The following is a 57,671-nucleotide window of genomic DNA, read 5'->3' as shown; positions in this document are numbered from 1 at the left end:
CATTCTATACAGATCCTAATGTCCTTTTCCTTTCTTTGCACCAGCAGGACTGGTTTCCTGAAGGCAGTGGAAAGCTTGAACAGGTAGGAGAAGGCGCTGGAGAAGGCTACACCGTGAATATTCCTCTGCCACCAGGAACAGGTGATCGTGGTTATCAGGCTGCCTTTGAGCAGCTTGTATTGCCTATCGGACGCCAGTATCGTCCACAACTATTGCTCGTCTCAGCAGGACAGGATGCCAGCTGGCTAGACCCACTGGCTCAAATGATGATGACCATGGATGGTTATCGTAGCCTGGCTGCAATGATGGTTGATTTAGCGGCCGAAGTCTGTGAAGGACGACTTGTCTTTTTTCATGAAGGTGGTTATAGTGCTCCCTATGTGCCTTATTGTTCAGTTGCTGTGGTTGAGGCATTGATGGGTGTTGATGCTGGGATTATTGATTTATACGACAAAGCACCTGAGCTGCATAGTTGTCAGACGGCTTTTAGTAATGATTCCCGGCAAGCCTTGCAAGCCGCACGTAAATGGCATCAGCGGTGGTGGAATTTACATTGCGAGTAAAGTATCGAGTACGGCCAGGGAAAAGCAAGGCGCAAGATAATCTCGTCTCTTGCCTTTTCCGCTTTGGCTGTGCATAATGTGCATTAAGAGAGAGAGAATACTTAGAGAGGAAGGATTGCGGTGTATGCTATCAATGGCTCGTAGCTGTGCAGTGGTTGGTTTGGAGGGAGCTATCATTGAAGTAGAGGTTGATCTGGCAAATGGTTTAAGCGCTTTCACTATTGTGGGATTGCCCGACGCAGCCGTCAATGAAGCCAAAGATCGGGTCCGAGCCGCCATTAAAAATAGCAATTGTACGTTTCCTTTTAAGCGGATTACTGTCAACCTTGCGCCCGCAGACTTGCGAAAAGAAGGGCCAGTCTATGATTTACCAATCGCAATTGGTATTCTACTGGCATCCGAGCAGATTAACAATAATGAATTGATACATGCCTCTCTGTTTTTGGGAGAGCTCTCTCTTGATGGTAGCGTACGACACACAAATGGTGTACTGCCAATGGTCGCTCTGGCGCGTGAGCGACACGTGAAAACCGTCTTTGTTCCCGCTATTGATGCCATGGAAGCGACCCTGGTTGAGGGCATTGAGGTTTATCCGGTTGAGACATTGCGCCAGTTAATTGATCATCTGAATGGCGTTGCTTTGATTCAACAATATGTTTGTGATCCTACCCTATTAGATCATGACAGTGAGCTCTATGCGGGACAAGAAATGGCCGCTGTTCGAGGGCAAGAGCATGTTAAGAGAGCGCTAGAGGTAGCCGCCAGTGGAGGCCATAACATCTTAATGAGTGGCCCTCCCGGATCTGGCAAGACATTGCTGGCCCGCGCGCTGCCGTCGATTCTCCCGCGTATGTTAATTGAAGAAGCTTTAGATGTCACGAAGATTTATAGTGTGAGTGGTATGCTCTCAACAGACGTTCCCCTGGTGCGGCAACGACCTTTTCGCGCACCGCATCATACCATCAGCCATGCGGGACTAGTTGGTGGTGGCCGTATACCGCGACCAGGAGAAATTAGCCTCTCCCATCGTGGTGTCCTGTTCCTGGACGAACTTCCCGAATTTGGGCAAAACGTCCTTGAAGTGATGCGTCAGCCCCTTGAAGACAAAATCGTCACCATTTCACGAGCGCAAGGGAGCATCACCTATCCTGCCAACTTTATGCTGGTCGCCGCCATGAATCCCTGTCCCTGTGGTTACTATGGTGATCCTGTGCGTGAATGTAGCTGTTCCGCTACCGCTATTGCGCGTTATCAAAAGCGCATTAGTGGTCCATTATTGGATCGTATCGACATCCATGTAGAAGTACCGCGTGTCGATTACGAAAAGCTGGCAGACAAACGGCAGGTAGAGCCTTCCGCTGTAATCCGCCAACGTGTACAAAAGGCACGAGAGCGTCAACAGCAGCGCTTAAAAGCTACTGCCCTCAATTGTAATTCTGAAATGGGTCCAGCCGAAGTACGAAATTTTTGTAGCGTAGATGCAGGGGGAGAGAAATTACTCAAAGCAGCCATGCAGCAATTGCATCTCTCTGCTCGCGCTTTTCACCGGGTGCTTAAACTGGCGCGCACAATTGCTGATCTGGCTGACTGTGATATTATTGCTGCTAATCACGTAGCTGAAGCTATTCAATATCGTCCCAAAGTACGGAACTAATGAAGTATATAGAAAGATTAAGGAAGGAAATTGCCATAGATGCCAAATTTTCCAATTATTGATACCCATGTCCATCTCTGGGACCCCCAGCATTTTCGCATGAGCTGGTTGGATAATGCCGCGATCCTTAACCAGAGTTATCTATTGCCAGAGTATCAGCAACATACGCAAGGAATTGACATTGAAGGAATGGTCTACATAGAAGTTGATGTCGATGCCCCATATAAGTTGCTCGAAGCCAGGTGGGTGGTTGAACAAGCCAAAAAAGATAGCCGCCTGCGTGGTATTGTTGCGTATGCGCCTGTCGAAGATGGTGAGCGCATCCATGCGTATCTTACTGAACTGGTACAGATGAGTCCATTGATTAAAGGTGTACGACGTATGCTCCAGGGAGAGGCGGATAGCGCCTATTGCCTCAGACCAGACTTTATTCGTGGGGTGCAGATATTACCTGACTATGGACTCTCTTTTGACATCTGTGTGCTTCAGCAACAACTTGAGAGCGCAGTTGAGTTGGTGCGTCACTGTCCCAATACCGCCTTTGTCCTGGATCATATAGCCAAGCCAGACATTAAAGGCCAGCGCTTAGATCCATGGCGTCAACACATTGATGCCATGGCGGCTAACCCCAATGTTGTCTGTAAGATCAGTGGCTTAGCTACCGAAGCCGATCTAGCACATTGGAAGGCTGAAGATCTGGCCCCATATGTGGAACATATTATTTCAGCCTTTGGGGAAGATCGCATTATGTATGGAGGCGACTGGCCGGTAGCCATTCAAGCAACCAGCTATCCACGCTGGGTTGAGACTCTAGATATGTTGACAACCCATCTTTCTCCAGAAGCCAGCCGTAAACTTTGGGTTGAAAATGCTCGAACCTTTTATCGTCTATAGCATTGTTCTTGAAAAGCAATCGTGAATGCCGCTCACGCATGGCTAACACAGCCCATCCAATTGATGGGTATAGCACTAAAAATAAAGAATAGTCTTTTCCGGATGAAGATGTTACAATTGACCCACTACAAGCTCAATTTAGGAGGAGTTGCGGGTATGGAAACATCGTCTTCCACAGGGAATCCCCTCGTGATTTTAAATCCAGTAGCTAATCGTGGCAGCATGGAGATCTATCAAAACCTGCTGCCACAATATGTGCAGAGTTATCATGCTGAATATATCGAAACAAGGCGTGCTGGACACGCTAGAGATTTAGCTCAGCAAGCTGCGATGGCTAATCGAGAGATAATCGTTGTTGGTGGAGATGGCACTATCCATGAAGTTGTGAATGGTCTGCTCACCGCGGGAAGACGAGTTCCACTCGGAATCGTTGCGGCAGGTTCAGGTAACGACTTTGCTCGCAACACACTCAAATTACCAGGTCAGCCTGAACAAGCCATTGAGCGCGCTTTTAATGGCCATTTGACGAGTGTTGATGCAGGCCGCGTGAACAACACTTACTTTGCTAATGGTTTTAGTATTGGTATGGATGCAGAAATTGGCGCCCTCACTAACCACATGAAAAATATACCCTGGATAAGTGGAGCCAATTTATACTATGTGGCAGCCTTACGCAAACTGCTCTTTGGTTTTCATCATTGTCCCTGGTTAACCTTTCGTATTGATGATGGGGAGATTGAGCAAGTAGTGGAAAAACGCTATGTCTTACTCGCCGTCACTAACGGACCTGCTTATGGAGCAGGTTTTCATATTAATCCCAGGGCTGATTATACGGATGGTTTACTTGATGTTTGTATAGTGGATTATATGCCTCTCTGGCGTGTACTCAAACTTTTTCCCGGTGTCAGGCAAGGTAAACATATCAATGAGCCAGAAGTTACTTTCTATCAGGCCAGAAGTATTCACATTGAGAGTAAACAGCCGGCTACTATGCAAGCTGATGGGGAGGAGGATCATATAACCACTGTTGACGCAGAGATCCTGCCTGGTGCGCTTTGGATCCGTATTTAGTGTAAGCTATATATAGCCATATGTTATTACTATACAAGTAGTAAATGAGGAATTCGCAGATAGATTTATATAATTTTGCTTGTGATAGTTTTAACTAGTAGAACGTGAGGGCCGATAGGAGGAAGATCGAATATTGGCCCATGCTGTGTAAAGCCGAAACGCGTATAAAAACCCTGCGCTGTTGAGCGTCCATTGCACCAGATAGCGCAAGGCAACTCCTGCTTTGATGCATAATTGATCAGAGTCTGTAAGATATGTCCTCCCACGCCCTGTCCTTGTGCACTATCTAGCACGGCCATTCCACGAATACGCCAGCTAGTGGAGTTCGTCGACCCATCTTGAGCTTCGCGAAAAAGTGAGCCAACTCCAATTAAATCTTGCTGTAGAAAAGCCCCCACATGATAACTGCTTGTTTCCTCATCTAATGGATAAGTACAACTTGCCAATGATTGATGCGGCCTTAGAGTTTGGTGGCGTAATGTATACGTCATTTTTGCGCTAATAGATCGATAATCAATTGGAGTTATCATCGTTGTAACTTTCTATAATTATTGGAATATGGCGTTATATATCTAATGGATTTTTGTGCTTGTATTACGGACCGGGGTCGCCGCGAATGCTGATGGACAAAGATGGGCAATGGTGCATTGCTCACAAAGCGGCTTGCGCGCATCACAGATAGCACGGCCATGGAAAATGAGCAGGTGGGATAAGTCGAGCCAATCTTGTTTTGGTACAATTAGCATTAATTCCTGCTCAATTTTAACTGGATCTGTATTGGTCGTCCAGCCAAAGCGACGTGAGAGTCGGCCTACATGTGTATCAACCACGAAGCCAACAACAATCCCAAAGGCATTGCCAAGTACTACATTGGCTGTTTTGCGAGCAACCCCTGGAAGAGTAAGAAGATCTTCCATAGTACGAGGAACCTTACCCCCATAGACAGAGATTAGCCGCTGACTGGTAGCACGAATATTCTTAGCTTTATTGCGATAAAAGCCTGTTGAACGAATATCTTGCTCTAACTCCTCCTGTGAAGCTTCTGCAAAGTCATTGACAGATGGATATTTCTTAAAGAGCTTAGCCGTCACAATATTGACTCGTTCATCAGTACACTGGGCCGAGAGTTGAGTGGCAATTAGAAGCTCAACTGGATTTGAGAAGTCGAGTGAACATTTCGCCTGGGGATAGAGACGTCGTAATTCAGCAATAATCGCATTGACCTGTTCAGGTGAACCGGGAGTTGGTCCCGTATAAATAGGTGCGGCAAGGTTCATGTGAAATCTTTTCTTTATGGTTGTGATGACATCTTTTGTTACTGCATAAAGGATCTGGAGGGTGGTAGGAACTCCAACCGATCAATTCATCTGGTGGTACCACCCTTATGATGCAAAGCCTTCAGCCTCTGTGTCATAATAACTTCCATTTAAGGATAGACATTCAGACTATCCTTGAAAGAGAAAGTATGTGAGACTACAACCTTTTTGATAAAAGCGTTGTACATGACAAATTGGCAGAAGATGCTAATCATAACTTTCGCGCTGGGAGCGCAAGAGGGTACGCAGAGCGTCAGCTTGACCTCTATTCCAGGCTGCAGAACGAACCTCAGATCCAACAATTGGAAGAGAGCTTTTTTCGCTAATATGAGCAGCGCGCTCTCGCTGCACAATTTCATTGATAAGTTGGCGCTCATTCAAGTGCCAACCATGAAGTCTGGCCTGTTCAGATAGCCACATAATACGCGTAAAACCAGCTTTATAGTCCCGCTCTGCTGAGTTATTGCGCATTGGTATGTTTTGCATAATAATGCCTCGGTTGCAGAAAAATAGTGAGATAGAACGTTCCTATTTTGAATTACAATGGTACAGTCACGATTATGGCAGAAATTACGCTTCTATGTCAAGAATAGCAGGTGCCTGCTTTTGCGAGACCCAGGACTTTTTCATGTTCCTTTTTGGCGCCTGCGGCGCCGGGTTGGGGGTGTGGAGTGTGTGTGGCTGCTGCAGCCGCGCACCCCACACACTCCACACCTGAAATAATGTCCATCTGATCGCTTACTACTGATCTCCCTGCGATTTCTGGGCGAACATGAAAAAGCCCTGTGCCAGACATCTTTAACGTGTTCAGTTCTCGTTTGCAGATTATAATGATATAAGTAGAGGTTAAAAGCTGTATCGTATGCTAAAATTGGGATACTACATGGTTCGTTTGAAAGGTGAAGTGAGGACTTTGTGGTAGGCTTCGGTGTGCTTTATGAAACGTGTCCGTATATACACGCGTACTATTGTTGTAAAGATTGTTGTTAAGTATCCAAAAGCACAACAGAAACAAAAGTTTTGTGCATGCGGCATATTCTACTATAGAAGAGAGCCTTATTGAACAACGTCAGGGAAGGAAGTTGAGTGTGGCTAATAAAAAATTTACAAATGCAAACAGTGACAGGGACAAAATCAGAAATGAGATGGCTGCCAGCATTTTGCGCAAACGTAATCAGCCTAAGGGTATGAAAGAGCTAGGCATTCATACGTTACGGAATCTCCCTGCAAACATTTCGATGGTTCAAGGTTTGATGAAGGCCGTGAACTGGAAAATGGCCCAACAAGAGGTATTAGAAGGCTTAAATAATACCGTTGTTATTGTCGGCCAACCGAATACTGGTAAAAGTACATTGTTTAATACACTCAAAGGCCAGAATCTATCGCCAGCCTCTTCACAATCTGGTACAACGCGTACCCTGGTACGTACAGATTTTGGTCCTTTTACCCTTGTGGACACCCCCGGCCATCTTCCCGATGTGATGGAAAGCGGGATGGATCAGGCAAGCGTTATAGTTTTTCTTGTTGATGCATCTAAAGGGTTGCAAGCAGCAGATCGTGAACTGTATCAGATTATCAAACGCTTTGATAAGCCAACTGTCGTAGCTGTCAACAAAATTGATGAGTTGAGAGGTGGCGAAACTGGGGATCAGTTAGCGACCGAAGTAGCTGTACAACTTGAAGCGCCAGGAGTTATTCCTGTTTCCGCTAAAACTGGCGAAAATGTTGCAGAAGAGCTTATCCCTGTGATTATTGAGGCCAGTCCAGAAGCTGCCCTTGCTATTGGTCGTGAATTGCCTGCCTATCGTCATGCAGCTGCACAACGTATTATTCGTAACTCGACTCTTATAAGCCTGGCTGCTGGCCTGGAACCAATACCATTTGTGGATATTCCTATTCTTCTTGGTACGCAGATTCGTCTCGTATTGCGCCTGGCTGCTCTTTACGGAGAACAGATGGATAGTCCTGATGCCAAACAGCATGCACGAGAACTGATTGCAACAATTGCAGGAGGTCTGGGTTTACGCTATCTGGCTCAACAGGCGGCTAAAGCTGTTCCATTCGGTGGTGATTTTGTGGCGGGAGCCATTGCAGGTGCTGCCACCTGGTCTATCGGTCAAGTAGCCCTCGAGTATTATGAAGGAAATAAACAATTGAGTCCTAAACGCTTGCAGCAACTCTATAAGAGCTTCTATCATCGTTTCCGAAAGGACACAAAAGTTCAGGATTTGCGTGAACAGGCGTTCAGTGAGTTGGAAACCGGCAAATCAGATCCGATACTAGAAGAGCCTGATCGCAAACTTCTAGAAGAAGGGAAGGCTTAAACCGTGCCCATGCTTTTTCCTTATGACCGTTATGAGACCTTAACCGAACCATTTACAGTCTACTATCCTGCGAGCGAGGAAACCCTTGCTCGCATGGTAGCCGAGAAAATGCAGAAGGCCGGTAAGTTACTTTCACAACTTTTACAGATAGAGTTACCAGATTTTGAAGTATTAATAGTTGATATGGAAGACTGGCCCTTAGTTCCCCATAGTGAAACCGAAGAGGTTGATTCTCCTCATCCATATATGACTGATCTGACTACTCCCCCAACATTAGTTGTGCCAACTGAACTTGATGTTATCTTTGGAGAGGTAACTCCTGAGAAATTTGCTTTTATGCTCTATCATGAGCTGACTGTTGCTTATCTGGAGGAAGATTCCCGCCCCTGGCCTGAAGTAACACCTTTGTGGGCAGATGAATGGCAATTTAAATATATCGCTCTCTGGTTGACTCAGCAATTAGATGGAGTCAAAGGCGTCGTCAATAAAGATGTTCGCGAGCAGTATGAGGAGGCCTTTGAGCCCGAAGCCGATGGAAAAACTCCCGTTACCGTACGTGGATTTGATTGGTATGAAGATACAACTCCAGAAGAATATTTAACATATGAGCTACTTCTAGAACAATTTGCGGCCGATCTGTTAGAGCATCAGGATATTTCCTTAATTACGCGTTTTCTCTCTCGTTATCGTATCGAACGAGAGGAGCTGCTAAGCGATCAAGTTACAAAAATGTTGGTCGAGTCCCTGGATCCCCAATCTGAAGAATGGCTTGAAGGACTTGTCTACTTTTAATACAGCTATTTTTGATTAAATGCTTTCAAGTAAACTGTTAAGAGGAGCGTTGAGTACTCAACGCTCCTCTTAATTTCATTTTCATTCCGATGGGCTAAGTTAGTAGCTAAAAATCCAATGTTTTTAACAGGTTTGACTTTTCACCATCGGGTCATCTACTCTTTTTCATGCCGTAGCAATAGGCAACCGTATCATCTTTGATAAGCTCCATTACTTTATGATCTGGCTACTTCTATCGCAATGATCTTATTAAACCTTGACTACGGTGGAATTTTCTACTGGTAATGGCTTAGCCATTATTGTTGTTATTGTTGTTGTTGTTGGCACCGCCATTATTGTTGTTGTTGTTATTGTTATTGGCGCCACCATTATTGTTGTTGTTGTTGTTGTTGGCACCACGGCCACCGTTGTTGTTGTTGTTGTTGTTGGCACCACGGCCACCGTTGTTGTTGTTGGCACCACGGCCACCGTTGTTGTTGTTGTTGTTATTGTTGTTGTTGGCACCACGGCCACCGTTGTTGTTGTTGTTATTGTTGTTGTTGGCGCCACGTCCACCATTATTGTTGTTATTGTTGTTGTTATTCGCGCCACGACCACCGTTGTTGTTGTTGTTGTTGTTATTGTTGTTGTTGGCACCACCATTATTGTTGTTATTGTTGTTGTTATTCGCGCCACGACCACCGTTGTTGTTGTTGTTGTTATTGTTGTTGTTGTTACGACGATGATTGTTGCCGCAATTAGGAGGACAGTGACGCTCTACAGAATTCGAACCATGGTAGCTAAAATTACTAGCATGGGCGGTGGATATTCCTGTTACCATGGGTGATAATGCTCCCAACAGGAAAATACTCGCAATTACCAAAATTCCGATCCATCTTGACTGCAACTTTGACTGAGCTACATGTATCGATTGCCGTTGTCTCATAACTTTTCTCCTTCGAATTAACTTTAGCAACATGGCAATTTACGTTGGACCGTTAATAAAGCGCTACTTCTTACTAACTTCTAGTGTGAGTATGCTTTTCCGAATGATATTAACATATAATCTCACGATTTTCTATATATATATTTTTTAATAATGTAGCATCTTTGAATGCATGTGTTTTTTAAGTATGTATATACTTGTGTCTTATTTTTGATATGCCTGTGTTATCATCGAAATTATATATAATCTGCTTAATTTAAAGCAGTTTCTTGTCTCATGCTGTCCATAAATAAAATTCCCCTATGCTTTTAAAAATGGTTTTAGTATAATGACTTTCAATTCATATGGTGAGAGGGTATTTAATAGAGAGAAGGAGTGTTGTGTTATGTTCACTCGTGTAACAATCATTGGATTAGGGCTTATTGGGGGATCGATTGGCCTGGCTTTAAAGGAAGCCAGGGCTGCCAAACAAGTTGTGGGCTATGATTTAGGGAGAGGCGTAAGTGAGCGCGCTTATAAGATTAGTGCGATTGATCAAGCATATGTAAGTCTTGTTGATGCTGTAAAAGAAGCTGAATTAGTTATCCTTGCAACTCCCGTAGGAGCAATACATGAACTTTTGCAGGCTATTGCTCCGGTTCTTGCGCCTGGTACTGTGGTTACCGATGTCTCTAGCACAAAAATGCAAGTCATCAGTTGGGCAGAAGAGTTTTTGCCAACGGCGGTCTCTTTTGTTGGTGGCCATCCAATGGCAGGAAAAGAGGTAAGTGGTGTGGAAGTTGCTGATGCGAACCTTTTTAAGAACTGTATATACTGTTTGACTCCGACGGCACGTACTCATTCAGCAGCCATTAGTAAGGTGGCATCCCTCATTGAGGTTTTAGGTGCACAGTTACGTTTTTTAGAGCCAGCAGAACATGATGGGTTAGTAGCAGGTGTCAGTCATTTACCATTTTTGATCGCTACCACCTTAATGAATACTGTAGGTGAAGACTCTACATGGAGCGATGCTTCTGTGCTTGCCTCATCTGGATTTCGTGATGCTACACGTTTAGCTGCAGGTAATCCGGAGATGTATAGGGATATTTGTCTTACTAATAGTAGTGCTATTGTACGCTGGTTAGATACGTATGTATCAAATCTTTCTACTTTGCGTGATCAAATAGCCATGCATAAGAAAGATCTTAATGAAGTTTTTGCGGAATCCCAGCGGTTGCGTCAGCAGTGGCAGAGATCATATGATCAGAAAGATTGAGCCTGTAAATCAAAAGCTTCATTTTAAAGACATGGAGCTTTTGTTATTCCCTCGTAAACGCTGGCTTGATATACTCGTTACGCCTAATTAGTATTTTGTTGAAGTCCGTAATGAACATTTGACAAAACGTAGACTGTATGGCATAATCATCGAGCTGCAGAAAACGACAATCACCGAGCTCTTCGAGTGACGGTGCTCCTGTCCCTTCGCGCCAGTTGTGCCACGCTAAGGTGGCTCCCTCGAGATCATTGATCTCCTGTGTATTTCCCAACGAATGTGGTGAGAACGGGAAGGTTATGCCTTTTTGTACAGGATGTCACGTTTCCTCTGGCTCCAACGAGCGGGGTAACGAGATTTCGCAGGCCCAAAAAATTGGTTGGGGAAACGCTTGACAAAGCGCAACAGATCTGCGATACTACAGCTACACGAGACAGAGACACGAAAACAGACGATCTGCTCGTAAACACAGGCGAACTCCGGTTCGTCGGCACCTTGACAACTGAAGAGTGGAAAGCAGAACAGCAACTGGAACACATGAATAGGTTTCACGTTCCTGTCAATTCGATCCCGGACGTTCGCGTTCGGCGATCACAACAATAATCTGCGAACAAATTACAGCCAATGTTGGAAGACTTGGCCTTGATCGCAATTCTCATGCAATTTCTTCCTGCTCGTTGAGTTGGAATGAATCATAAAAATTGGATGGCGAGTTTGATCCTGGCTCAGGATAAACGCTGGCGGCGTGCCTAACACATGCAAGTCGAACGCTCTGCGCAAGCAGGGAGTGGCGGACGGGTGAGTAACACGTGGGCAATCTACCATCAGGTGAGGAATACCGGCGAGAAATCGCCGACAATACCGCATACGCTCTTTCGCGAGGAAGAGCAAAGCTCGTAAGGGCGCCTGAGGATGAGCCTGCGCTCGATTAGTTTGTTGGTGAGGTAATGGCTTACCAAGACGACGATCGATAGCTGGTCTGAGAGGACGATCAGCCACACTGGGATTGAGAACGGCCCAGACTCCTACGGGGGGCAGCAGTGAGGAATTTTCGTCAATGGGGGCAACCCTGAACGAGCAACGCCGCGTGCAGGATGAAGGTTTTCGGATCGTAAACTGCTTTTCTCTGGGACGAGAACGGACGGTACCAGAGGAATCAGCCCCGGCTAACTACGTGCCAGCAGCCGCGGTAATACGTAGGGGGCAAGCGTTGTCCGGATTTATTGGGCGTAAAGCGCACGCAGGCGGTCAGATCAGTCTGGGGTGACAGTCGTCGGCTCAACCGACGAAGTACTTCGGATACTGTCTGACTTGAGGGCTTCAGAGGGACACGGAATTCCGGGTGGAGTGGTGAAATGCGTAGATATCCGGAGGAACACCGATGGCGAAGGCAGTGTCCTGGGAAGTACCTGACGCTCAGGTGCGAAAGCTAGGGGAGCGAACAGGATTAGATACCCTGGTAGTCCTAGCCGTAAACGATGACCACTAGACGTTGGGGGTATCGACCCCTTCAGTGTCGCAGTTAACACAGTAAGTGGTCCGCCTGGGGAGTACGGTCGCAAGATTAAAACTCAAAGGAATTGACGGGGACCCGCACAAGCAGCGGAGCGTGTGGTTTAATTCGATGCAACGCGAAGAACCTTACCAAGGCTTGACATGGATTTGCACCAGCCGTAATTGGTTGTCCCTTCGGGGCGGATCCACAGGTGCTGCATGGCTGTCGTCAGCTCGTGTCGTGAGATGTTGGGTTAAGTCCCGCAACGAGCGCAACCCCTGTCGTTAGTTGAATTTCTCTAGCGAAACTGCCATTTTAAAATGGAGGAAGGCGGGGATGACGTCAAGTCAGCACGGCCCTTACGCTTTGGGCGACACACACGCTACAATGGTCAGGACAAAGAGTTGCGAACTCGCGAGAGGGAGCCAATCTCGTCAAACCTGGCCTCAGTTCAGATTGGAGGCTGCAACCCGCCTCCATGAAGTTGGAGTTGCTAGTAACCGTAGGTCAGCACACTACGGTGAATACGTTCCCGGGTCTTGTACACACCGCCCGTCACACCACGAAAGTTGGCAACACTTGAAGCCGCTGGGCTAACTCGCAAGAGGGGCAAGCGTCGAGGGTGGGGTCAGTGATTGGGGTGAAGTCGTAACAAGGTAGCCGTACCGGAAGGTGCGGCTGGATCACCTCCTTTCTAGGGAGCTTTGACATCGGTCATGCGTGAGTATGGCCAGTAAGATGTCACACTTCCAGGTCGAACAGGACGACGAAAGTATTCATCCAGCAGTTGGGCTGGTTTCCACTCTCCAGATGTTGGGGTCAACAGGGCCACGCTACGGCGTTGTACCTGCCAGCATCGCACCTTGACAACCAAATACCGTATATCTTCAATTTTGCTGAGCCATGATAGGTCAGCCAGAGTTGAAGCAGAGGATCGCTGTTCTTTCTCGCAAGAGGGAGAACGGTAAACAAGCATTCACAGATCAAACATGATGAAGAGAAGAGAACAAGCTACACAGAGTACGAGGTGGATGCCTTGGCGCTAAAGACCGAAGAAGGACGCGGAGACCGGCGAAACGTTTGGGGGGAGCTGCATACAAGCCATGAACCCCAAGATTCCGAATGAGGCAACTCCTCCAGAGTGATGTCTGGAGACCGCCTGCTGAACACATAGGCAGTGACGGGGGGCAGCGGGTGAACTGAAACATCTCAGTAACTCGACGAAAAGAAATCAACCGAGATTCCCGTAGTAGTGGCGAGCGAACCGGGAGGAGCCCAAACCAATCATCTTTCGAGATGGTCGGGGTTGTAGGACCGATAACAAGCAATGACGAACTACTTGAACGCGTTGGAAAGCGCGACCAGAGCGGGTGAGAGTCCCGTAAAGGACGGTTTGTTAACGTGGATCGGTATCCTGAGTACCACGAGGCACGTGAAACCTTGTGGGAAGCTGGGGGGACCACCCTCCAAGGCTACACATCTTTAGCGACCGATAGCGAACAAGTACCGTGAGGGAAAGGTGAAAAGCACCCCGAGAGGGGGATGAAACAGACCCTGAAACCACGTACTCACCAGCAGTCAGAGGCCACTGTTCCGTTGCGGAACTAAGGGCTGATGGCGTGCCTTTTGTAGAATGATCCGGCGAGTGCATCGTCGTAGCCTGGTTAACCAGCGTTAAAGCTGGGGAGCCCCAGGGCAACCGAGTCTGAACAAGGCAGATGTTGCGGCGATGCGACCCGAAACCGTGTGAGCTATCCATGAGCAGAGTGAAGCGGATGTGACAGTCCGTCGAGGCTCGAACCCACCAGTGTTGCAAAACTGGGGGATGACTTGTGGATAGGGGAGAAATTCCAATCGAACACGGAGATAGCTGGTTCTCCCCGAAATGTATTGAGGTACAGCTGTATGAAACACTATCCTGGAGGTAGAGCACTGAATGAGCTAGGGGCCAAGTGCTGGTTACCAAACTCAACCAAACTCCGAATGCCAGGACAGCATGCATGCAAGTGAGACGGCGGGGGCTAAGCTTCGTCGTCAAAAGGGAAACAGCCCAGACCATCGGCTAAGGTCTCAAAATCCTTTCTCAGTGTCAAAGGGGGTCACAACGCCCAAACAGCCAGGATGTTGGCTTAGAAGCAGCCACCATTTAAAGAGTGCGTAATAGCTCACTGGTCGAGTGTCGTGGCACCGACAACGTATCGAGGCTTAAGAGAGGTACCGAAGCCATGGAATCCTGCTTTGCAGGATTGGTAGGGGAGCGTTCTGGAGCAGAGAAGCCAGACCGTGAGGACTGGTGGAGCGATCAGAAGTGAGAATGCCGGAATGAGTAGCGTCATGTCTGTGATAACCAGACACACCGAATGCCTGAGGGTTCCTGGGCACCGTCAATCGTCCCAGGGTGAGTCGGGTCCTAAGCCGAGGACGTCATAGTCGTAGGCGATGGCAAGCAGGTTGGACATTCCTGCACCGGAGAAATTTGTGATGAGCAATGGGGGGACGCGGTAAGGAAGGTGAGCCCATCGATTGGACAGGATGGGTCTGTACGGCGAAGTGCGAAACCGAGGAAAATCCCGGTTTCCTGTGCATGACACGTGCAGCGAGCGGACGCAAGTCTGCGGAAGTCATTGGCCCCTACGCCGCCGAGAAAAGCCTCTCGCCAGAATCTTCTCCGCCCGTACCGCAAACCGACACTGGTAGGCAGGGGGAAATCTCCCCAGGTGATCGAGCGACCCTCTGTTAAGGAACTCGGCAAATTGACCCCGTACCTTCGGAAGAAGGGGTGCCCTAGTAGCGAGCCTGCTTGCAGGAGCGTGAGGGGGTTGCAAGAAATTGGCTCAACCGACTGTTTACCAAAAACACAGGTCTCTGCGAACGCGAAAGCGGAAGTATAGGGGCTGACTCCTGCCCAGTGCCGGAAGGTTACGAGGAGCGGTGCACGTAGCTGCGAATCTAAGCCCCGGTGAACGGCGGCCGTAACTATAACGGTCCTAAGGTAGCGAAATTCCTTGTCGGGTAAGTTCCGACCCGCACGAAAGGAGTAACGAGTTGAGCGCTGTCTCGACAGAGGACTCGGCGAAATTGAAGTACCCGTGAAGATACGGGTTACCCACGACAGGACAAAAAGACCCCGTGGAGCTTTACTACACCTTGACCTGGAAACGAGTTGAAGCGTGCGTAGCATAGGTGGGAGTCGGAGAACCTTTCCCTTTGGGGGAGGGGGAGACAACAGTGAAATACCACTCTCGTTGCGGTTTGTTTCTCATACGTCACCGTGAGCCGGGACGTAGACAAGATCAGGCGGGTAGTTTGACTGGGGCGGTCGCCTCCCAAAGAGTAACGGAGGCGCCCAAAGGTTCCCTCAGGGTGGATGGACATCACCCGTAAGAGTGCAAAGGCAGAAGGGAGCTTGACTGCAAGACGGACAGGTCGAGCAGGGACGAAAGTCGGGCTTAGTGATCCCACATTCCCGAGTGGAAGGAGTGTGGCTCAACGGATAAAAGCTACCCCGGGGATAACAGGCTTATCTTGCCCAAGAGTTCACATCGACGGCAAGGTTTGGCACCTCGATGTCGGCTCGTCGCATCCTGGGGCTGGAGTAGGTCCCAAGGGTTGGGCTGTTCGCCCATGAAAGCGGCACGCGAGCTGGGTTCAGAACGTCGCGAGACAGTTCGGTCTCTATCCGTCGTGGGCGTAGGAAAATTGAGGGGCGTCATCTCCAGTACGAGAGGACCGAGATGGCTCGACCGCTGGTGCGCCAGTTGGCCCGCCCGGGCCAGAGCTGGATAGCTATGTCGAGAAGGGATAAGCGCTGAAAGCATCTAAGCGCGAAGCCGCACCCAAGACGAGTTTTCCCACTTTCTTCGGAAAGTCAAGATCCCAGGAAGACGACCTGGTAGATAGACGACACGTGGACACCTGGTAACAGGCGCAGCGAAGTCGCCCTAATGATCGTACGGCTTGTTTCAGTGAGTATCTTCATCGTGGACCTCGCGTGAGTGCTTCTCAGCTTCAATCATGGCTGACCAGTGACTCGGCAAAATTGAGGATATACCGTATTTCGGTTGATCAAGAACACAGGAGACGTTACTCAGCACGAGTAAGGTCTTTTTTGTTTGTCGTATAGTTTGCACTAAAAAAGCCAACATCGGATGTTGGCTTTTTTAGTGCAAACTATACTTGCTGCAAACTGAACTATTTGTCTTTGGTTCGATTATACCGTGGTCTGAGTAATAAAAAGGCCCCTGCGATGATCAGGCCTGTTGCAATAGCAATGACCGGCTTTGGTGTTTGTTTAGTAACAGTATCTTTGTTGTCCTGTTCATAAACCCCACCTTGATTGTATGCTGTATCCAATAGTTGGATTGGATGCATAACCTCTAGTTGGAGACCGCGTTGACGTGCCCCCATCGCAATTTGCATCATGCAGCCAGGATTCCCTGTAGCAATAATATTAGCACCAGTCGCTTCAACATTATTCATTTTGCGTTCTAGCAATTCCTGGGCCATTTTTTGATTGGTGATGTTATAGACGCCCGCGCTTCCACAGCACCAGTCCGATTCTGCTAAATCGACGATTTTGATCCCAGGAATAGACTTGAGTAACTGCCGTGGTTGTTGTTTGATCTTTTGTCCATGCAGCAAATGGCATGCATCATGATACGCCACCGTTTGTTGAACTTCTCCCATCTGTTGAATGGGCTCAATGCTCATTAAGAATTCACTGATATCCTTAACCCTGGCACTAAAATCTTGTGCTTTTTTAGCATATTGGGGATCATCTCTTAAAAGATGGTCATATTCTTTCAGTGTCGATCCACAGCCAGCCGAATTAATAATAATCGCGTCGCAGTTGTAGTGCTCAAATACATCAATGTTGTGCCTGGCTAGCGAGCGGCCTTTATCCGCTTCGCCTCCATGTACATGTAACGCACCACAACAGCCTTGCTGGCGTGGAGTGATAACTTCGCAACCATTAGCAGCCAGTACACGGATCGTGGCTTCATTGATATCGTGAAAGACTTGATCCATAATACAGCCGCTGATGACACCTACCCGGTAGCGCTGTATGCCGATGGCCGGTGTGACTTCAGCTAATGGACGAGTTATGATATCTCCTCCCGCCGCGTCCATAAGTTCTTCAGGAAGTTTCAGTTTGCCTTGAAATGGCGTGGGTAGATTATTTACAGCGTCCAAAACACCCGCTCTTCGGACTATCTTTTGTAAGCCACTTCTTTGATAGACCTTAAGGCCTCCAAAAACGATTGAGAGGACTGTACGCGACGGAAGCATGATCCCAAAGAAGAACTGACGTAGTAAGTTAGCAAGCAGGTTATTTTGCTTTCTCATTGCTGTAGGGACGATTGTTTCCTCATACTCGGTTTGCTCATTGGCTTGTGGGCCTTCCTCGGCCGCAACCCCATTGCTTGTGATTTGAATCTGTTCCCGCGCGGCTTCAATAAGCTTTCCGAATTGTACTCCTGATGGACAAGCTGTTTCACAAGCCCGGCAGCCCACACAACAATACATGTGTTCTATGAAATCATCCGAGATATCAAGTTTTCCATCCGCTACTGCCTGCATTTGATAAATGCGTCCACGTGGTGAATCCATTTCAACACCTAGCACAGCATAAGTTGGGCAGGTAGGAAGGCAAAAACCACAATGGATACATTGACGCATCAAATCATAGGTGTGTGTATGGCGTTGTAGTGGCCCTTCTTTGGGGGGAATGAATTGCACTGCACTTGTCTGGGTGTACTCCCGGTTCATGTTTTTACCAACCTTCATTGTATTAGTGATGTTCTGGTCGTGTGGTTCTCGGCTGGGCCGGTCTCGGTGATTGTGACCTTCTTTGGTACGAAGACCGCTGTGACTGCTGGCCCTGAGATCTCGTCGATCCAGATTGTCGGATACCTTGACCTTGCTCTCGAGGTTGTCCTGGTTTTTGAACCCATCGTGTAGAAGTTGATCTCTGAGTTTGGGATCTTCTCTCCTGATATGGTCGCTGTGGCGGCTGAATTCTTCCTTGAGATGGCCTGTTTGGTTGAGGTCTTCTCTTTTGAGGAATGGGCTGAGCTGCAACCACAGTTATTTCTTGTCGATTATGAAAGAGTTGATGCGCTTGTACGATATTATAACTTCCTCTAAGGATCTGTAGCGCTTCTTTCAGGTTGACAAATGGGTCAATACCTAATGCTGCGTGGGGCAATTTGAAGACACTAATCATAAATCCATCTTCGGTGCGCAGACAACTGGCAGCCTTACTGATGAGACGGGCGGCTTCACGAGCATCCATGCGCATATCATTAACGATCAGATCGTATTGTTTGCCCTGTTGAACAGCATCCTCCAGGTAATCTTCAGCATAACCGCGATAGTGCTCAAGTCCCTTACGCTGCTCTAGACGGGGATCAAGTCTGGCCGGATCAACTGCTATTACTTGTAGTCCTGCATCCAGTAAAAGTCTGGTCCATCCTCCGGGGGCGGCACCAAGGTCGAGAGCCTGTCCATGTGATGGTAGTATAACACCAAAAACCTCTAGAGCTTCAAGTAACTTGAATTCAGCGCGACTGATTTGCTCTTTTGTCTGGGCATAATGACGAGCTCCTCCTGGCCAGGCGCTCAGGTTGTCTTCCGCAGTTGAAATGCCAAGATAGCCCTTTTGCATTGTGCAGAGAAGTGAGATAATGACCTGGGGTTTTTTGATATCTTCTATTGCACCTGTTTCTTCAGCCAGAGCTTCGGCGAGCGTTTTATTGATCTGTCCGCCACTATAGGCGCGAGGGCCCTGGCTTTTGTCAGTTTGCAGTAATCGACTCTGGACCGCAAAATGGGTACCACGCTCAATCTGAGCAAAACCTGGCAATTGCACCGTCGCTAGAGCTATTGCTCCTAGATCGTCCTCGCTGTTATCAATATCAACAATAGCTTGTACAGGTGCTAGATGGCGTGTAAATGTAGGATGTGTTTTGCTTACGATGTTCATAAATCGTGCCACATCCTGGACACGACAGAGTGAAATACCCGGTGCGATTTCGCCTTCATCGGTTAAACTCTGATCAAGAGCATGTAATTCTGCCAATGCTGCGTCAATAAATTCTGGCTGTGCAGTTACCAGACATAAGTTTTCAGTTGTACTCACAATCCTCCTAAATATCTCCCTCTCACAAATACTCCATCTGGATCAAATTGTTGCTTGAGCCGCTGCATCAGATAGAAATCTGCTCGCGGCTCTCCCCACACGCTCATATGCTGCTTGATACGGATCGGGCAGCGTTCTAATACCAGGCTTCCTTTTTTTGCCTGGGCGAAAGCGCGTAATTCAGTGATGGCAGTGATAATTCTGCTTTCTGCGTCATATGGACCAAGCTCGACATAGATAATACCATTGCCAGCATGAGCCACAATGTTTGCAACCAAATTTTGACTCTGGCAGGTTATTTCTATTTGATGTATTAGTTCAGCTACGTGCGTAACTGGTATACTGATTTTGCAACTGAGCGCACTTTGTATCTGCAACCCAACCATTTGCCAGAAGCGCTCTTGTTCTTGTCCTTCCAGATCTTCTCGCAAAAGCGCATGATGGTTTTGCGCAATTTTGCGTGCCTCATTTATTTGTCGTGTCATGGCTATTGTACTATTTTCAAAGTTAACTGCCAATGTGTAGCCTCTACCTGGAAGAGGAAAAGCGAAGAACGGAGATGCGTCCTTTGGGCCATGAAGTGAGATCAATTCTAGTGCGCTCGGCATTATTGGTGAAGTGGTAAGAGCAATAGTCATTTGCATGGCAGTTTCAATACTCTCAAAGGTGAAGAGAAGGGTCCGTTCAGCCTGTGCTAATGGATAGAGTTTGAAATTTGCTTCAACAATAATCCCGAGCGTCCCAAATGAGCCAATATAAAGTTTGTTTAAGTCATAGCCCGCAACATTTTTAACAACCTTCCCGCCACTACGACTGATTTCTCCGTTTGCTTGAATGACACGTAGGCCGAGAACTTGATCGCGTGCGCTACCATAACGTAAGCGTTTTGGACCACTATCATTTGTTGCCAATATGCCACCAATGGTTGTTGATTCTGCATTGGGAGGATCCAGTGCCAGCCGTTGACCTTTGTTCTTGAGGAGCGACTGAAATCGGCTCAACGTTATGCCTGCTTGTATCTGACATGTTAAATCTGCTGCTTCGTGTTCGAGAATACGATTAAGTGCAGTTGTTTCAAGCAGTACATCAATATGTTCTGGGCGATCCCCTATGGCCATATGCGTGCCATTGCCGCGAGGTAGCACGCTTAGTTTTTGTTCATGGAGCATGGTAACAATCCGGGCAGCCTCCTCAACTGTTTGTGGCTGGATAAGCATGCCAGGCAGACGATCATCGACAGTATAGTCGAGTAATTGGACTGGATCATCAATGATATGCAGTTGTGGAAATTGTTGACGGAACAGTGATGTAAATGGAGCTACCTCTGCCATAAAATACCCCCGGATTCAGCATGAGTTGGAAAATAGCAAGGCTATAGTTGTTTAACATCGGCACAACGTCCTGGCAGAGGAAATAGTTTGCCAGGATTGAAAAGTTGGTCTGGATTCCAGGCAATACGGACATACTGCATGGCACGAAGATCTATCTCGTTGAAGATCAAAGCCATTTCCGCCTGTTTTTCCAGTCCCACACCATGCTCGCCTGTGATTGTACCACCAACTGCAGCACAAAGCTCAAGGATTTCATGGCCAGCCAGACGGACTCGTTCAATTTCTCCAGGGATCTGAGCATCAAAGAGGATCAGAGGATGTAGATTACCGTCTCCTGCGTGGAAGACATTACCCACTTTTAAGTTATAACGTTGACAGATCTCACTGATACCACGCAGTACATAAGGAAGCTGTGAGCGCGGAACTACGCCATCCTGAACATAAAATTCAGGACTAATACGTCCTACAGCGCCAAAGGCATTTTTGCGCCCGGCCCAAAGCAGTTGACGTTCGGTCTCATTTGCAGCAATACGGACGACTCGTGCCCGATTTTTTTTACATGTGGTGACAATCTCTTCTAACTGAGCCTTAACGCTCTCTCTCATGCCCTCTGTTTCCATTAATAGCACGGCTGCAGCATCCATCGGATAACCCGCATGTGTATCGGCCTCAACAGCCTGGAGGATCATCTGGTCCATCATTTCAATAGCTGTTGGAATAACACCAGAGGCGATGATATCTGAAACGGTATTGGATGCATCCTCCATGGTATCAAACACCGCGACCATTGTTTTAACATACTCGGCCATAGGAACTATACGGACAATGATCTTTGTGATGATGCAGAGTGTCCCTTCTGAACCAATAAGCAGGCCTGTAAGGTCAAAGCCGGGAGTATCATATGTTTCTCCGCCTACTTCCAGGATCTCACCTTCGGATGTGACGATTTCTAGTCCGAGGACGTGGTTGGTGGTAACTCCATAAACCAACGTATGAGGACCGCCAGCGTTTTCTCCCACATTGCCTCCGATTGTGCATGAGCGTTGGCTGCTAGGATCAGGTACATAGGCATAACCATAGGGATTAAGGGCCTGGCTAAGATGGATATTTACCAGACCAGGCTCGACGGTAGCCCGAAGATTCTCAAAGTCTATTGAGAGGATCTGGTTCATACGCGTGAAGGTAATAACTATGCCGCCATAAATTGGGACTGCGCCCCCGCTCAGGCCGGTTCCAGCCCCACGAGGTACTACCGGAACGTGATAGCGATTGGCTATCTTAACGATGCTCGCAACTTCTTTATTGTTCGCAGGCAATACAACTATATCTGGACGTGCACGTTCAATAGAGGCGTCATACTCATACAAAGTGAGGTCATAATGTGTATAAAGGACATGAGCTTTGCCTGATACCTCTTGAAGTTCATGAACAATCTGTGCTTTTGTCTTCTCTGACAACTTTGTGTAGAGTGATTCTGTGGTAGTGATCGCTGGCTGCTCTACGATGCTCATCTTGTTTACCCTCCTCTGGCTATTAGGGCCAACGTTTAGCAGTGATGAACATTTTTACTCTATTGATAATACCATGCATATCCAGGAATGTGAAGGATAAAAGCGTAATTCATGAATTGCAGAGATTTGTGCGCATTGTTCCGCTTTTTGTTTTATCCTGTTGGAGGCTACTGACAGAAAATCACTAGCGCTACATTTTGAGCTTGACCAAAGGACCTTTCCAAGCATTTTCATATTACTTGAATAAGCGTTGAGGAAGAAACTTCTTATGGGCATGTGCCAACTCATCATATATCTTTTCAGCTTTGCTGTAGGACCAGACCAGAGGATTAGCTGCCAGGGCTTTGATTGCCTCCTGGCGATTACCCCATAGTGCTACACGTGCTGCGGCACCTTCATACTCTGCCAGAGCCGCTATCAGGCCTTTCTGATCGATACTTAATCCTCCATCTTCCTGGGTAAGTGGTGTTGCGCCACGAGCATCCACGCGGCAAGGTAATTCAACCACACGGTCGTCAGCCAGAAAGTTCAATGATCCTTTATTGGGAACGTTTAATACCCATTCTTCTCCTGTATCATTCAGGATTGAACGAATGATAGAAAGAGCAAAGTCGTCAGGTCCAAGTTCACCTGGGACCTCTGGCAATTGTATAGAAGCGGGATGTTTTTTTTGAGCCTCCTGTTTATAGGATTGAATCATTCTGGGTAGTTGTGCCAGGAGTGATTCGGTGGGCGTTTGTGATTGTTTTTGTTGATATTCAAGGACGATTTCAGGAAAGTAATAGTAGTGCATGTAATAGGATGGGATAGCATTATAGCGGGTTGCCAGAGTGGCTAATAAAATATAGGGATAATTTTCTACCGTCATTTCAGGCTTGTGTTGTATGAATTTTTCACACCACTGAATAACTTGCGCTAAAACATCTTCGCCCTCACTCCAGATAGCCGTAGTCCAATTGGCATTACTTAAGCCAACTTTACGTGCATGGAGATGTTCAGGCGGTTCAAATTGAGCACCAGTGTATTGCGCAATCGTTGCTATTTTAGCAAATGTATTATCTTGAAGCCCGATAACGCGAATGCCACTGTAATGAGAAATTGCTTCAGTCGTGATATTGCTTGGGCTTGTATAGTTGAGCAAAAAAGCTTTGGGTGCCAGTTTCTCTATTTCTGCGGCGATACCTGCAATAACAGGGGCGTTGCGTAGCGCATGGAAGAAGCCACCAGCACCAATGGTATCATTTCCAAGAAGATTGTGGCGTAGCGGTAATTTTTCGTCGATGACACGTGATTGAAGACCCCCGGTTCTAAAAGTCGTCAATACAAAATTAGCATTCTCTATTGCTTCTTCCTGACTGGTTGTTTTTTTGAGCTCTACCTCTACTCCATTTTGCTGAAATAGTTTAGTACCAAGTGTATAGATAAGATCCAGACTCTCTTCATCGATATCCATTAAAGTGATCTGGCACCCACGCAATACTTCTGGTTGCTGAATAACGCTTTGCATGAAGGTTGCACAATGGAGGCTTCCCCCACCAATAATAGCGATCTTTACTCGATGGCTGTGATGGGCCGGATTTTTTAATGCGTTGGCTTGAGATGTCATGTTTTTTTCTCGTTCCGTGTGTGTTGGTTTATCCCCGCTGTACTCTATACGTTGCTATATTGATCCACATAAAAGTTAGCCTCTCTATATATTAAGTACGCATTAAGATTTGAAGAAGAGTCTACGACACCACCAGATAGTGAATGTAAGTGCTATAGCAAGTAAAGAGAGTATAATTTTATGTGGTATATCTACAGAACTTTGAGTGATTGCAGTTACTGCTGCTGGAGGTGTACTTTTATTTTCATGTTTATTTTTTGATACTGGAACATGCACATCTTGCCATTTTGCTTGTGGATAGTTCTTTTTCGTATGTACATTTTGCTGTTTGTTTGTTAGTTGATCAGTATTTTGATCTGACGACTCACTGTTACTTTTGTTTTTCACGCTTTTGGTAGTTGATTTGTTCTTTGCAGGCTTTTGTGATTTGGGAGTGGCCGTTGGTTTACTATGGTGGATGAAGGGTGTGGGCGTTGCTTTTGTTGGTGTGGAAATTGGATTTTGTATAGTATTACTCTCTCCAAGCGTTGGATGTTCAGTAACATGCCAGGTGCCGTTGCCATCTGGAGTACGTGCATAAGCATTATCAGGAAGGAGCTGGGGAATTGTTACTTGATCGATTACTATCCCGTTGATAGTTAGTCGAAGCACCGATGTGGTACTAATTGGTGTAGATTGAGTCGTGAATGGAAATATAACGATGAAGTTATGCGCAGAAACAGAAGTGATAGAAAAATTGTAAACACTTGTATTCGGACCGCTATCAATGCTCGCATGTGTGAGTTGAAGAGATTGGTTTGATGAATTGTAGAGCTCAATCCAGGGAGTATTGGTTGTAATAGTATTTGCCGGGGGCGAACAGTGTAGTGTGGAGATAGTTGGCATAATCAGTATCTCATTTAGATGGATGGATCCTTGATCTGCCTGTACCGGTGTTGCTTCTGGCGTTGAATTTAGTATATCTGGTTGACAAGCCTGGGCTTTTACTGATTGCTGGAAAGGTACCAGGGCAGCAAAAAAGGCCACGCTCAAAATCAAACAGGCACAACAAGTAATTACGAAAGTCCTCACACCCCACCTCTTCCTCACGCTATCACTTGACTACTAACTGTAAAAAGCAATTATCTGTTACCAGACAGAAGATGGTGATTACGTTCAAAGCAAGAAGATATTTGATCTTCTATCACCATCTCAAGGCAGCAGACTCATTGCAATACAGCATTTCTAATTACCTGTATTATTGTTCAGAACGTGACCATTGCGATTACCAAACGATCTTCTTAAAAGCACATTTTACATATGTCTGCAAAAAAATTATTGCGAGAGATATTTAAAAGGCACTTCACGTTTGCTTGGGAATCTGTCCTGGATAGTGCGGCGTACGGCTTCTACGCTGCTCTCACCGAGTGTAAAAGCGATAACGGAGCCAATTACAATGCCACAGATACCGCCCAGAGCAATTCCCTCCAGGAACAAACGATTACGAAAAAATGTCATCGTCGCCACCTTTTCTACATATAGTATTTATTGTAGGTAAACAACTGTTTTTGCTTCACTCCAAAGGCGTTCTAAGCGATAATATTCGCGTTCCTTAGGCCCGAAGATATGAACGATAACACCACCAAAGTCGAGAAGTACCCATCCTGAATCGGCGTTACCTTCTCGGTGAAGCAGTACAGCTCCCTGCTTCCCTAAATCTTCGTCTATGCTATCGGCGATGGCTTGAATCTGACGATTACTGTTACCGCTACAGATAACAAAGTAGTCGGCGATGACGCTCACATCTCTAATATCAAGTAAGAGAACGTCGGATGCTTTTTTGTCAGACGCTATATCTGCGGCTGCCTTTGCTTGTTGGTCTATATCTAACAGAACTCCCTCCACGAGTGCTCCCTATGTCTTTCACATCTAAGAAGATGTGAGGTAAATGTGTTCATAACAACCTGTATCAAATGTCGTATCCGCATTATAGCATGGTCGGCTACGTCTTGTTAAGAGGCAAATGACCCAGGTACTTTGTCCCTTAGTGATCTATTGCTGACTGTTGCTCCTCTCTATCTACGCAATGGGGGCAGTTTACAACTGGACGTTTGTCCTGGTAATGCCATCCAATGAGACTGACTGTAAAAGTTCCTGTGCTGTACTACTACTTCGTGGATCGACCACATCAGGTGCAATTTCCGTGAGTGGGACAAGGACAAATGCTCGTTCATGCATCCGAGGATGGGGTATGATCAGGGTATTGTCTGTGAGTATGCGCGTATCATACAAGAGAATATCAATGTCCACTGGACGTGGACCATTGCGAACAGAGGGTTGACGCCCTAACTGTTGTTCAATGGCTTTCGCCCGCTTCAAAAGTTCTTGAGGGGTGCAGGTAGTCTTGCCATAACAGACAAGATTGAAGAAGCGTGGCTGATTCAGATATCCTACTGGCTCCGTTTCATAGATAGAAGATATGCGTTGAATATCTACAATTTGTTGTAGCTCCTGGATAGCTGCTCGAAGCAATGTTTGACGATCGCCAAGATTGGAGCCTAAAGCCAGATAAACGGTATGCTGTGTTACCATAAATGCTTCTTTCTGCGTTGCCGAAATGTCCTGGTCATAGAAATTCTCTTTTTTGAGAATATTTTTTCTATCTGTACTAAAGACGAACAAAGCCGCTGCTGCGTTGTAGTTTAGCACGTAGGTCCTACTTTTTATGTTTAAAGTAGTGGCTCTATTGCTCAATCAGTCTGTTTTTTGAATACAGCTACGTTCTTAAAAACGGCTTCAGTTCCACTGTGGCTATCACCCCCTACTAAAAAACCTATCAAGCCGCCACTATAGGCAGTGTCGGTGAATGATGAGATAGTTAGTTGTTTATTTATATAAACCTGGAATTGTGAGTCTTTAGTAACCATTAGTATAGTATTATTTTGTCGGTAGTTTTGTTGCAGTGCGTTGTTGTACGTCCAATCGATGAGTGTAAGCCAGCGTGATGGATCGTTGCCCCGTGCACGTTGCAAACGATATGCGCCATAGCTATTGATTTCCAGTGCATAGAAGGACTTACTAGAGGGATTCAGGCGAAAGATCAAGCCACAAAAATCCCCATAAAGCATTTGCACCTGGACAGAAATTACTACATTGGTAAAACGTTGTTGATTAGAATAACACCAGGCCACGGCATGAGCCAGTCCGGTATAGACATGGTAGCCCTGTGGGGTGAAGTAACATTGGCTACCATCACTAATCCAGCCAGGACTTCTTCTATTCATATCATCATAGTAAAGGATTTTGCCTGCCCCTACTGCTGATGTAATCGCTGTAGTGGTCTGAATGCGTGCTTGAGCAGCCAGGGTCGACTGGGCGTGAATGTGAGCTATTTCTGTCGCAGTTGCATAGAGATGAACCATATTGTTTGGAGTTGGCCGTGGCCGAGGTTTTTGTATTGGTCGTGTTTCCCAAACGTAAAAGAGTGGCAATGTAATACAAAGCAGCAATACCAAGGCCAGTAAAATGCTTAAAAATGGATTAAAGCGCTTTTTCTGCTTGAACATCTCTGATGTGTAAGGTAGGAGCGATGAATCATCTCTTTCCAGTGGAAAGAGTTGCGGTTTAGTGGATGGGATATTGAGTTGGGTCGTAATCTGTTCAATGGCCGCCATAGTATTATCTGTTTGTTGCTGAGTGTTCTGATTATAGCTAATGCCACTATCGCTGTTAAAAACGCAGGCCAATGCTTCCTCTCCGAGATCACGGGTCCGTTTTTGAATGAGCGCCATTTTATAGGCGAAAGCAAAGGATTGTGCTTCTTGAAAACGTTCTTCAGGTGCCTTGGCAAGGGCTTTCAACATAACTTCTTCTATTGCTGGCGGGATATCACTGTTTAACTGAGTAGGTGGTAGGGGAGGGGTCTGGATATGTTTTAAGGTAACCCCGACAGGAGAATCAGCCATGAAAGGGACGTTTCCTGTTAACATTTGATAAAGAATGATGCCAAGCGAGTAAATGTCGCTACGAAAATCGTTGCGGCCATCGGACTGTTCAGGTGCCATATATTCAGGTGTGCCAACCATTGCACCCGAATGGGTTTGAAATTCAGCTTCAATCTTTGCTTTTGCCAGACCGAAATCTACCAGATAGGCATGTCCATCGAGTCTGAGCAAGATATTGGAAGGTTTAACGTCGCGATGAACCACCCCATGTTCATGGGCATGTTGCAGCGCAGACGCGATTTGTTCTAAGAAACTGCCAGCCTCTTCAAGTGTTAAACGTTCACGTTTATGGAGGTAGTCGCGTAACGTGCCGCCTTCAACAAAAGGCATTACAAGATAATACCAGGGACGCTGTTCTCCAAAGTCGTACAGTGGCAAAATATGATCATGAGAGAGTGCCCCCACTGCACGCGCCTCTCGTTCAAAGCGTCGTACAAACGGTTCATCACTGCCATAGAGAACTTTTACCGCGACATACCGTTTAACGCGGCGATCATAGCCGAGGTAGACCTCCGACATTCCTCCCTGGGCCACACGAAACCGTAGTTCATACCGTCCTAATTTTGAGCCTTCTAACCCCTTCATCGATCCTCACTCCTACTTTCCCTTCATCCGCCCAGGTCAGTTTTAATGTCCTCTGTCTTTGTGCCGGGGATATATATGTGCTATAAGGAAGAGAGAAAGGAGGGCATCCCATTCTCTTCCTTTTGCTGACTTTTTGCTGAGGAACACTTTATCTTAACGTGCCACCCAATAACGTTCCAGGCGAACTGTCTCAACTGGTCTGATATTTTTTGCGTAGTTATCCATATCTTTTTGCATCGCTTCCTGGCTAACAAAGTTTGACGTGATCTGTGAGCGATACATACTGGCCGCCTCTATTTTCAGGGGGATCATTTCAGAAACCTCTACCAGGTTATATTCAAATTCTCCACCAAGTTCCTGTAAACGTGCCTCTAAAGCACCCGCTTCGCGCTGTACATATGGAAAGTCTTCATAGAAGAAGACCTTAGCGCCACGCTGGACCAGGCGATCGACGGCAGAACAAATGATCTGATGATCTACATGGCGGCCAATACCTAATGGTGCATACCAGGCTGTATCAGGTAGGCGATCATGGAGTTCTACTAATAATTTACCCAGTTCATCATCAATACTACGATCGGAAGGATGTACTTCGCCACCCATGAGCTGCTCTTTGCTTGTATAGTAACCAGGATCGCCACGATAGATTGCTTCCGGATAATCCAGCCATAAATAATCTGCCTGTAAGTAATCCAGTGCCTGAGCATCCTCTTTGCGCCGTTCCTCCATAAGACGAATCGCGCCCTCGGCATCGCCGACACCCCAGTCACGAGCGACTTGAAGTGCCAATGGGCTCAATTTTTGAGTAGCAGAAGGGGCACCTGCAAAAGGAGTAATGACTAATGGGTGGAGTCCAGAACTAACCTGTACTCCGATTGTACCTCCACATGAATAAACAACATCATCCAGATGTGGAGCGATAAAAATATGTCTATGATGTTTCGTTATATCGTTAGTGCTTGTGAGTCGCAACGCTTTATTTCCTCCGTACCTATAATTTTGCCACCAAAAATATAGCCTCAGTATACACGATTTAGAGAAGTCGAACTTTTTAAGGTAAACGTACACCTTCCTCCGTAACATCGAGTAAGCCATCTTTTAATAAACCATCAATGATTTTCTGTAACCAGGCATGGTCCTCTTCACTAAACTCTGGCTTAATCGTGGATCCCAACGTTGCTAGAGGGATACGTTGATGATCCGGCAATGAGCGTAACAGATCAACGATGCGTCCTCGAAAATAGCGGTTAGTGCTGGTGAAAGGTTGTGCTTGATAGCGTGGTTTTTTCTCAGCTACTTTGCGCAATTGGCGTAAGACGGTTCCCGATGGAAAAAGGCTATACTGACTCATCTCGGCATAAGCTCCGCAACTTTCTTGTAACGGGCACTTTCCACAGAGAGGATTGCTGCTGTTACAGATGGTTGCTCCCATATCCATCAGTGCCTGATGCCAATTATATGCTTGTCCATCAGGGAGTACCTGTTCAGCGAGCAAAAGCATCTGTGCATCATTGATTTTGGGTTCAGGATGCTCAAGGCCCAGAAAGACACGATGCAAAACGCGGCGGATATTTGTATCCACCGTCGCCACCTGTTGATGGTAGGCGAAACAGGCGATAGCACCTGCGGTATAGCGACCGATGCCTTTGAGCTTCAGTAGTTCCTCAATCGTATCAGGGATACGGCCGTCATATTCAGCGAGTACTTGTCGTGCAATTGATTGTAAACTAATTGCACGTCGGTTGTATCCCAGGGGAACCCAGGCGTCAATAACAGCGGCCGTGGGCGCTTTCGCTAGAACCTCCAGGGTTGGAAATGCAGCCAGGAACTGCTGATATTTTGGCAATACGCGATCAACTTGCGTCTGTTGCAGCATAACTTCTGAGACAAGGATTGCATAAGGATCACTTGTCATACGCCAGGGCAGCGCACGCTGTTCCTGAGCATACCATGCGAGAAGTGAATTTTGCACCTGGGTTACCTGATCTGGTGCCAACTGAACAGCTAACGTCGAGGACGATATATGTTTACCCATGAAACCTCAGGACTTGCTTGAATGTGTCTTAGGCCCTTCCTGGCTTTGAACGCTTGAGGAAGCTTCCTTGTCCTCATTACGTCGACGTGCAGTCAAGGTAAAAAGCGTATCTCCGCCTTCTTGCCAACATTTTGCGTCAGGTGAAGGCAAATTTTCACACTGAATCCAGTCATTTGCATCGCGTAGTACATGGCCTTTCACGCACTTTGCATATGCAATGTATTCATTTAAATCGGGGTCACCTGGCTTCACTCCAGGTGAAGCAATCTTCGGAATAAAAAATCTACACCAGGGCACGGTCATGTACCTTCCTTATGCATTTATTGTGATAAAATAGGCCTTGTATGATAAGAGCTACCCTTGCTGGTGAGCCTCGCCAGAGCCACTGTCGACATTTAGAAGGGCAGAAAAATTTTTCTTTTGGTGCCTGAGAAGCCTTCGCGGTCCTGGCAATGGTGTATCTGGCATTTATCCTTTTACACCCTCTACATGATCTCACCAAGGAATAAAAAATCTGGTAGCTTTGCCCATTATAGCGCATTCAGCGACCATGAGTCTATAGAATTAAATCATTTCCACCAGGTGCGCTGCTTTATTGGCGATAGTTCGTATCTGAATTGCCTCAACATAGATCCAGTGGAGGTACTAATAAGGCTCTGCTGAGAAATTTTATGCTGCTATTTGAGAAAAGCTCTACTGTTTTTGACTAATGAGAACCAGGCGACTTTCCAGTGTTAAAGGGCTTGTATCAAGGCCGCCATAATAAGCCTGTAGCTTAAGTCCGGTAGCTGAAAGCATAGAGACAAGCTCAGTAAGAGTATACATACGAATAGATTGGAAATGTTCGCGACGTTTCCCTTCTGGATCAATCAGTGTAATGCGTACCTCGTTATGGCTGGTCAACAGATCTACCTGGCGTTCTTCCAATACGATTAGCCCATCTGGATAACGAATAATGCTATGGGGGGCTAGTGTGCGGATTACACGTGGTTGATAGATTGTTTCTAGAAGAAATACGCCTCCAGGTTTGAGGGCTTTTGCAATCTGCTGAAGGACTTTTTGGTTTTCTTCATCACTGGCAAAATAGCCAAATGAGGTAAACATATTAATGATAGCAGAAAATTCACCTGAAAAAGGGATGTTACGCATGTCACTTTCCAGCCAACGAATCTGTTGCTGTTGTTCTAGTGTGCTGGCTCGGGCCTTTGCTAACAACACCGGGCTTAAGTCCAGCCCAGTAACCTGGCAGCCATATTGTGCCAGAGCTAATGCATGACGTCCATAGCCGCAACAGAGATCGAGAACACTGTCTTTTGGCTCAAGATGTAAAAGTTTAATAAGCGCTTCAACATCTTGTTGTGTTTTTGTTGGTGGAAGAAAAGGGGTATAAAGGCGGAAATAATCTTCACCAAAAAAAGATTCATACCATGGAGTATCATGCATACAATTGATCCTTCCCAAACGGGCCGTTTGACTATCTTTCTTTGAGATAAAACGATGTAGCAATTTCTTTTTGTTTATAGAGAGAAATGCTTAAATGGAGAAGCATTCAAATGAAATAGTGCATGCGAGAAGGATCTCAAATGCATTTTTATCAGGAGCGTTGATCGATGGTCAGCCGTAACCACCAGGTGCCAATTTTGAAGCTAATAATAATATAGAGAATCGCCCATGCTTGCCATAAAAGGCTATAGCTTGCCGCCATGGCCAGGCAAAAAAGGCAGGCGACTGCAGCAATCTGTTTGAGGTAATGGTTTCGAATATGCCAGCGGAATGAGCCTGGTCGACAGTCGCGATAGTACCAGAAAATGCGGATTGAGGCAATAGACAAAAAAATCAATCCGAGAATCCCAAACAGCATCAGACAATTTGCTAACCACCAGGTACTCATTCGTTCGCCTCCTCGCATTTGAGACAAATTTTCGATGCTAGCAAAAAATTCCAAGAAAACGTTTGTTGAAATTATAGCATGTTATCGAAAAGCAATCGTGAATGCTGCTTACTGCGGTCAGCTTTATTCGCATCCAGGAGCACAGCATAGCTAGAATAGTCACAAAGTAGCTGGGTATTGTATACTTATGGATAGCAGATGAGAAAGAGGACCTTCTTTCTTCGTACGAACTGTGTTTGATCGAAGTCTGATGGGTGAATCGAAAAGATGCTGATACCCCCTTCTTGATCAAAACAAGGTCTTTTTGACGCAAACTGCGCTATAGAGGAGCATAATGCGTGTTAGCTGAAGAGTTAATAGTGGTTGATGCAGCATCACCTTTGTGGAATAATGCACGTCCACTACTGGATATTGCATTAAAAATAGAACAACAAAATGGATCTTATACATGGCATGGATGGCAAAAAGAGTCCATCAATGCTTTTATGCAGGGCTTACCAGCCCATTGTGCATTGATAGCTGGTGTCTGGCAAGAGGATGTTGCTCAGCAGCAGGAATCTTTATGGCTGGGATGCGTCTTAGAAGTACGTGAAGGTGTCGTGTGTTCTATACGTACCTTTGCGGCCTTTGAGGATGCAGGTTTACCTCCTACGACACAGCTAGAGCCAGGGTTCGCTCATGCTCAAGAGTTACTTAGCCTCACAAAAAGCTTAATAGCTCCAGTTGCATGGGCCCTTTTTACAGACAAGACGACCTGGGATGAATGGCTCCTGACCGACAATGATGTCGAACAACATATTGATAAGGGCCAGTTGCTTGCATCTTTTTCTCAACAAGGTCGCTGTGTTTTGTTGGGAAGCCAGGTTTCTCAGCATCGTCATCATTTATAAGTAGGAATACACTGTATGCAAGAATATACAACGCCGCTCGTCTGGAATCCTATTCTAAGGCAATACCTCGTAAATGCTGCCCATCGCATGAATCGCCGTGAAGGCACCAATGAGTGTCCTTTTTGCGCAGACATTACTAATGGTCTGGTTGGGCCTGATACGCAGGTCTGGTTACATCCGAACGATTTTCCTCCATTGAAGCCGCCTGTTGGTGAGGCTCAGGTTGTTATTTATAACCGAGATCATAATCGTACTTTCCCACAGTTAACTGTGGATGAAGTATTCGAGGTAACAAAGCTCTGGCGTGATCTTTACAAGGACATGTCCTCACGTTATCCCACAGTAATGATTTTTGAGAATAGTGGGGCCTCAATTGGACAAACACAGAAACATCCTCATGGACAGGCATATGGTGTTTCTGTCATTCCATCAATTTTAGAGCGCGAGTTAGAGACCGTGATCCTTGACTATGAGGCTGGTAGTGGATGTCCTTTTTGTCGTGTACGCGAAGAGTTGAGTGATGGTGAGCAGCAGGTAACCGAGAATACAACCTGGCAAGCTTTCTTACCACCATATGTACGCTATCCTTATGAGACGCATTTGTATCCCCGTCGTCACGTTGCGAATATCGGCATTATGCAAGACGATGAATTACGCGACCTGGCAGAATTAATGTTGCAGGTTATTCGGGGCTATAATGCTTTGAATGATGGAGAAATGGCACCAATGCCCTATCTGTTAGGACTGCACCAGTTGGCGGATGAGCGTTTTCACTTTCATGTAGAAATCTTGGCCATTGGTCGAGCTCCAGGTAAACTGAAGTATGCCGCCTCTTCTGAATCCGTCTGGGGATTATGGGCGAATGACTCTTCACCTGTTCAGAAGGCTCAAGAGTTACGCGCAGCCATAGAAACGATAAAAAGAAAGTAAAATTGATGGACTCAACGAAGTTGTTGCCTCCTGTAAAAGAGGCTATTGAGAAATTTCCTCAGTATTTCCATGAGGATGTTACTTATTCCAATCCTTTAGGCGCTGCCTGGGCACCTGGACGTGTGAATTTAATCGGAGAACATACAGACTATAATGGTGGTTACGTCTTACCTCTGGCCGTAGATCGCGTGTCAGCGTTTGCTGGTCGTACACGTAATGACCAGATAGTGCGTCTCTGGTCTACCCATTTCAATGCTTATGCGCAGTTTTCACTGGCTGGTTTGCCCGAGACATTTGATGAGCAACGTGAGCCATTACCTGGTTGGGCTCGTTATGTACTCGGAGTCGCTGCAGAACTAGCCAGAGCTAAGGTCCCATTAAAAGGCTTTGATGCGGTTGTGACGGGAGATGTCCCGCTTGGCGGTGGTATGAGCTCTTCAGCTGCCCTGGAAGTGGCATCGGCTCAGGCTTATGCTCTCTTTTCTAATCATGCCTTTACAATTGGTGAAGACAACGCCACTTTAACTCCCCTTGAGACAGCTGCTCTATGCCAGGAAGCAGAACACAAAGCTTCAGGATTGATGAGTGGAATTCTGGATCAGGCAGCTTCATGTTTGGGACAACCACGCAAAGCTATTTTGCTGGATTGCCGTTCGTTAGAATATCGCTACCTGCCCTTTGAAGATCCTACTATATCTGTCGTAGTGATTGATACGAGTGTACGCCGTGAGCTAGCTTCCTCTGCCTATAATGAGCGTCGGAAGCAGTGCGAAGAGGCAACACAGAAGATTCGCGAGTTGTTTTTGCAAGATGAGCCTGACAATAGCGAAGCCAAAGCAATTAAAGAGCTACGCGATATAACTCCCGAAACTTTTGAGCGCTATAAAGATCGTCTCCCAGAGCTTTTACAGAAGCGTGCAGGATATGTCATTGCAGAAAATGAACGTGTGTTACAGGTCGTCAAATTATTAGAAGCCGGTGAAATCGAAGAGGCTGGTAAAATTCTTTGGATTGGTCATGCAGGCCTACGTGATGAATATGAAGTAAGCTGCAAAGAATTAGATGTCCTGGTTGACATTGCTAAAGATGTTCCTGGCGTCCTGGGAGCGCGTATGATGGGTGGTGGTTTTGGAGGATGCACCATTAACCTTGTACGCAGCGATGCTGTAGATGCTTTAAGCCAGGCTGTAAAGCAATACTATCCCGAACGTACAGGTCGTCAGGCAAGTATTGATATCTGCCGTGCTGCGGCAGGTCCTAATCATTTTCTTTTTGACAAGTAAAATTTGAGTGGTAAGGTGAAGGAATTTTCTGGTAATTTTTCCTTTATCTCACCACTCAAACAATCTGGTCATAGTAGCAAGCTGCACATCAAATTGGGTAGTTTGGTAGTAGATAGTTTTGCGCTGGCCCGAATGGCCCATTAATTTACTAGTTTATTTCTTATAGCAAAAAGAGCATGTCAAGAAAGTGCATGCTCTTTTTGTGTATTATAATGAGCAGCTGGTTGATTACCGTAATAAAAGACCAGTTTGTATTCACCGATGCAAAATTGATCTCCTGTTTTTATGTGTCGGCCTTGTTCTGGAACGAGTTTATGACCATTGACGCTTACCCCATACGTGCTACGGCAATCATAGAGTACGTAGTTATCCTCCTCCTTGCAAATTGAGGCATGATGCCTGGATATAGTTTCATCCTGATCGAGGACTACATCACTTGATCCAGCTCGCCCCAGATCTAATTTGGATTGGGTAATAGGATAAGTAAAAGGTTCCAACGTCACTGGAGGAGTAATGATGAGGTAGGCATCCAGTGATGGTTGTCTATCGTGCATAGTTGCGCGTGGTTCTGTATCAGGTAGAGTTTCTCCCTCAGGCTTTTTTTCTGGTTGTACTGGTTTAGCTGGCTCGATTTCGGGTGGAGTAATTGGTGTTGCATCTGGGATTGGCTGTGCAATGTCTGGCTCCATTGGTCGCGGTCCTTTTGGTAGTGGATCAGGTTGCTGTGGGGCTGGTTGGATATCAGGTTCAGGTTCTGGCAGTGGTAGTGGAATTGGCGTAGGATTGGGATGAGGCTGGGGGGCGTCAGGTTCGATGCGACGCATTGGCTCAGTTGTAGGCGTCGGTTGTTGCTCGGATTTATGCTCAGTGGTGAAGCTTTTGAGTTTGACTGATGCGGGTACTGTTGTATTCAGCGCATTTGTCAACGCCTGAGCAAACGCCTGAACATCGATAAAACGATGTCTGGTATTGGGGCTGAGGGCGCGTCTAATAACATGTTCTAACTCATAACTCACAGTATCATTGAAAGGCAATAACGAAGGAATTGTCCCTTGATTTTTGTGATTTTTAATTTCTTCAGGTAGTCCAAGAAAGGGAGGACGGCCCGTTAGCCAGAAGTAGAGAAGAATTGCTAAGGCATATTGATCGCTGGCTGGTATTGTCTGCCCTTCAAATTGCTCAGGTGCGGTGGTACTGGAAAAGAAAGTTGTTTGTGGTTGTCCCATGCTGCGTACAAACGTGGCCAGTGAGCAATCGGAGAGCAGGAAAGGAGCAGCCTTTGGGTCGTTTTGAGGTTGTTGTGTGATGAGCAAATTGGAGAATGATAACGCTCCATGGGCGTATCCAATATTATGAATCTGTGTAAGTGCAGCGCCAATTTGTATGGCATAACCTATTGCGATTGAAGCATCAAATGGGGGACGAAACCAGACGCGTCCCTGCTCGTTCAGTAGTGAACCATACTCCGCATAGATACGCGTTACAAAAGGCTGTCCGTGCCATTCGCCATAATTGAATATAGGGGCTATTTGGGGATGACTGAGATGGCTAATGGCATTAATTTCACGGTAGAACTGGCGTCGTGCTGCATCTGAAAGCTGGGCCCAGGGATGAATTAGCTTGAGCAGCACTTTGCGTTTTTGTCGAGTATCTTCTGCAATATAATTGATGCCGGCTATACCGCGACCCGAAGGTTGCAAGATACGATAGCGTTCAAAATTTTGGCCTTCTTCCAGTGCTTGCATGCTATAACCTCATTTTAACTTAAAAACGTGTTACATTTGCGTGCTATTGTATCATATCGGCACATTTCATTGTAGCCATAAAGAGGCTTATCCTGCTTTATATGACACACTCTTGTGATTAATTAACACTATGTGCAAGGTTTAGTGCTGACACCTCGTGCCTGTGGCGCGCTTGTTTTGGAGAAGGGAACTGAAGAGCGGCCGCTACCACCTTCTTCGGTTCCCTTCTCTAAAAGGTAGTACGTTGAAGAAACTTGCGCATGGCATTAACTAGCCATGTTGCTGTGGTGCATTTTTTCTTTTCTTATGTATGAGAAAAGCAACTATTGCACCCAGGATAATAACTATTGCGAGTACCCAACTAAGATTACCCGCCAGCCTTTCCACCTGAGAGAAATTATCATGAAAAATTTTACCAGCGAAATAGCCTAACAAGCCGAACGTTGCGGACCAGAGTATTCCACCTGCAGCATTATATAGGAGAAAGGTAGGCCAATGCATTTTATTCACGCCAGCTAAGAAAGCTGCCCAGGCGCGTAAAACAGCAACAAAGCGACCCAGGAAAACCGTTTTATTGCCATGTTTGGCGAAAAAGTCTTCTGCTTTTTTGACGCGTTCTGGTTTGAGGAAGATATAATGGCCGTAACGATCTACGAAGGCTTTGCCACCAGTACGACCAATAAGATACCCAATATTATCTCCAATGATAGCTCCAATGATTGCGCAGGCAATTACAAGTGGCAATGAAAGGTCATGATAAGCTGCCACATAAAAAGAGGCCAGAAGAAGCATTGTCTCACCTGGTAAAGGAATACCTGCACTTTCTATCATAATAAGCAATATAATTGCCGCATAGCCATAATTATGTAAAAGATTTTGTAATAGCTGTAAAACATTAAAACTGGCTAGAGCTATTGTGGCCTGTATAGGGTGATAGTTGATAAAAAGCGCCGACAAATTTTCCATAGCAATTTCCTCCTTCTCTTAGTACTGTGACAATGATCAAGATAGATACTTTTTAGAGCTTGAATGAGTTATGAATATGACCACAGTCAGGTTTGATTGACAGAGTGTTGCATTGCTCTCTATACTGTTGGCATGCTCACAACTGAAGGAAAGAGGATATTTTGGTAGGCTTGTGACATTTCTCCTTACCAAACGTCCCAATTTATTGAATATACACGATAAAATTTCTTACAGACACGAGCCTAAAATTATAGAGTAGGTCTAAAGATGATCGCATCTAGCACAAGCGCAAAACGTATTTCTACCTTAGATATTGTTGTGATTTTCATTATGGCGGGATTGCTGTATTATGGTGCTTCCTGGCAAATTTTTGCGACCAATACAGATGCAGCAAAATACCAATGCTATACCCGTGCTTTCTGGCATGGTACCTCGGCCTTAAATGTTTTTCCGCCTGGGCAATGTCATTTTCTGACGCATCCAAGTAAGCAATTGATTCCTATTCCTCATAATGAACTGGTAAAAAAGATGGCAGATTTAGGATTGCCCTCTGGACTGGTTCAATTTGTAGATGCTCAGGCCCCGAGTCAGCCATTTCACGCGTTACCTTATGAGTATCCAATGTTGACATTGGTGCCATTTACGCTTTCTTTGCTCGTGCCGATGAATCTCTTCCAGATCGCTTTTGCTTTCTGGATGCTAGTAGTGGCTGCCCTGGTGTATCTGGTACTACTACGCTGGCGTTCACGACGTGCGGCAATTGTTTACGCCGTCCTGTTGGTTATCGGCGGTTGGGGAACGGTCGCAGGTCGTTTTGATATGATACCTTCGGCCCTGACACTGTTTGGGGTTATTTGTGCGATGAAGAAACGCTGGAACTGGGCTTTTGCCCTTCTCGCGTTGGCGGTATTGTACAAATTCTATCCCGTAGTCCTGTTGATACCTTTCTTAATTGCGCAGCAAAAGGATTCCGCCCTATCCTGGAAATCCTGGCGACGGCTCATACCTTTCGGGATATTTGTCCTGGTATGTGCGTTGGTAATGGGTATCTCGTTACTGCTAAGTGTTGAGGGAACCCTTTCTCCTTTCAGCTATTTTACGACACGACCGATTCAAGCCGAGTCATTGCCGGCATCTTTGCTTTGGATCATGAGTATTGTACTCTCCAGACCAGCGCATTATGCTTTTACTTTTGGCTCGCTAAATATCCTGGCTTCAGGAGCTTCCGTTCTATCTATATTATTTAGCATAGCGGAACTGGTAGGTGTCGTTTATGTTTTCTGGCTCCAATGGCGCGGTAAGATTGATATGGCAACCAGTTGCCTCTTAACCTTACTGGTCGTTATGGTAACAGGAAAAGTTTTCAGTCCACAATATTTAATCTGGGTTATTCCTCTGGTTGCATATGTGGGCGAAGCTCGACGCTGGTGGGTGATCTGCTGGGTTTTAATTGGATTACTAACGACGTGGATTTATCCATATATCTATATTATGACCCACAATATTGAGAAGGTGCCGTACCTGGCTCCTTTCTTCCCGGCTACAACCATTAGAAATTTCTTGCTAGCAGCATTTGTCCTGGGTGTGTTGCATGTGGCTACCTATAATCGTTCACAGCAGCCTGTGTTTATTAGTGAGCAGGAGCCTGTAGTGGATGATGTTTCTCAAGTGGCGGCTACCAAAGGATAAAGATTCGCTATAATGAAAGTCAGGAGGCGGTGACGGTTTTTGCAGGCCGTCTCCCCTCCTTTTTTATGCTTAAACCATCCATTTCCCCATCACAAAGAGCAGACTTAAGGTGGCAAGCAGCGCGGGAAAAATCCAGAGAAGTGCTTGATGGAGACGTGGCCGTGAAACTGTAAGCATGGCCAGGGTAATAAAAGCTGGAAACATTTCTAATACAAAGCGGCGATTAGAGATGAATGGATCTCTTTGCCCGATACTCGATGAAATCAAGATACTGGTTAGCAATAAAGAGATCCAAAGGGTATAGGTTGGACGAATTTTTTTGCGCCCAACAATGGCCAGAATGATAAACGTCACAGTGGCGGTTGTATCAATGAGAATGTGCACTTGATTGAATGAGCCAAATGGTTGATGCCAGAAAAGCTCAAAAATTGTTTGTACAAAGCCCTGCCACGGCCAGCTTGTTTGACGTGCCCAATGAGCTTGCACACTCACAAATGCCAGGAAATTTCCTGTTCGGCTCCAGCAATAAATGCTATAGAGGAGCATGCCTGTTGGAATTAAAAGTATAGGCAGAGCACTAAACAAAAAAAAGCGCTTAGTGACCATAATACGTTCTCGGGCCAACCACAGTTCATAGAGATAGGGGGCTGCTAACATGATCCCAGCACTACGTGTCAGGGCCGCCAGCAGGCCCAGAACGCCAGCCAGCCACCATCTTTGTCGCCTGAGTGCTAACAAAGTACCACTACTCAGGAGCAGAAAAAGTGATTCATTGTATGCGGTAAAAAAGAAAAGAGCCGTAGGAAAAATACAGAGATAAAGTATAGTGCGGTGAGCAACCTGATCGCCGCCTACATCGGCAGCCAGATAATAGAGAATAAAGAGGGAACCCAGTAAGGCGGCATTGCTGATAAGCATCCCAAGTGGAAGGTAACTCCAGGGACCTAAAATATGTCCTGGGATGGCGATAAGCAGCGAGAATAGGGGGAAGAAAGCCAGGTCATAGGGAGATTGATAACCAAATTGTGCAATGCGAACATAGATTTTAGCATCCCATTGGCTCCAACTATTCAGGAACGCATTAAAAGCTACAGGGTCTCCTGAGTATCTTTCCTGCGTAAGCAATATATAGCTGAAGTAAGTGATGATTATCAATAAAAGGCGTGTAGCCAGAAAGAGCCAGAGTATATCACGCGTTGGAGCACGTTTCATAAAGTAGCCTTATCCCACATGAGTTGTCCTAACATATTGTCGATATTCTAAAGAGCTATCCAGCCAAAGTCAAGGATTTCAGGTTAGACGACCCAGCGATTCATCAAGAAGGCGATGCTGAGAACTGCCTGCAAGGTTGGAAAAAATAGTATAAGGGCATAATGAAAGCGTAAGGATTTTTTGCTTAAGAGTGCCAATGTGATAAAGGCTGGAAAAAGTTCCAATACAAAACGCTGATTGGAAAGAAGTATGTCTGGTTTTTGTGCTGGATTGACCAGTATATATAGTAAGAAGGCAATCATCCAGAGACTAAAGTTTTTCGGTAAGGTGCGCCAGCCTTTAATTATCAAAGCAATAAAACCCAGTGTCGCGCTTAGATCGAGTAGCAAGTGGGCCTGATTGGATGAGCCGAAGGCTTGTTGATGATAAAAGAAGAGGGCCCAAAAAGCCTGGAAGATACCCATCCAGGGCCAGGTCGTGTGACGAGACCATTTCGCCTGGACACTGACAAAAGCCAGGGGATTACCAAAGGTATGCCAGCAGTACAAGGCATAAAGCAGGGTCCCTAATGGAATCAAGCAAATGGCCCCCAGATTTAGGAGTAATGTTGTGCGGCGTGAAAGAACCGCAACCCTTTGTGTCCAGAGCTCATAAAGATAGGGTATGATTAATAAAATGCCAATTGAACGTGTCAATGCTGCCAACATACCTAGGAGCCCTGCTAGCCACCATTTCTGTCGTCGCAAGGCCAGAAATGTACCTGAGGCAAAGAGCAAGTAGAGTGATTCATTATAGGCTGCAAAGAAGAAAAAAGCGGTGGGGAAGAGACAAAGATACAGGAGCGTACGTTTTGAGAGCTCATCGCCTACCAGATCAACTGCAATATAATAAATTATAAATAGCGTTCCAAGCAGGGCAAGATTGCTTAGCAGCATGCCCACGAAGATATAGCTCCAGTCACTACCGCCTAGTAGCCGAGCACCACCAGCAATGAGTAATGGTAAAAAAGGAAAGAAGGCCAGATCATCAATTGTTTGATAACCAAATTGAGCAATACGCGTGTAGTTGGCCGCATCCCAATGATTCCATGTACTGAATAAGGCAGCTATATTCACTGGCGTGTCTGAGTATTTTTCAGCAGTCAGTAATATATAAGCAATATAGGTTATAACGATTAAAAGTAATCTTGTGCCGATAAAGAGCCAGAGTATATCTCGCGTTGGGCGCTGCTTCATCTATTTATGGTCCATTGCCAGTATATAGCAATAAATTGTGTTGCCACCTGTGATGGTATGTACAATGTGGGACTGTGCAGGCAATGGATAGCCACGTTGCACCAGATGCTTTGGCCAGATCAAATATTGATAAGTAGTGTAGTTGTCGTTAATGGGATGAGCTTCTTTAAGTGTAAAACGTTGAGCCATATCAGTGTTGTAGTGAAACCAGTTGGCGGCAGGATTATAACCGGTAAGGGTTCCCTTTAATGCGATCAGTCCAACGCTGGTATGGTCGTGATGATTATCTTCTAACCACTGTAATGCTTCTCTATAACCAGGATATGCTACTTGCAAGGTTGCGTTCTCATCATTCTGGAAGAATTCGTTGGTATAGCCTTCGGCTGCATAGACGGTTGTTAGTCCCAGCAGGTGTGGAGCTATACTTAATAGGGCCAGGATGACAACGGGAATCAATATACGTAGATTGGCAAAGGGTGTTTGAGCTCTGGTCGTATTTTCCTCGCCAGTCGCGGTCTGTTTTTTGCTGAAGAGTCTGGTAATAGCCTGAATAATCATTGATAGTCCAGTGACGCCTGCAACGGCAACGGAAGGCGCGAGTGGTAGATGGTAATGGGTGCCAACGACTATATTAAGGACACTGAACATACCGAGTATGCTAACCAGCCAGATAACCAGGAAGGCATAACTTGTGGCCTGTGCTGGTGGCAATTCGTTTTTCCGTAAATGGAAGCGAATAAGCTGAATTAGAGCCACTATCACAAAGAGCGCAGCGGGTATTGTTATAAATGCGCTCATTTTTGTGAAGACGATATAGATAATAGCCCAATGGGGGACATGAGTATAATATTGTCCTGCCACAAAGGTTGGGTGTCCATTCGCAGAATGATTCCACTCGAACGCGAAGCTATGAATGAGACGTTCAACAGGATTAAACCAGATGGCGGGATCAGCTATAAAGAAAACTATGGGTGCCACCAGTATAGCGGAGATCCACCACTTCCAGGGCAGTGCTGGTCGTTGTTCTACTGGTAATGCTGGACGTAAAAGAAAATAATAATAGGCTGTAAATAAAATGATGCCAGGAACAACAAGCACCGCAGTATATTTGCTGGCTACTCCCATACCGACCAGTATGGCTAGAATCGGGAAAAGCCAGGGCCGACGGAGCGCATGCCAGAGGGTGAGAAAGGCGATAGTGACAAAAGTCGTCATTGTCATATCAAGATATGCTAGTGCACTAAAATAGACGAGCCAGGGACTGACCGCCAGGCTTAGAGCCGCAATGAGAGCGACTGTGCGGCCGAAGGGGGCACGTCCCAGCCAGTAAACGGCTAAGACAAGAACCGTTCCTAGAATAATACTTGGCATGCGGCCTGCCAGCAATTCGCTGAATGGATGTCCCAGCAAATTGTTAAAGGCCAGTGAAAATCCCATGAATATTTTGGCCAGTGGTGGGTGTTCATAATTAAATTGAATCCACTGACCTGAGCCAAAGTTGGCGTGAGTAATTAACGGCAAATATACTTTGCCACCTAAAATATAAACAACCTCGTCAGTGACAATATCTAACTGCCTGCCAAGGATCAGGCGTGGTATAAAAGTCGCCACAGCTAATCCAATGAAAAAAATAAGGTCGAGCGTAGACGTAGGGCGTTCAGGGGTCAGGGCAGTTGATGCTGGCTGTGTCGCTGTGGCTTGAGGTGAATCATCTCCTGTCGTGAGATCGAGCCTGGTATCCATATTTCCCCCAATGAGTGTAGTAAACGTTTTTAAGAAATGACAACAAATGTGATGATTTGTTGACACCTGTCCTCTGTCTTTTGCTTTGAATTTTCTGAACACCTGTGCTAAACTGCTCTTGCTATGAGCGTAGTTCCCCTCGAAATCGCTGAGGGGTAAAATCAGCGTGTGCGTTCTCACTCTTCGCAAGCGTCCCGGTTCTCGGGATAAGCCTTTCAGCGAGACAGAGAAACGCGATTCAAGTAGCTCCGACCCTTTGCAATTGGGGCGAGGAGTAGTGGGTACCGCAGTCTATCCTGAACGGCAAGCCGTCCAAAGGGATGACCTATGGGCACATTTGTCATCACTTTAAGATACTGTAATGGGAAGGTACATATAAGGGTATACAAGTTAGCCTGAAGCTTCTTGTAATCGGGGGCTAGTATATCATAATGAAGCGGAGAGCGTCGAGCAATCTAGTACTGTTGCTCGGTAGCTATGGGTGAAACGGTTTTAGCGCGTTGAGACACAAAAAAGGAACCTGGCTCAGGTTCCTTTTTTGTGCTGCTATACACATTCTCGCAGAGAAATGCTGTTGCTCATGCCGCGTAGTTTCATCAGTGCAACAACTTCAAGCTGGCGTACACGTTCACGTGAAATACCAAGCTCTTTGCCGACTTCAAGTAATGTACGGCTACGCCCATCTCCAATGCCATAGCGTAAAGTGATGACAGCACGTTCACGTGGTGTCAGAAATGCCAGGGCTCGATGCAATTCCTCGCCGAGAAGATGTTGTGAAGCAGTATCGGCGGGTGCGGGCGTTGTACTATCCTCGAGCGTATCAGCTAGAGAATAGCGAGCCTCTTCATCGACAGGTGCATCGAGAGAAACAGGTTGTTCGATAACGCCTAAGAGATCTACCACTTCATCGACCGTGATATTGCATGCGGCAGCAATCTCTTCTGGAAGCGGATCCAGCCCATTTTCCTGGGAGAGCTGAGCCGCTATACGACGTACCTTACGCAGGCGTGTAGAGACATGCTCAGGGAGATGGATCATACGAGATTGCTCACCTGCAGCACGGCTAACTGCCTGACGAATCCACCAAGTTGCATACGTGCCAAAGTGACAGCCGCGTTGATAATCAAATTTTTCCGCAGCACGCATCAAGCCCATATTACCTTCTTGAATAAGATCGATTAAAGGCACTCCCGTACTAGTATAGCGTCTAGCAATCGCAATAACCAGGCGTAAATTAGCTTCTATGAGCGTACTGCGTGCGAGTGCGTCACCAGCCGCAGCACGACGGGCCAGATCAATTTCTTCTTCATGAGTAATCAAACCATGGCGACGAATGTCTCGCAAATAACTCTGAAAAGCATCTTCTGAGCCTGTTGCGCTTTTAGTTCCAGTAATTCCACCCTCACGACGGCGAGGTGAGCCTGCCTCTATTGGTTCTGAGTTCTCATGATCATCATCATCTTCAAGAAGAGAATTTGTATCATCATCTAATAAAGATAAATCAATTTCATTGAGAGGCTCTATTGTTCGCTCATCTGAATCAGATGACAATGTATCATCTGCCTTGATTTTGCGCTTAGGTGGAAGGGACCGGGTGGGTCGGTCTAGTGTTGTTATATGTGTCGTTCGCATGGTCCTCTGGTCTTCTCTGACAGGATTGACAATTGCCATAATTCCACGCTCCCTTCGGGAAACTCACCGACAAAATCAGCGTCGGACTCCGTATGGCCTCACAGGCAGCGCTGTACACGTATACTAAAGCATGTTTTGTGTTGTGCGCGTACGTGTCCATTTTTTTCTTTTATTCTTTAGCCATATTGTAGTGAATTTAGTTATCAAGTCACATCAGGTAATCACCTTAAATAGTCTAAGGTGCTGACTGTATATTCTATTTGTTTGACAGTCTTTTTAGCTTAGTGGCTGGTGTATTTATAATAAATTTAATTATTATAAATTATGGCTATGTTTTATTTGGATATGTCATTGAGGATAGAGGGCTGAGGCAGCGCCTGATTGAGTTACAAGTTGTATTTAGTACATGTTCCGCTTTAAGGTGCCTGTTATCAGACGCTGCTTACAATGCTTCTAATGAGATAAATGAAAACTTGCTCTACTTTGGGTTTTCCTCATCAAATGGATCATGAACTCCATGTCCACGATCATAAAACAGCTGTGTAGGATCCCCTAAATGGTCCTCATAGTCTGGCCGCTTATGCCATTCTTGAGCTGTAGCTTCATCTGCTGATAATGTAAGGCGAAGATCATCTTTGTCTATCTGTGCGATCGCGCTGTAGGGGATGTAGCTATCTTTCGTAAAGATAAAGCCTTTATGGACTAAAAATGAATCTTCGTAAACTTCACCTATATGGCCAAGTTTACTGTTATCTGAAGAGTAAACAGTCATATGCTTATGTACACTCTGTTGTGTAAAATCTGGCATTGTTATCCCTTTCTAGATGTTAGAGATCTCTATTGGCTGGCACGTCTTTTATTCCCAGAAAGTTTCATTGCTTATCTTATCGAAATCGCAATGCACCAACAAACTCTCAAAAACCTCACAAAATTTTTTTCCGCTTTTAGTATGCTTAAAGGTATTGTAAAAGTGGGCAGATAAAACACTGTTATGTTGGGGGGTTGAGAGTGATTACATCTAAATCGATAAGCTGGAGTGATGACGCTATTCCGCGTAAACGTTTTTGGACCGCTCGGCACTGGCGTTATCTCCTGTTTGGTGGCGACACATTTGTCGTGCTTCTGGTTCTCTCCTATTATCTGGGCGTACTAATGGTGATAGGGTGGAAGCCGCTAGACAGTGATAATGGATTAACTCCAGGGGGATGGCTACTTTTTCTTCAATGGGAAATTGTAGCGTGTCTGGCATGGGCAATAGGCATCCATCTGGTGAAGCCATATGCACACCATTATAGCTTTCGTTATCTACGAGGAGTCCTTGCTGGTTACTGTTCCTTATTGATAATGGTCGGATTCTGGTTTGTCCTCTTGCTCGTTTTTTTTCAAGGTGCTATTACACCAGCTTTACAGATGGTATTACCTTTTTTGCTATTAGCCTCATTATTCTTTGGACTCTGGCGGGTATGCTATGCTTCACTGCAGAAATTTTTTCTTTTTCAACCGCTGACAGCGATTATTGGCATAAATAAATTGTCTGGAGAAATGGTACATGAGTTTTGTCAGTTGAGCCAACCTGCGCCTATTGTGTTGGGATATATCAGTGAAGTGCTATGTGACGATTGTTATTCGCCAACTTGTCCTGTTTTAGGAGGACATGTGGCACTTAAACTATTGATGCATTTGAGTTTGATTGATTTATTGGTTGTAGCTGCTGAACCATCCTCTACCAACCCCGAACTTAGTTGTTTAATAGAAGATGCATTGTCTCAGGGAGTAATGGTGTATGCAATTTCAGACTTATATGAGTATACAACTGGAAAATGTGTGACCTCTGCTGATTATGATCTCACTACTGTGTTGAGTCTGTATGGGCAACAACTACAGTCGCTAGCGTATCGTTGTTGGCATTTTTTATTGAATCTTTGCTTTGGACTGCTGGGAACTTGTGTGTTATTGGTTATCCTTCCCTGGTTGGCATTGTGTATACGCCTTGATTCTCCCGGACCAATTTTCTACTGGCAGGAGCGTGTAGGGTATCGAGGACAAGCATTTCGTTTACTAAAATTTCGTTCTATGTGTGTAAATGCCGAACCTTATGGAGCGACCTGGGCTAGTTCCGTCGATGCTCGCATCACTCGTATGGGGCGTATCTTGCGTTCTACCCATCTCGACGAATTGCCACAAGTGTTGAATATTCTGCGTGGTGAGATGAATCTAATTGGTCCACGTCCTGAGCGTGAGCCTTTTGTATCACAATTAGAACAATTCATGCCAGCATTTCATTACCGTCTCAGTGTCAAACCTGGTTTGACAGGATGGGCTCAGGTGAAATTTCCGTATGCAAGTTCATATGAGGACACAGCTACAAAATTACAATATGATCTCTACTATATCAAGCATCGATCGTTTTTATTGGATGTTTCTATTCTGTTGCAAACTGTTATGAAGTTGGTGCGGTGTTCTGGTCGGTAGCCAGTTTTTAGACTGGTTATCTGAGGGGAGGGGATATAATGACGTTTGGACAATATTGGACAATTGTGGTACGGCGCTGGTATCTGGTGCTGGCGTGCTCTGTATTGATTGGTGCAGGGGCTATGATAGTAAGTTTGTTTATCACTCCTGTTTATCGTTCGGCAGTAGTGCTACAGGTTGCAATTCATTCTAGTGGCAACCAGAATGATATTAATGATCTATTGGCCAGTAATCAACTGGTGCAAACTGAAGCTCAATTAGCAACCAGTGATCTCATCGTGAAAGATGTGGCGTTGCATCATCCCGAACTGACAACTTCCCAACTGGCGAAGATGACTTCTTCGAACATAAAGCTGAATACACAGCTTTTTGAAATTGTGGTGTTGGATACTGATGCACAACGTGCAGCAGTCTTAGCCAACGAAATCGCACGGAGTTTTATTCAGCATCAGGAGCGCTCGCGCCAGCAAGAAGATAAAGCGGCTCAGCAGCAATTACAGCAAGAGATTACAACAACGCAGCATCAAATAGAGGCAATCAAAAGTCAGCCAGCGTCTGATACTCGTGGAAAGGGATCATCTGAGCAACTAACGAATCTCCAGCAACATTATGAGCAGTGGCAGTCAGCGCTTGCCCAATTAGAACTCTCCCAGGCCCAACATAGCAACTTTTTATTAATTGTTCAGCCAGCGCAAGCCAGTACTGAGCCTGTCCAGCCCAAATTACTCATCAATGTAGGAGGAGGTTTGGTAGCGGGCCTGGTGTTGGGTTTGTTACTTGTCTTAATATGGGATCAGCTAGATCAACGCATCTATACCAGTGAAGCCTTACAGCAACTGGTTAGCTGGCCTCTACTGGCGTCAATCGCGCATACTCGCTTGAGTGAACATATTATTCATCCTAAAGGAGCAGATCCCAATGTAGAAGCGTATCGTATTTTGCGCTCAAGCATTGGCTTTGCGGGTAGTGATAAGTTATTACATTCTTTAATGGTCACCAGCGCCCTCCCGAAAGAAGGGAAAAGTACAGTAGCGGCCAACCTTGCGATTTATATGGCGCTAGCTGGAAAGCGTACATTGTTGATTGATGCCGATTTATTATGTCCAACGTTACATGAAAGATTTGGTCTATCTGCTGATACATCTGGTCTGAGCAATGCTATTCTTGCCTGTGGGATGCCTGGACTACCAATCCTTTCCGCACGTATTTCCGGATTTGCTAATCCTCAACCAATTTCCGTGGTCCCCTTTATGCATCAGGTTGATATAGCAAATCTATGGGTGATGCCTTCGGGACCGCTACCACCAAATCCATGCGAGTTATTAGATTCTCAGGCTATGACGCGTTTCTTCCGATCCCTGGATACATGTGGTGTTGAAGTCATTATCCTTGATACGTCACCATTGCTTGGCCTTTCGGAAGCCATGGTTTTATCAGCTAAGGTTGATGGAACAATCATAGTGGTTGATCTGGGACTAAGCCGTAAACCGCATATACGTCAGGCGCTGTCTCGTCTTGAGCAAACTGGCGCGCACGTCATAGGATGCGTTCTTAATCAATGTCCGCTTCAAGCGCAATCTTCAGTTCGCTCCTTATACAGTAACTATCGCTGGTTGCCGCAATCCGAGAAAGGGGATCGTAAGTCTTCTGTAGATCGTCAACGGCAAGAGGAAACGTTCAATTCTAAGTCTGCGAGTGAACCAGCGGCAGCTCAAAGTCATAAGCACTCTCGCTAGCTTTATCTATAGTGTTGTGCTGTTTATATTGTGGTGAGTTGATGGGAGGCATGATGGGGAGACAGTATTGGCAGGGTTTAACTAACTTGTACAGCCGAGTGGGAAAGAGAGCGCTAGCAATAATCTGTGTGATCGCTGGATTGTTGTTAACAGGAGGTGTTTTAGCTGGAGTAGGCCGGGGGGCTTTTGCTGGAGTCATAGGTTTGGGAATGTTGATTATCTTAATTGTGTTACGTTGTGATGCCTTATTGTTAGTAGTGCTTATTGGTCTTCATCTCTACCTCGATTGGTATCAAGGTTTGCATATACTTGTTCCTTTGCTTTCATTCCTGTTGCTGCCATTATTCTATTTATTACGTTCAGCCTCGCATCCCTGGACCTGGCCGCGGTGTCCCTGGCTCTGGATGCTCTTTTTACTTCTAACCATTTACCCGGCTGTAAAGGGTGGCATGCTCATGGTTTATGACGCTGCATCTTTTTATCCTAGCGACATTTTGGGAGCCTTACTGATGTATTGGCTAGGGATGGTTGTGGTATACGACAAAGCTAGTTTACAACGTTTCTTTCAGCTATTTACTTTCATGTCGGTTATATTAGCGGCGCATACGCTTTTTCAAAGTGTCACAGGTACCATTTTACTGGCCTCAGAGCGTGTGGATACTTTTTTGTCTCGCACAGATGTAGCCTATTATCAAATGGCGAGTACAGATACACGCCGGATTGGTTCATTTTTTATTGATCCAAACTGGAATGGTGCATTCTTTGCACTGGCCTTTTTTCTTCCTCTTGGCTTATTTGTTGCGAGTTCCAGTGTCTGGCAAAAATTGTCATATTTGCTAGCACTTGTGCTCATTCTATTAGCTTTGTTATGCACATATAGTACTGGCGCATGGATTGCTTTGCTAATGGGACTAATCGTATTCCTGGTCTTTATCGGCTCAGTCGCTTCTCGAATACTATTCCTGTTAGTAGGGTGTGGTCTGGCTGTCCTGGTCTTTTTTCTCTTTCCCGAGCAGATAGCGCTGCAGATGCAGCATGCCAGTGCTAATAATGAGCTTTCATTGCGTATTGCTGCCTGGCAGACGGCGTTACTGGTGACGCAGGCATATCCCTGGTTTGGAGTGGGTCTGGGACACCAGGCATATCTGATACGCTCAAATATGTATCGTGTGCCTGAGCAATTCGTGGTACTTTCTCATCCGCATAATTCTTATCTGGAATGGGCGGCTATGGCAGGCATACCTGTACTCTGCATTTTTCTTGTGCTAATTGGAATTGCGTTGCAACAATCTTGCTTGAATTGGCGGCGCGCAGAGCCAGCCGTTAAACCATTAATTGGGGCTGGTATTGCCTCTACTATAACGCTGAGTATTAATAGCTTCAGCATTAATGGTTGGACTCATTTTGCGCTGGCGCTGATTATCTGGCCCATTCTTGGTGCGGTTGCTTCTCCATTGTTGCGTACACCAGATGGAGAAGCAAAAAATGGATAGTGGAGGTGGGGATATGACTATGGATTCAAAAATGGGTCAGGCAAATAAACCCGGTGAAGTAGGACGCAACAAGGTCAGACACGGACTGATAAAGGATCCTACCACGTTATTCGTCTCTACTGGGTCTAACAGTTACAATAGTGAGAACATGGCTATTGATCAACAACTTACCTGGTTGATTCCAGCCATCACTGATTTAGAGCAACTCAAACAGATGTCAGACTACGAGGCAGATCCAAAGGGATATGCACCTATTATACGTACTCTGTTGAAAAACTCCGGTATCTATGCGATTGCTTCCTGTTTATCGCCGCTTACTTCCCTGTTTCTCACCCCATTTTTAACGCGACATCTGACCGGAACGGATTATAGTATCCTGACGATCCTGAATGCCACGCTGGTACTCCTGGGTGGTCTGTCGCAACTCGGACTTGGTCCAGCTTTTGTCCATATGTATCATCGGCCTCAGTCTGGTATGCAGGATCAGCCATCCGTGAGTCTTATTGCAACATTTGTTGGGCTGGTAGTATTGCTATCTTTTATTATGACCATTGCCTTAAACTTACTGAGTCCCTGGATTGCGCAATTACTATTTCATAATTCAACTTATATAAATCTTCTTTGTGTCGGTTCCTTAGTACTCCTGCTACAAAATTTGACGATTCCTGCTTATACCTGGCTACGAACTCAAAATCGTGCCAGATTTTTTACCGCACTCGCTATAGTAAATCTTCTCCTCAATCTTGTTCTGACAATCCTGCTGGTTGGCATCTGGCAATGGGGGATCCAGGGAGTACTGATAGCGCTATGTGGTAGCTATGCGGGAGTATTATTGTGTATCGTACCGTTTATCAAGTTGCGTTCTTGGCGGCAGCAATTTCGTTGGGATATAGCGAGACAACTGGTGGTAACGGGCCTCTCGACGGTGCCTGGATTTCTGGCGAGCTGGGTGCTTCAGCTTTCTGATCGTTACTTTTTGCTTGCTTTTAACTCATTCTCTCTGGAAGCCAGCTATGCGGTTGCATATACCCTGGGCAATATGTTAGGGCCGTTAGTGATTACACCATTTTCCCTGGCCTGGCATTCGGCTTTATACACCATTGCTAAAAAGGCGAATGCCTTAGAACTTTTTCGCCAGATATTCCGTTTTTATTGTTTATTTGTATTGCTTATAGTCTTTACCGTTTCTATTTTAGCGAGAGAGATATTAGATTGGTTTTTTCTGCCTGGCTATACAGAGGCGGCGGCTATTATTCCTCTTATTGCCCTGTCTAATGTAATGTATGGCCTCTTTGAGATTTTTAGTCTGGGGATTATGCTGCGCGATAAATTATATTTCAACGTCATATTGCTTCCGCTGGCAGCATTGGTGAATCTTGTTTGTAATTATGTGCTTATCTCAAATTATGGGGTGATGGGGGCCGCAATCTCTACATTGCTGGCTTATTGCCTATTGGCTGTGCTGGCTTATTGGGTGAATCAACGAATCTATGCGATTCCATTTGAATGTGGTTTATGTAGCCTGGGATTACTCATAGGTATCTTCCTTTTTTCTTGTCATCAATTGCTTTTTCCTCATGTAAATTATTCTTTGCGTTTAATAATCGGCGTTGTCCTTATCATCTGTTATGCAATCTGCTTATGGGCTTTAAATAAAACTCCTGTAGGAAAATAAATAACCGCAGGGTTTAATTGCTGGAAATGTTGTGAAAATGAGGTGTTTGTGTATGAATGTGCGTTCTTACTTAGAATTTCAGCCTACTGAACACGTATTACGAGCTCGAACCAGTGTATGCATGCACCTGCTAGGTCCAGGTAAATCTAATTATCGGGTAATGAATGATGCAATGGCTCTGGTCAAAGCGGGTTATCGTGTGACAATTGTAGATGTGATAAGTGATCAGGGGCAGCCAGATTGCGAGGACGTAGCAGGAATTCAATTCCTGCATATCGCTGCTCCAAGTTGGTTTGTCCCAACGCGTTTAAAAGTCTGGTTTGTGCTCAAAATGTTCCTTCTAATTGTACGCTGCACGCGGCGATTATTATACGTCAAGGCCGATATTTATCATGCGCATGTTGAGCACACCTTCCTGGCTACATACATGGTAGCGCGCTTGTACAGAAAAAAACTCATCTTTGATACACCTGAATTGACAATGTTTGGTCCAACCATTATGCGTTGGCCACGTCTACGCAACTGTGCTATTCAATGTATTCGCCGGCTTACACGTAATTGTGATGGCTATATCACCGGCTCACCACTTTATGGGCCTGTTCTTGCCGACCTCTATCATCTTGAAGATATCCTCATTTTGCGGCATATTCCTCCTTACAGAGCTGTTGCAAAAAATATGCGTTTGCACAAGTATCTGGGCTTAGATGCATCTGTACGGATTGTTTTGTATCAAGGATACATGCAGGAAGATCGCGGTTTAGAGCTATTGATTTATGCGGCCAATCATCTGACACCTGGTATAATACTGATATTAATGGGCAATAGCTATGGAGATACGGCTAGTAAACTAATGAAGCTTATAGATAATGAGCAGGTCGCTGATCGCATTAAGATTGTGCCTGCTATGCCATACAATGAATTATTAGATTGGACCTCATCAGCTGACCTGGGTTTGATATTGTTACCTCCTGATTATTCTTTAAGCATTCGTTATTGCCTACCTAACAAATTTTTTGAGTATATGATGGCTGGTGTACCGATCCTGGCATCACGTCTAGATGCTATTGCCTCCTTAATTGAGCAGTACCAGATTGGCCACATATTGGATGAACTTACACCCTTTCATGTTGCACAGACTATGATGACGATGTTAAGGGATCAGGAAATGCTCGATCGTATGCGTATAAATGCTCTCAATGCTATATCACAAGGACTATACTGGGAGGAGGAAAGCAAGCGCCTGATCGGCTTATATCACGATCTTACCCTTAAGTAGCTAACCAGACTGTTTGCAAAAATGCTGATTTATGGATAAAATTAAGGTATGGATATACAAATGCGACAAAATAAAGTTCTAGAAGCTTTATTGCAAGTGATCTTACCTGAAGGTATAGCAATCCGGCCATGGAATGAGGCTGATTTTTCCGCTATTCAGCAATTAAGTAGTGCTGAAGGATGGACTTCAGCTACACAAAGGCCGGATGATATGCTTCTGGCTTGGCAGCAATCCTGGCCCGCTCTGGTAGCAGTGAAAGATGAAACTGTGGTAGGTTTTGTACGTGGACTGACTGATGGCGCAATTACTTTATACGTTGCCGATCTCGCCGTAGATGCCCGCATGCGTGGGAAAGGTATCGGGCATGCACTATTGGATACCTGTCATTTTCTTTATCCAACCGCACGAATTGATCTACTGTCTACCGAGAACGCTCGTGCATTTTATCAAGCACGTGGATTCAGAATACTGTCCAATGGGATGCGGAAAAGTTATGTTCAATAAGGATTTATTTATAGCATAATTGTATTCCATGCAGAAAAAGAATGCTTGACAACGAGTGTTCTTACTTGTTATTCTTAGTGGTAACAATAGAAAAATTTATAAAGACACTGAACGAGCGGAGTAGAGAGAAACGGTTCGCCAGAGAGTGGGGGTCATCGGGTGTGAGCCCCCTTCGATTACGTCTCTTGAACGTGGCTCGGAAGTCGAATATCCGAACTGAGATACTACTGCACGAAGATATTCCGGGTAGGCCCGTTAGCGCTGTATGAGGATATCTGATCAGGACCAGGTTGGGCGGATCAGTTATCAAAACAAGGTGGTACCACGAGTTGCGTTGCCCTCGTCCTTGAGATGTGGCAACGTTTTTTTGTCAGTACAAAGAAGGAGTACTACCATGTTGCCCAACCGCTATCAATTTCATGCTGTTGAACCCCGATTAATTCGGCTGTGGGCGGATGCCCAGACCTATGCCTTTGATGCTACTGGTTCAGGTCCAATTTATACTATTGATACTCCCCCTGCTACAGTTTCGGGTGAATTGCATCTTGGCCATTGCTATTCGTATACGCAGACAGATGTTATTGCTCGCTTCCAACGTATGCGTGGCCGACGCGTCTTGTATCCTATGGGTTTTGATGATAATGGCTTACCAACCGAGCGTTTTGTTGAGAAGACGATCAAGCGTAAAGCGACCGACATGGATCGAGCAGATTTCCTGGCACAATGTTCCAAGCTCACGCAAGAGACCGAGGATCGTTTTGAAAAGATCTGGCGTCGTTTAAGCCTGAGTGGTGATTGGAACTATCGCTACTCGACCCTTTCATCTACAGTACAGCGAACCTCACAGTGGTCGTTTATCCAGCTATATCAGTCAGGGAGAGCTTACGCGCAAATTGCACCTACCTTATGGTGTGCTGATTGCCAGACAGCAATTGCCCAGGCCGAACTTGAGGATAAGACACTGCCAACGCTGTTTACTACGTTTGCCTTTCGTTTGCCTGATGGTACATCCTTGCCTATTGCTACAACGCGGCCTGAATTACTGCCAGCCTGTGTTGCCATCTTTGTTCATCCTGATGATAAGCGTTATAAGCACCTGATTGATCAGACTGCCTCTATCGATAGTGCCGCTTTTTCGTCGCAGGCAGTCATTCAAGTTCTAATCCTGGCTGATGAAGCGGTTGATCCTGATAAAGGAAGTGGAGCAGTTATGTGTTGTACTTTTGGTGATTCCACCGATGTTCGTTGGTGGCGTATTCATCAACTGCCATTGCGAGCCGCTATTGGTCGTGATGGACGTATGACGGCACTGGCGGGCCCACTGGCAGGATTAGCAATACCAGCGGCGCGCAAAAAGATTCTTCAGTCCCTGGCGGAGCAAGCATTGATCTTGCAGCAGGAGACAATTGAACATACCGTCGGGATACATGAGCGCTGTGGGACACCGGTTGAATACTTGCAGACGCGGCAATGGTTTATCCGGATCCTGGATCAGAAGGAGCGTTTTATCGAGGCTGGTCGCCAGATTCGTTGGACACCTGAGTATATGCGGAGTCGCTATGAGCATTGGGTTGAAAATTTGCAATGGGATTGGTGTATCTCGCGCCAACGTTTCCTGGGCATTCCATTTCCTGCCTGGACATGTCGTGCCTGTGGTACATTGCTACTTGCTACTCAGGAAGAACTGCCGATTGATCCGCGCTTGAAAGGCCCCAATCGATCCTGTGCCTGTGGTTCGACAGATTTCGAGCCAGAAATGGACGTTATGGACACCTGGGCCACATCATCTTGCTCGCCATTAATTATTGGACGTTGGATGGATGATCCTGACTGGTTCCAGCAGCATTTCCCAGCCAATTTACGTCCTCAAGGCCATGATATTATTCGAACCTGGGCTTTTTATACAATTATTAAGTCTCTTTATCATTGTAATGTTTCGCCCTGGCAGGAGATTATGATCTCTGGTCACGCCCTCTCAGCCGAACGTAGTAAAATTTCGAAATCCAAGAATAATAGTTCAGATGGACCGCTATCCATAATCGAGCAGGAGTCCGCAGATGCACTACGTTATTGGGCCACATCAATCAAGCCTGGAAATGATACTGTTTTTAATCCGGAAGCGCTTGCGATGGGGCGGCGCCTGATTACCAAGTTATGGAATGCTTGCCGCTTTGCTGAGAGCCGTTTGCAAGATCTGGATACTGCTACGTTAAACCGCCAACCTGAAGATCTATTGCCGACCGATCGCTGGCTCCTGTCGCGTCTAGCGCATACGATTACCTTTGCCACCAGGCAACTTGAGCAGAGTGATTATGCGGCGGCCCGTGCTGAAGTTGAACGTTTCTTCTGGGCAGACCTATGTGATAACTATCTGGAGCTGACCAAGTCCAGGCTCTATAAAGGAGAAGGAGCAGATCGCCATGCCGCACAGTGGACGCTTTACCATACCTTATTAAATGTCTTGAAGCTTTTCGCCCCTTACATACCATTTGTTACGGAAGAGATCTATCTAGGACTCTTTCAGCAATGGGATGGGTGCGCCTCAATTCATATTGCATCCTGGCCAGTCGCTAGAGATAACTGGTTTGATGAGCAAGCTGAAAATGCAGGTAAGTTGCTGCTAGAGATCATACGCCAGGTTCGCCGCCATAAAGCGGAGCAGGGGCTTTCAGTCGGTGCGCCATTGGAGTCCATTAAGTTGACCATATCAGCGGCAGAAATCCCGATGTTACAAGCTGCCCAGTGCGATCTGCAAAGTGCTACGCGCGCCCATACGCTGGATTTTCGACTTCAGCAGGCAGGAGATGCAGAATTGTTAGCG

At 45.9% G+C, this 57,671-nt stretch carries 44 protein-coding genes, 2 rRNA genes and 1 other annotated feature (2 of these 47 cut by a window edge); of the genes, 20 read left to right on the top strand and 26 right to left on the bottom strand.

Going from position 1 to position 57,671, the window contains the following annotated elements; all coding sequences use genetic code 11:
- From EL633_RS00480 to EL633_RS00465, 4 genes are all read left to right on the top strand, one after another.
- Positions 1-563 carry the end of a class II histone deacetylase gene (locus EL633_RS00480; protein ID WP_126625315.1) on the top strand. It extends 613 nt beyond the left edge of the window, so the window shows 563 of its 1,176 coding nt (coding positions 614-1,176); its start codon lies beyond the left edge, outside the window; the stop codon is at positions 561-563.
- A 124-nt stretch (positions 564-687) separates the two neighbouring features.
- Positions 688-2,217 carry a YifB family Mg chelatase-like AAA ATPase gene (locus tag EL633_RS00475; protein WP_126625314.1) on the top strand — a complete coding sequence of 510 codons (1,530 nt, stop codon included), beginning with the start codon at positions 688-690 and terminating at the stop codon, positions 2,215-2,217.
- A 39-nt stretch (positions 2,218-2,256) separates the two neighbouring features.
- On the top strand, positions 2,257-3,111 hold the full coding sequence (locus tag EL633_RS00470; protein ID WP_126625313.1) for an amidohydrolase family protein: 855 nt from the start codon (positions 2,257-2,259) through the stop codon (positions 3,109-3,111).
- 156 nt (positions 3,112-3,267) lie between these two features.
- Entirely contained in the window at positions 3,268-4,182 is a 915-nt protein-coding gene (locus EL633_RS00465) for a diacylglycerol/lipid kinase family protein (RefSeq protein ID WP_126625312.1), read from the top strand.
- 65 nt (positions 4,183-4,247) lie between these two features.
- Here EL633_RS00465 and EL633_RS38045 read toward each other — a convergent pair whose 3' ends face one another.
- The 3 genes from EL633_RS38045 to EL633_RS00450 all read right to left on the bottom strand — a co-directional run bounded on the left by EL633_RS38045 (position 4,248) and on the right by EL633_RS00450 (position 5,984).
- Positions 4,248-4,673 (bottom strand): GNAT family N-acetyltransferase, encoded by a 426-nt coding sequence (locus EL633_RS38045; RefSeq protein ID WP_371865549.1) that lies wholly within the window; start codon positions 4,671-4,673, stop codon positions 4,248-4,250.
- 81 nt (positions 4,674-4,754) lie between these two features.
- A complete protein-coding gene (gene nth / locus EL633_RS00455; protein ID WP_126625310.1) occupies positions 4,755-5,459 on the bottom strand; it encodes an endonuclease III in 705 nt (234 codons plus the stop codon).
- A gap of 246 nt (positions 5,460-5,705) precedes the next feature.
- Positions 5,706-5,984 (bottom strand): hypothetical protein, encoded by a 279-nt coding sequence (locus EL633_RS00450; protein WP_126625309.1) that lies wholly within the window; start codon positions 5,982-5,984, stop codon positions 5,706-5,708.
- 602 nt (positions 5,985-6,586) lie between these two features.
- Here EL633_RS00450 and EL633_RS00445 point away from each other — a divergent pair.
- Together EL633_RS00445 and EL633_RS00440 are read left to right on the top strand one after the other, a co-directional pair.
- Entirely contained in the window at positions 6,587-7,822 is a 1,236-nt protein-coding gene (locus EL633_RS00445) for a GTPase (RefSeq protein WP_126625308.1), read from the top strand.
- 3 nt (positions 7,823-7,825) lie between these two features.
- A complete protein-coding gene (locus tag EL633_RS00440) occupies positions 7,826-8,614 on the top strand; it encodes a hypothetical protein (protein WP_126625307.1) in 789 nt (262 codons plus the stop codon).
- Positions 8,615-8,903: 289 nt separating this feature from the next.
- Here the strand turns inward: EL633_RS00440 and EL633_RS36410 are convergent, their stop codons facing one another.
- The gene (locus tag EL633_RS36410) at positions 8,904-9,539 is read right to left on the bottom strand and encodes a hypothetical protein (RefSeq protein WP_161981833.1); all 636 of its coding nucleotides are present in this window, start codon (positions 9,537-9,539) and stop codon (positions 8,904-8,906) included.
- Between the two features lie 385 nt (positions 9,540-9,924).
- On the opposite strand from EL633_RS36410, the gene EL633_RS00430 reads away from it, so the two are divergent.
- Both EL633_RS00430 and EL633_RS00425 read left to right on the top strand, forming a co-directional pair.
- Entirely contained in the window at positions 9,925-10,794 is an 870-nt protein-coding gene (locus EL633_RS00430) for a prephenate dehydrogenase (RefSeq protein WP_161981832.1), read from the top strand.
- Positions 10,795-11,493: 699 nt separating this feature from the next.
- A 16S ribosomal RNA gene (locus EL633_RS00425) occupies positions 11,494-12,980 on the top strand.
- Here EL633_RS00425 and EL633_RS00420 read toward each other — a convergent pair.
- Entirely contained in the window at positions 12,981-13,160 is a 180-nt protein-coding gene (locus EL633_RS00420; protein WP_126625305.1) for a hypothetical protein, read from the bottom strand. It lies immediately after the preceding rRNA gene.
- 130 nt (positions 13,161-13,290) lie between these two features.
- Between EL633_RS00420 and EL633_RS00415 the strand changes: the two genes are divergently transcribed.
- A 23S ribosomal RNA gene (locus tag EL633_RS00415) occupies positions 13,291-16,251 on the top strand.
- Together the 16S and 23S rRNA genes form the textbook arrangement of a ribosomal RNA operon.
- 226 nt (positions 16,252-16,477) lie before the next feature.
- Here EL633_RS00415 and EL633_RS00410 read toward each other — a convergent pair.
- The 14 genes from EL633_RS00410 to EL633_RS00345 all read right to left on the bottom strand — a co-directional run bounded on the left by EL633_RS00410 (position 16,478) and on the right by EL633_RS00345 (position 32,369).
- Positions 16,478-17,965, bottom strand: coding sequence for a (Fe-S)-binding protein (locus EL633_RS00410; RefSeq protein WP_246039195.1), 1,488 nt, complete (start codon positions 17,963-17,965; stop codon positions 16,478-16,480).
- Positions 17,966-18,077: 112 nt separating this feature from the next.
- A complete protein-coding gene (locus tag EL633_RS00405; protein ID WP_126625303.1) occupies positions 18,078-19,427 on the bottom strand; it encodes an SAM-dependent methyltransferase in 1,350 nt (449 codons plus the stop codon).
- Complete coding sequence (locus EL633_RS00400) at positions 19,424-20,758, bottom strand: FAD-binding oxidoreductase (RefSeq protein WP_126625302.1); 1,335 nt, start codon at positions 20,756-20,758, stop codon at positions 19,424-19,426. Before EL633_RS00400 ends, EL633_RS00405 begins: the two co-directional genes overlap by 4 nt.
- A gap of 41 nt (positions 20,759-20,799) precedes the next feature.
- Positions 20,800-22,269 (bottom strand): FAD-linked oxidase C-terminal domain-containing protein, encoded by a 1,470-nt coding sequence (locus tag EL633_RS00395; protein WP_126625301.1) that lies wholly within the window; start codon positions 22,267-22,269, stop codon positions 20,800-20,802.
- Between the two features lie 235 nt (positions 22,270-22,504).
- Positions 22,505-23,875 carry a family 4 glycosyl hydrolase gene (locus tag EL633_RS00390; RefSeq protein ID WP_126625300.1) on the bottom strand — a complete coding sequence of 457 codons (1,371 nt, stop codon included), beginning with the start codon at positions 23,873-23,875 and terminating at the stop codon, positions 22,505-22,507.
- Between the two features lie 102 nt (positions 23,876-23,977).
- On the bottom strand, positions 23,978-24,946 hold the full coding sequence (locus tag EL633_RS00385) for a hypothetical protein (protein WP_126625299.1): 969 nt from the start codon (positions 24,944-24,946) through the stop codon (positions 23,978-23,980).
- Between the two features lie 243 nt (positions 24,947-25,189).
- Positions 25,190-25,372, bottom strand: coding sequence for a hypothetical protein (locus tag EL633_RS00380; protein WP_126625298.1), 183 nt, complete (start codon positions 25,370-25,372; stop codon positions 25,190-25,192).
- A 27-nt stretch (positions 25,373-25,399) separates the two neighbouring features.
- On the bottom strand, positions 25,400-25,759 hold the full coding sequence (gene rsfS, locus EL633_RS00375) for a ribosome silencing factor (RefSeq protein WP_126625297.1): 360 nt from the start codon (positions 25,757-25,759) through the stop codon (positions 25,400-25,402).
- 192 nt (positions 25,760-25,951) lie between these two features.
- Positions 25,952-26,446, bottom strand: coding sequence for a 2-amino-4-hydroxy-6-hydroxymethyldihydropteridine diphosphokinase (folK, locus tag EL633_RS00370; RefSeq protein WP_126625296.1), 495 nt, complete (start codon positions 26,444-26,446; stop codon positions 25,952-25,954).
- Between the two features lie 158 nt (positions 26,447-26,604).
- Positions 26,605-28,443 carry a serine/threonine protein kinase gene (locus EL633_RS00365; RefSeq protein ID WP_126625295.1) on the bottom strand — a complete coding sequence of 613 codons (1,839 nt, stop codon included), beginning with the start codon at positions 28,441-28,443 and terminating at the stop codon, positions 26,605-26,607.
- A gap of 153 nt (positions 28,444-28,596) precedes the next feature.
- A complete protein-coding gene (locus tag EL633_RS00360; protein ID WP_161981830.1) occupies positions 28,597-29,415 on the bottom strand; it encodes a PIG-L deacetylase family protein in 819 nt (272 codons plus the stop codon).
- A 79-nt stretch (positions 29,416-29,494) separates the two neighbouring features.
- On the bottom strand, positions 29,495-30,478 hold the full coding sequence (locus EL633_RS00355) for an A/G-specific adenine glycosylase (RefSeq protein WP_126625293.1): 984 nt from the start codon (positions 30,476-30,478) through the stop codon (positions 29,495-29,497).
- 693 nt (positions 30,479-31,171) lie between these two features.
- Positions 31,172-31,921 (bottom strand): class I SAM-dependent methyltransferase, encoded by a 750-nt coding sequence (locus EL633_RS00350; protein ID WP_126625292.1) that lies wholly within the window; start codon positions 31,919-31,921, stop codon positions 31,172-31,174.
- Between the two features lie 151 nt (positions 31,922-32,072).
- Positions 32,073-32,369, bottom strand: coding sequence for a hypothetical protein (locus EL633_RS00345; protein ID WP_126625291.1), 297 nt, complete (start codon positions 32,367-32,369; stop codon positions 32,073-32,075).
- Between the two features lie 338 nt (positions 32,370-32,707).
- Between EL633_RS00345 and EL633_RS00340 the strand changes: the two genes are divergently transcribed.
- The 3 genes from EL633_RS00340 to galK are packed head-to-tail and all read left to right on the top strand — an operon-like array spanning position 32,708 to position 35,472.
- Positions 32,708-33,259 (top strand): hypothetical protein, encoded by a 552-nt coding sequence (locus EL633_RS00340; protein WP_126625290.1) that lies wholly within the window; start codon positions 32,708-32,710, stop codon positions 33,257-33,259.
- 15 nt (positions 33,260-33,274) lie between these two features.
- The gene (gene galT, locus EL633_RS00335) at positions 33,275-34,189 is read left to right on the top strand and encodes a galactose-1-phosphate uridylyltransferase (protein WP_126625289.1); all 915 of its coding nucleotides are present in this window, start codon (positions 33,275-33,277) and stop codon (positions 34,187-34,189) included.
- Positions 34,190-34,194: 5 nt separating this feature from the next.
- On the top strand, positions 34,195-35,472 hold the full coding sequence (gene galK / locus EL633_RS00330; RefSeq protein WP_126625288.1) for a galactokinase: 1,278 nt from the start codon (positions 34,195-34,197) through the stop codon (positions 35,470-35,472).
- 179 nt (positions 35,473-35,651) lie between these two features.
- On the opposite strand, the gene EL633_RS00325 is transcribed toward galK, so the two are convergent.
- Together EL633_RS00325 and EL633_RS00320 are read right to left on the bottom strand one after the other, a co-directional pair.
- The gene (locus EL633_RS00325) at positions 35,652-37,217 is read right to left on the bottom strand and encodes an FHA domain-containing serine/threonine-protein kinase (protein WP_126625287.1); all 1,566 of its coding nucleotides are present in this window, start codon (positions 37,215-37,217) and stop codon (positions 35,652-35,654) included.
- Between the two features lie 270 nt (positions 37,218-37,487).
- Positions 37,488-38,183 (bottom strand): DedA family protein, encoded by a 696-nt coding sequence (locus EL633_RS00320; protein WP_126625286.1) that lies wholly within the window; start codon positions 38,181-38,183, stop codon positions 37,488-37,490.
- Between the two features lie 267 nt (positions 38,184-38,450).
- On the opposite strand from EL633_RS00320, the gene EL633_RS00315 reads away from it, so the two are divergent.
- Positions 38,451-39,872, top strand: a complete 1,422-nt coding sequence (locus tag EL633_RS00315) for a glycosyltransferase 87 family protein (protein WP_126625285.1) — start codon at positions 38,451-38,453, stop codon at positions 39,870-39,872.
- A 69-nt stretch (positions 39,873-39,941) separates the two neighbouring features.
- Here the strand turns inward: EL633_RS00315 and EL633_RS00310 are convergent, their stop codons facing one another.
- The 5 genes from EL633_RS00310 to EL633_RS00290 all read right to left on the bottom strand — a co-directional run bounded on the left by EL633_RS00310 (position 39,942) and on the right by EL633_RS00290 (position 46,502).
- A complete protein-coding gene (locus EL633_RS00310) occupies positions 39,942-41,084 on the bottom strand; it encodes a mannosyltransferase family protein (protein WP_126625284.1) in 1,143 nt (380 codons plus the stop codon).
- Positions 41,085-41,167: 83 nt separating this feature from the next.
- Complete coding sequence (locus EL633_RS00305) at positions 41,168-42,319, bottom strand: mannosyltransferase family protein (RefSeq protein WP_126625283.1); 1,152 nt, start codon at positions 42,317-42,319, stop codon at positions 41,168-41,170.
- Positions 42,320-44,062: an ArnT family glycosyltransferase gene (locus EL633_RS00300; protein ID WP_126625282.1), complete on the bottom strand. Its 1,743-nt coding sequence runs from the start codon at positions 44,060-44,062 to the stop codon at positions 42,320-42,322. It lies immediately after the preceding gene.
- Positions 44,063-44,608: 546 nt separating this feature from the next.
- Positions 44,609-45,613 carry a sigma-70 family RNA polymerase sigma factor gene (locus tag EL633_RS00295; RefSeq protein WP_246039057.1) on the bottom strand — a complete coding sequence of 335 codons (1,005 nt, stop codon included), beginning with the start codon at positions 45,611-45,613 and terminating at the stop codon, positions 44,609-44,611.
- A 559-nt stretch (positions 45,614-46,172) separates the two neighbouring features.
- Entirely contained in the window at positions 46,173-46,502 is a 330-nt protein-coding gene (locus EL633_RS00290; RefSeq protein WP_126625280.1) for a DUF2171 domain-containing protein, read from the bottom strand.
- A 200-nt stretch (positions 46,503-46,702) separates the two neighbouring features.
- Between EL633_RS00290 and EL633_RS00285 the strand changes: the two genes are divergently transcribed.
- The 7 genes from EL633_RS00285 to EL633_RS00255 form a co-directional block, all read left to right on the top strand.
- Entirely contained in the window at positions 46,703-48,166 is a 1,464-nt protein-coding gene (locus tag EL633_RS00285; protein WP_126625279.1) for an exopolysaccharide biosynthesis polyprenyl glycosylphosphotransferase, read from the top strand.
- 38 nt (positions 48,167-48,204) lie between these two features.
- On the top strand, positions 48,205-49,902 hold the full coding sequence (locus tag EL633_RS00280) for a tyrosine-protein kinase domain-containing protein (protein WP_126625278.1): 1,698 nt from the start codon (positions 48,205-48,207) through the stop codon (positions 49,900-49,902).
- Positions 49,903-50,111: 209 nt separating this feature from the next.
- Complete coding sequence (locus tag EL633_RS00275) at positions 50,112-51,395, top strand: O-antigen ligase family protein (protein WP_246039194.1); 1,284 nt, start codon at positions 50,112-50,114, stop codon at positions 51,393-51,395.
- Positions 51,396-51,408: 13 nt separating this feature from the next.
- Positions 51,409-53,070 carry a lipopolysaccharide biosynthesis protein gene (locus tag EL633_RS00270; RefSeq protein ID WP_161981828.1) on the top strand — a complete coding sequence of 554 codons (1,662 nt, stop codon included), beginning with the start codon at positions 51,409-51,411 and terminating at the stop codon, positions 53,068-53,070.
- 52 nt (positions 53,071-53,122) lie between these two features.
- Positions 53,123-54,346 carry a glycosyltransferase gene (locus EL633_RS00265; protein WP_161981827.1) on the top strand — a complete coding sequence of 408 codons (1,224 nt, stop codon included), beginning with the start codon at positions 53,123-53,125 and terminating at the stop codon, positions 54,344-54,346.
- Between the two features lie 48 nt (positions 54,347-54,394).
- Entirely contained in the window at positions 54,395-54,850 is a 456-nt protein-coding gene (locus EL633_RS00260) for a GNAT family N-acetyltransferase (protein WP_126625274.1), read from the top strand.
- 98 nt (positions 54,851-54,948) lie between these two features.
- Positions 54,949-55,201: a binding site (T-box leader), on the top strand.
- 43 nt (positions 55,202-55,244) lie between these two features.
- Positions 55,245-57,671, top strand: the 5' portion of a protein-coding gene (locus EL633_RS00255; protein WP_161981826.1) for a valine--tRNA ligase. It continues 36 nt past the right edge of the window; the window shows 2,427 of its 2,463 coding nt (coding positions 1-2,427); the start codon lies at positions 55,245-55,247; the stop codon falls past the right edge of the window.

The sequence above is a fragment of the Dictyobacter alpinus genome, assembly GCF_003967575.1.
In the GTDB taxonomy this organism is placed as follows: Bacteria; Chloroflexota; Ktedonobacteria; order Ktedonobacterales; family Ktedonobacteraceae; genus Dictyobacter; species Dictyobacter alpinus.
The sequence above is the reverse complement of the archived record's forward strand: the minus strand, read 5'-3'. Positions and strand labels throughout refer to the sequence as shown.

Coding starts and splice junctions, on each gene's coding strand:
- EL633_RS36410 (WP_161981833.1), bottom strand. CDS start 9,539: ATGAGACAACGGCAATCGATACATGTAGCTCAGTCAAAGTTGCAGTCA.
- EL633_RS00280 (WP_126625278.1), top strand. CDS start 48,205: ATGACGTTTGGACAATATTGGACAATTGTGGTACGGCGCTGGTATCTG.
- EL633_RS00390 (WP_126625300.1), bottom strand. CDS start 23,875: ATGACATCTCAAGCCAACGCATTAAAAAATCCGGCCCATCACAGCCAT.
- EL633_RS00365 (WP_126625295.1), bottom strand. CDS start 28,443: ATGAAGGGGTTAGAAGGCTCAAAATTAGGACGGTATGAACTACGGTTT.
- EL633_RS00355 (WP_126625293.1), bottom strand. CDS start 30,478: ATGGGTAAACATATATCGTCCTCGACGTTAGCTGTTCAGTTGGCACCA.
- galT (WP_126625289.1), top strand. CDS start 33,275: ATGCAAGAATATACAACGCCGCTCGTCTGGAATCCTATTCTAAGGCAA.
- EL633_RS00395 (WP_126625301.1), bottom strand. CDS start 22,269: ATGAGCATCGTAGAGCAGCCAGCGATCACTACCACAGAATCACTCTAC.
- EL633_RS00275 (WP_246039194.1), top strand. CDS start 50,112: ATGTTGATTATCTTAATTGTGTTACGTTGTGATGCCTTATTGTTAGTA.
- EL633_RS00350 (WP_126625292.1), bottom strand. CDS start 31,921: ATGCATGATACTCCATGGTATGAATCTTTTTTTGGTGAAGATTATTTC.
- EL633_RS00400 (WP_126625302.1), bottom strand. CDS start 20,758: ATGGCAGAGGTAGCTCCATTTACATCACTGTTCCGTCAACAATTTCCA.
- EL633_RS00470 (WP_126625313.1), top strand. CDS start 2,257: ATGCCAAATTTTCCAATTATTGATACCCATGTCCATCTCTGGGACCCC.
- nth (WP_126625310.1), bottom strand. CDS start 5,459: ATGAACCTTGCCGCACCTATTTATACGGGACCAACTCCCGGTTCACCT.
- EL633_RS00260 (WP_126625274.1), top strand. CDS start 54,395: ATGGATATACAAATGCGACAAAATAAAGTTCTAGAAGCTTTATTGCAA.
- EL633_RS00315 (WP_126625285.1), top strand. CDS start 38,451: ATGATCGCATCTAGCACAAGCGCAAAACGTATTTCTACCTTAGATATT.
- EL633_RS00410 (WP_246039195.1), bottom strand. CDS start 17,965: ATGCGTCAATGTATCCATTGTGGTTTTTGCCTTCCTACCTGCCCAACT.
- EL633_RS00430 (WP_161981832.1), top strand. CDS start 9,925: ATGTTCACTCGTGTAACAATCATTGGATTAGGGCTTATTGGGGGATCG.
- EL633_RS00345 (WP_126625291.1), bottom strand. CDS start 32,369: ATGAGTACCTGGTGGTTAGCAAATTGTCTGATGCTGTTTGGGATTCTC.
- EL633_RS00300 (WP_126625282.1), bottom strand. CDS start 44,062: ATGGATACCAGGCTCGATCTCACGACAGGAGATGATTCACCTCAAGCC.
- EL633_RS00325 (WP_126625287.1), bottom strand. CDS start 37,217: ATGCAAGCACTGGAAGAAGGCCAAAATTTTGAACGCTATCGTATCTTG.
- EL633_RS00305 (WP_126625283.1), bottom strand. CDS start 42,319: ATGAAGCAGCGCCCAACGCGAGATATACTCTGGCTCTTTATCGGCACA.
- EL633_RS00310 (WP_126625284.1), bottom strand. CDS start 41,084: ATGAAACGTGCTCCAACGCGTGATATACTCTGGCTCTTTCTGGCTACA.
- EL633_RS00265 (WP_161981827.1), top strand. CDS start 53,123: ATGAATGTGCGTTCTTACTTAGAATTTCAGCCTACTGAACACGTATTA.
- EL633_RS00450 (WP_126625309.1), bottom strand. CDS start 5,984: ATGCAAAACATACCAATGCGCAATAACTCAGCAGAGCGGGACTATAAA.
- EL633_RS00290 (WP_126625280.1), bottom strand. CDS start 46,502: ATGCCAGATTTTACACAACAGAGTGTACATAAGCATATGACTGTTTAC.
- EL633_RS00380 (WP_126625298.1), bottom strand. CDS start 25,372: ATGACATTTTTTCGTAATCGTTTGTTCCTGGAGGGAATTGCTCTGGGC.
- EL633_RS00465 (WP_126625312.1), top strand. CDS start 3,268: ATGGAAACATCGTCTTCCACAGGGAATCCCCTCGTGATTTTAAATCCA.
- EL633_RS00320 (WP_126625286.1), bottom strand. CDS start 38,183: ATGGAAAATTTGTCGGCGCTTTTTATCAACTATCACCCTATACAGGCC.
- EL633_RS00475 (WP_126625314.1), top strand. CDS start 688: ATGCTATCAATGGCTCGTAGCTGTGCAGTGGTTGGTTTGGAGGGAGCT.
- EL633_RS38045 (WP_371865549.1), bottom strand. CDS start 4,673: ATGACGTATACATTACGCCACCAAACTCTAAGGCCGCATCAATCATTG.
- galK (WP_126625288.1), top strand. CDS start 34,195: ATGGACTCAACGAAGTTGTTGCCTCCTGTAAAAGAGGCTATTGAGAAA.
- folK (WP_126625296.1), bottom strand. CDS start 26,446: ATGGTAACACAGCATACCGTTTATCTGGCTTTAGGCTCCAATCTTGGC.
- EL633_RS00270 (WP_161981828.1), top strand. CDS start 51,409: ATGACTATGGATTCAAAAATGGGTCAGGCAAATAAACCCGGTGAAGTA.